General features: G+C 33.5%; 53 protein-coding genes (1 of these 53 only partly in view). 25 read left to right on the top strand and 28 right to left on the bottom strand.

Annotated elements, in window-relative coordinates; translation table 11 throughout:
* From ACRBBL_RS11030 to dnaA, 4 genes are all read right to left on the bottom strand, one after another.
* Nucleotides 1-1,127: the 5' portion of a PQQ-dependent sugar dehydrogenase gene (locus tag ACRBBL_RS11030; protein WP_431369105.1), read on the bottom strand. 268 nt of this gene lie to the left of the window's left edge; 1,127 of the gene's 1,395 nt are visible here — the first part of the coding sequence; its start codon is at nt 1,125-1,127; its stop codon lies off the left edge, out of view.
* 298 nt (nt 1,128-1,425) lie between these two features.
* Nucleotides 1,426-4,695: a YCF48-related protein gene (locus ACRBBL_RS11025; RefSeq protein ID WP_431369104.1), complete on the bottom strand. Its 3,270-nt coding sequence runs from the start codon at nt 4,693-4,695 to the stop codon at nt 1,426-1,428.
* Between the two features lie 164 nt (nt 4,696-4,859).
* Complete coding sequence (locus tag ACRBBL_RS11020) at nt 4,860-5,315, bottom strand: low molecular weight protein-tyrosine-phosphatase (protein WP_431369103.1); 456 nt, start codon at nt 5,313-5,315, stop codon at nt 4,860-4,862.
* 10 nt (nt 5,316-5,325) lie between these two features.
* Nucleotides 5,326-6,753 (bottom strand): chromosomal replication initiator protein DnaA, encoded by a 1,428-nt coding sequence (gene dnaA, locus ACRBBL_RS11015; RefSeq protein ID WP_431369102.1) that lies wholly within the window; start codon nt 6,751-6,753, stop codon nt 5,326-5,328.
* 203 nt (nt 6,754-6,956) lie between these two features.
* Here dnaA and ACRBBL_RS11010 point away from each other — a divergent pair, with 203 nt between their 5' ends.
* From ACRBBL_RS11010 to ACRBBL_RS11000, 3 genes are read left to right on the top strand one after another with little or no spacing between them, the layout of a single operon-like run.
* Complete coding sequence (locus tag ACRBBL_RS11010; protein ID WP_431369101.1) at nt 6,957-7,370, top strand: acyl-CoA thioesterase; 414 nt, start codon at nt 6,957-6,959, stop codon at nt 7,368-7,370.
* A gap of 49 nt (nt 7,371-7,419) precedes the next feature.
* On the top strand, nt 7,420-7,746 hold the full coding sequence (locus ACRBBL_RS11005) for a hypothetical protein (protein WP_431369100.1): 327 nt from the start codon (nt 7,420-7,422) through the stop codon (nt 7,744-7,746).
* Nucleotides 7,747-7,758: 12 nt separating this feature from the next.
* Nucleotides 7,759-8,361, top strand: a complete 603-nt coding sequence (locus tag ACRBBL_RS11000) for a hypothetical protein (RefSeq protein ID WP_431369099.1) — start codon at nt 7,759-7,761, stop codon at nt 8,359-8,361.
* A gap of 3 nt (nt 8,362-8,364) precedes the next feature.
* Here the strand turns inward: ACRBBL_RS11000 and ACRBBL_RS10995 are convergent, their stop codons facing one another.
* From ACRBBL_RS10995 to ACRBBL_RS10975, 5 genes are read right to left on the bottom strand one after another with little or no spacing between them, the layout of a single operon-like run.
* Nucleotides 8,365-8,979 (bottom strand): IMPACT family protein, encoded by a 615-nt coding sequence (locus ACRBBL_RS10995; protein WP_431369098.1) that lies wholly within the window; start codon nt 8,977-8,979, stop codon nt 8,365-8,367.
* 3 nt (nt 8,980-8,982) lie between these two features.
* On the bottom strand, nt 8,983-9,858 hold the full coding sequence (locus ACRBBL_RS10990) for an EamA family transporter (RefSeq protein WP_431369097.1): 876 nt from the start codon (nt 9,856-9,858) through the stop codon (nt 8,983-8,985).
* Nucleotides 9,855-10,469 carry an HAD family hydrolase gene (locus ACRBBL_RS10985; RefSeq protein ID WP_431369096.1) on the bottom strand — a complete coding sequence of 205 codons (615 nt, stop codon included), beginning with the start codon at nt 10,467-10,469 and terminating at the stop codon, nt 9,855-9,857. Before ACRBBL_RS10985 ends, ACRBBL_RS10990 begins: the two co-directional genes overlap by 4 nt.
* Nucleotides 10,462-11,508 carry a bifunctional diaminohydroxyphosphoribosylaminopyrimidine deaminase/5-amino-6-(5-phosphoribosylamino)uracil reductase RibD gene (gene ribD / locus ACRBBL_RS10980; protein ID WP_431369095.1) on the bottom strand — a complete coding sequence of 349 codons (1,047 nt, stop codon included), beginning with the start codon at nt 11,506-11,508 and terminating at the stop codon, nt 10,462-10,464. Before ribD ends, ACRBBL_RS10985 begins: the two co-directional genes overlap by 8 nt.
* Nucleotides 11,508-11,969, bottom strand: a complete 462-nt coding sequence (locus ACRBBL_RS10975) for an LEA type 2 family protein (RefSeq protein WP_431369094.1) — start codon at nt 11,967-11,969, stop codon at nt 11,508-11,510. Before ACRBBL_RS10975 ends, ribD begins: the two co-directional genes overlap by 1 nt.
* Before the next feature lie 190 nt (nt 11,970-12,159).
* Here ACRBBL_RS10975 and ACRBBL_RS10970 point away from each other — a divergent pair, with 190 nt between their 5' ends.
* A complete protein-coding gene (locus ACRBBL_RS10970; protein ID WP_431369093.1) occupies nt 12,160-12,735 on the top strand; it encodes a pentapeptide repeat-containing protein in 576 nt (191 codons plus the stop codon).
* The gene (locus tag ACRBBL_RS10965; RefSeq protein ID WP_431369092.1) at nt 12,735-13,214 is read left to right on the top strand and encodes a GNAT family N-acetyltransferase; all 480 of its coding nucleotides are present in this window, start codon (nt 12,735-12,737) and stop codon (nt 13,212-13,214) included. Before ACRBBL_RS10970 ends, ACRBBL_RS10965 begins: the two co-directional genes overlap by 1 nt.
* 6 nt (nt 13,215-13,220) lie before the next feature.
* Here the strand turns inward: ACRBBL_RS10965 and ACRBBL_RS10960 are convergent, their stop codons facing one another.
* Nucleotides 13,221-14,030, bottom strand: a complete 810-nt coding sequence (locus ACRBBL_RS10960) for a leucine-rich repeat domain-containing protein (RefSeq protein WP_431369091.1) — start codon at nt 14,028-14,030, stop codon at nt 13,221-13,223.
* 144 nt (nt 14,031-14,174) lie between these two features.
* On the opposite strand from ACRBBL_RS10960, the gene prmC reads away from it, so the two are divergent.
* Both prmC and ACRBBL_RS10950 read left to right on the top strand, forming a co-directional pair.
* Nucleotides 14,175-15,050 (top strand): peptide chain release factor N(5)-glutamine methyltransferase, encoded by an 876-nt coding sequence (gene prmC / locus ACRBBL_RS10955; protein ID WP_431369090.1) that lies wholly within the window; start codon nt 14,175-14,177, stop codon nt 15,048-15,050.
* Nucleotides 15,051-15,130: 80 nt separating this feature from the next.
* Nucleotides 15,131-15,706 carry a TIGR00730 family Rossman fold protein gene (locus tag ACRBBL_RS10950; RefSeq protein WP_431369089.1) on the top strand — a complete coding sequence of 192 codons (576 nt, stop codon included), beginning with the start codon at nt 15,131-15,133 and terminating at the stop codon, nt 15,704-15,706.
* Between the two features lie 3 nt (nt 15,707-15,709).
* Here the strand turns inward: ACRBBL_RS10950 and ACRBBL_RS10945 are convergent, their stop codons facing one another.
* The 16 genes from ACRBBL_RS10945 to ACRBBL_RS10870 form a co-directional block, all read right to left on the bottom strand.
* Entirely contained in the window at nt 15,710-16,219 is a 510-nt protein-coding gene (locus tag ACRBBL_RS10945) for a hypothetical protein (RefSeq protein WP_431369088.1), read from the bottom strand.
* A 10-nt stretch (nt 16,220-16,229) separates the two neighbouring features.
* A complete protein-coding gene (locus tag ACRBBL_RS10940) occupies nt 16,230-16,739 on the bottom strand; it encodes a hypothetical protein (protein ID WP_431369087.1) in 510 nt (169 codons plus the stop codon).
* Between the two features lie 53 nt (nt 16,740-16,792).
* Nucleotides 16,793-17,305 (bottom strand): hypothetical protein, encoded by a 513-nt coding sequence (locus ACRBBL_RS10935; protein WP_431369086.1) that lies wholly within the window; start codon nt 17,303-17,305, stop codon nt 16,793-16,795.
* Between the two features lie 107 nt (nt 17,306-17,412).
* Nucleotides 17,413-17,919, bottom strand: coding sequence for a hypothetical protein (locus ACRBBL_RS10930; RefSeq protein ID WP_431369085.1), 507 nt, complete (start codon nt 17,917-17,919; stop codon nt 17,413-17,415).
* Nucleotides 17,920-17,970: 51 nt separating this feature from the next.
* Nucleotides 17,971-19,860 (bottom strand): tetratricopeptide repeat-containing sensor histidine kinase, encoded by a 1,890-nt coding sequence (locus ACRBBL_RS10925; RefSeq protein ID WP_431369084.1) that lies wholly within the window; start codon nt 19,858-19,860, stop codon nt 17,971-17,973.
* Nucleotides 19,861-20,037: 177 nt separating this feature from the next.
* Nucleotides 20,038-22,581 carry a beta-mannosidase gene (locus ACRBBL_RS10920; protein WP_431369083.1) on the bottom strand — a complete coding sequence of 848 codons (2,544 nt, stop codon included), beginning with the start codon at nt 22,579-22,581 and terminating at the stop codon, nt 20,038-20,040.
* Complete coding sequence (locus ACRBBL_RS10915; RefSeq protein ID WP_431369082.1) at nt 22,578-23,303, bottom strand: copper homeostasis protein CutC; 726 nt, start codon at nt 23,301-23,303, stop codon at nt 22,578-22,580. The genes ACRBBL_RS10920 and ACRBBL_RS10915 overlap by 4 nt, the downstream gene beginning before the upstream one ends.
* Nucleotides 23,304-23,811: 508 nt before the next feature.
* Nucleotides 23,812-24,270 (bottom strand): hypothetical protein, encoded by a 459-nt coding sequence (locus ACRBBL_RS10910; RefSeq protein ID WP_431369081.1) that lies wholly within the window; start codon nt 24,268-24,270, stop codon nt 23,812-23,814.
* A 49-nt stretch (nt 24,271-24,319) separates the two neighbouring features.
* Nucleotides 24,320-25,057: a DUF6000 family protein gene (locus tag ACRBBL_RS10905; RefSeq protein WP_431369080.1), complete on the bottom strand. Its 738-nt coding sequence runs from the start codon at nt 25,055-25,057 to the stop codon at nt 24,320-24,322.
* Nucleotides 25,058-25,066: 9 nt separating this feature from the next.
* A complete protein-coding gene (locus tag ACRBBL_RS10900) occupies nt 25,067-25,513 on the bottom strand; it encodes a hypothetical protein (RefSeq protein WP_431369079.1) in 447 nt (148 codons plus the stop codon).
* Nucleotides 25,514-25,578: 65 nt separating this feature from the next.
* Complete coding sequence (locus ACRBBL_RS10895; protein ID WP_431369078.1) at nt 25,579-26,142, bottom strand: NIF family HAD-type phosphatase; 564 nt, start codon at nt 26,140-26,142, stop codon at nt 25,579-25,581.
* Between the two features lie 31 nt (nt 26,143-26,173).
* Nucleotides 26,174-26,671 (bottom strand): hypothetical protein, encoded by a 498-nt coding sequence (locus ACRBBL_RS10890; protein ID WP_431369077.1) that lies wholly within the window; start codon nt 26,669-26,671, stop codon nt 26,174-26,176.
* Nucleotides 26,672-26,769: 98 nt separating this feature from the next.
* Nucleotides 26,770-27,600 (bottom strand): endonuclease/exonuclease/phosphatase family protein, encoded by an 831-nt coding sequence (locus ACRBBL_RS10885; protein WP_431369076.1) that lies wholly within the window; start codon nt 27,598-27,600, stop codon nt 26,770-26,772.
* A gap of 52 nt (nt 27,601-27,652) precedes the next feature.
* Nucleotides 27,653-28,102, bottom strand: a complete 450-nt coding sequence (locus ACRBBL_RS10880) for a hypothetical protein (RefSeq protein WP_431369075.1) — start codon at nt 28,100-28,102, stop codon at nt 27,653-27,655.
* A gap of 28 nt (nt 28,103-28,130) precedes the next feature.
* Entirely contained in the window at nt 28,131-28,904 is a 774-nt protein-coding gene (locus ACRBBL_RS10875) for a class I SAM-dependent methyltransferase (RefSeq protein ID WP_431369074.1), read from the bottom strand.
* A 173-nt stretch (nt 28,905-29,077) separates the two neighbouring features.
* Complete coding sequence (locus ACRBBL_RS10870) at nt 29,078-31,387, bottom strand: beta-N-acetylhexosaminidase (RefSeq protein WP_431369073.1); 2,310 nt, start codon at nt 31,385-31,387, stop codon at nt 29,078-29,080.
* A 40-nt stretch (nt 31,388-31,427) separates the two neighbouring features.
* Here ACRBBL_RS10870 and ACRBBL_RS10865 point away from each other — a divergent pair, with 40 nt between their 5' ends.
* From ACRBBL_RS10865 to ACRBBL_RS10795, 15 genes are all read left to right on the top strand, one after another.
* Nucleotides 31,428-34,358 (top strand): GH92 family glycosyl hydrolase, encoded by a 2,931-nt coding sequence (locus tag ACRBBL_RS10865; RefSeq protein ID WP_431369072.1) that lies wholly within the window; start codon nt 31,428-31,430, stop codon nt 34,356-34,358.
* 29 nt (nt 34,359-34,387) lie between these two features.
* A complete protein-coding gene (locus ACRBBL_RS10860; RefSeq protein WP_431369071.1) occupies nt 34,388-36,730 on the top strand; it encodes a GH92 family glycosyl hydrolase in 2,343 nt (780 codons plus the stop codon).
* Between the two features lie 107 nt (nt 36,731-36,837).
* Nucleotides 36,838-37,857: an isoaspartyl peptidase/L-asparaginase family protein gene (locus tag ACRBBL_RS10855; protein ID WP_431369070.1), complete on the top strand. Its 1,020-nt coding sequence runs from the start codon at nt 36,838-36,840 to the stop codon at nt 37,855-37,857.
* A 292-nt stretch (nt 37,858-38,149) separates the two neighbouring features.
* Complete coding sequence (locus ACRBBL_RS10850; protein ID WP_431369069.1) at nt 38,150-39,475, top strand: sugar MFS transporter; 1,326 nt, start codon at nt 38,150-38,152, stop codon at nt 39,473-39,475.
* A 71-nt stretch (nt 39,476-39,546) separates the two neighbouring features.
* The gene (ligA, locus tag ACRBBL_RS10845; RefSeq protein ID WP_431369068.1) at nt 39,547-41,544 is read left to right on the top strand and encodes an NAD-dependent DNA ligase LigA; all 1,998 of its coding nucleotides are present in this window, start codon (nt 39,547-39,549) and stop codon (nt 41,542-41,544) included.
* A complete protein-coding gene (locus tag ACRBBL_RS10840) occupies nt 41,545-42,243 on the top strand; it encodes a hypothetical protein (RefSeq protein WP_431369067.1) in 699 nt (232 codons plus the stop codon).
* Entirely contained in the window at nt 42,244-42,933 is a 690-nt protein-coding gene (locus tag ACRBBL_RS10835; RefSeq protein ID WP_431369066.1) for a hypothetical protein, read from the top strand.
* Between the two features lie 228 nt (nt 42,934-43,161).
* A complete protein-coding gene (locus tag ACRBBL_RS10830; protein WP_431369065.1) occupies nt 43,162-43,803 on the top strand; it encodes a hypothetical protein in 642 nt (213 codons plus the stop codon).
* Nucleotides 43,804-43,866: 63 nt separating this feature from the next.
* On the top strand, nt 43,867-44,538 hold the full coding sequence (locus tag ACRBBL_RS10825; protein ID WP_431369064.1) for a hypothetical protein: 672 nt from the start codon (nt 43,867-43,869) through the stop codon (nt 44,536-44,538).
* A 321-nt stretch (nt 44,539-44,859) separates the two neighbouring features.
* Nucleotides 44,860-46,134, top strand: a complete 1,275-nt coding sequence (locus tag ACRBBL_RS10820) for an alginate export family protein (RefSeq protein ID WP_431369063.1) — start codon at nt 44,860-44,862, stop codon at nt 46,132-46,134.
* Nucleotides 46,135-46,136: 2 nt separating this feature from the next.
* On the top strand, nt 46,137-46,733 hold the full coding sequence (nrfH, locus tag ACRBBL_RS10815; protein WP_431369062.1) for a cytochrome c nitrite reductase small subunit: 597 nt from the start codon (nt 46,137-46,139) through the stop codon (nt 46,731-46,733).
* 11 nt (nt 46,734-46,744) lie between these two features.
* Complete coding sequence (gene nrfA / locus ACRBBL_RS10810; protein ID WP_431369061.1) at nt 46,745-48,247, top strand: ammonia-forming cytochrome c nitrite reductase; 1,503 nt, start codon at nt 46,745-46,747, stop codon at nt 48,245-48,247.
* A 74-nt stretch (nt 48,248-48,321) separates the two neighbouring features.
* Nucleotides 48,322-51,453 carry a cytochrome c biogenesis protein CcsA gene (gene ccsA / locus ACRBBL_RS10805; RefSeq protein ID WP_431369060.1) on the top strand — a complete coding sequence of 1,044 codons (3,132 nt, stop codon included), beginning with the start codon at nt 48,322-48,324 and terminating at the stop codon, nt 51,451-51,453.
* A 24-nt stretch (nt 51,454-51,477) separates the two neighbouring features.
* The gene (locus ACRBBL_RS10800; protein WP_431369059.1) at nt 51,478-53,316 is read left to right on the top strand and encodes an SLC13 family permease; all 1,839 of its coding nucleotides are present in this window, start codon (nt 51,478-51,480) and stop codon (nt 53,314-53,316) included.
* A gap of 69 nt (nt 53,317-53,385) precedes the next feature.
* On the top strand, nt 53,386-54,114 hold the full coding sequence (locus tag ACRBBL_RS10795) for a hypothetical protein (RefSeq protein ID WP_431369058.1): 729 nt from the start codon (nt 53,386-53,388) through the stop codon (nt 54,112-54,114).
* 9 nt (nt 54,115-54,123) lie between these two features.
* Here ACRBBL_RS10795 and ACRBBL_RS10790 read toward each other — a convergent pair whose 3' ends face one another.
* Entirely contained in the window at nt 54,124-54,762 is a 639-nt protein-coding gene (locus ACRBBL_RS10790) for a hypothetical protein (protein WP_431369057.1), read from the bottom strand.
* A gap of 97 nt (nt 54,763-54,859) precedes the next feature.
* Here ACRBBL_RS10790 and ACRBBL_RS10785 point away from each other — a divergent pair, with 97 nt between their 5' ends.
* Together ACRBBL_RS10785 and ACRBBL_RS10780 are read left to right on the top strand one after the other, a co-directional pair.
* Nucleotides 54,860-55,882 carry a S1C family serine protease gene (locus tag ACRBBL_RS10785; protein ID WP_431369056.1) on the top strand — a complete coding sequence of 341 codons (1,023 nt, stop codon included), beginning with the start codon at nt 54,860-54,862 and terminating at the stop codon, nt 55,880-55,882.
* A 93-nt stretch (nt 55,883-55,975) separates the two neighbouring features.
* The gene (locus ACRBBL_RS10780) at nt 55,976-56,806 is read left to right on the top strand and encodes a universal stress protein (RefSeq protein WP_431369055.1); all 831 of its coding nucleotides are present in this window, start codon (nt 55,976-55,978) and stop codon (nt 56,804-56,806) included.
* Nucleotides 56,807-56,879: 73 nt separating this feature from the next.
* On the opposite strand, the gene ACRBBL_RS10775 is transcribed toward ACRBBL_RS10780, so the two are convergent.
* Nucleotides 56,880-57,305 carry a TerB family tellurite resistance protein gene (locus ACRBBL_RS10775; protein ID WP_431369054.1) on the bottom strand — a complete coding sequence of 142 codons (426 nt, stop codon included), beginning with the start codon at nt 57,303-57,305 and terminating at the stop codon, nt 56,880-56,882.
* Between the two features lie 162 nt (nt 57,306-57,467).
* Here ACRBBL_RS10775 and ACRBBL_RS10770 point away from each other — a divergent pair.
* On the top strand, nt 57,468-57,671 hold a 204-nt coding region (locus tag ACRBBL_RS10770; RefSeq protein WP_431369053.1), incomplete at its 3' end, for a hypothetical protein.

Raw genomic sequence — 57,671 nt, 5'->3', positions numbered from 1 at the left:
GTTGGATCAAATACTTTATAAATAACACCATTAGATAAGCCTGCTGCATATAATTCTTTATTCATGTCTTCGCCAAACGTAGAAATATTTGGAGAAAATCCTGAGTTAGTCAAAGACATGTTCCATGTATTACCTAAAGCAGGTTCTAACAAGCCAAGTTCGTTGCTACAATAATCGGCAAAAACATACCACCCTTGTATGTTTGGATACATGCTTCCTCTGTAAATATAACCACCTGTGATAGAGCAACGAAAAGGACTTCCGCCATAGTTGTATTCGGCAACAGGAAAAGTAGTAGTAGCTGCAGCTGGACAGCCAGTAGTGTTGAATGTGGCGTTTCCTTCGTAACATCTCCAGCCAAAATTATAACCAGCATTTACGATAGGTACATTATTGATTTCTTCTCTATTATTCTGTCCAACATCGCCAATCCATAATTCGCCATTATCACTATCAAACGATATTTTCCAAGGGTTTCTTAGTCCATACGACCAAATTTCATCTAATCCAGACGGATTTCCTATATAAGGATTTGTCGCGGGATTTGTATATCCGGTAGCGCCACTTACATCAATGCGTAAAATTTTTCCCAAATGTGATTGTAAATTTTGAGCATAATTATCTGGATCGCCACCGCTTCCGCCATCGCCCAAAGCAATATATAAATAACCATCAGTTCCAAATGCTAAAGAACCACCATTGTGATTCGTATAAGGTTGTGAAACAGTTAATAGAATTTCTTCAGAAGTATCATCGGCAATATCTGGATTGGATGAGGTTGTAAATCTTGCAATTACAGTATCACCACTATTGTTGATGTAGTTTACGTAAAAACGATCGTTTGTAGCGTAATTTGGATCGAATGCTAAGCCGAGTAAACCTTGTTCATTTCCGGTAGAGCGTACGCGTGCATCAATGTCTAAAAAAGGTGTTGCGTTCGTATTTCCTTGATCGTCTAAAATTTTGATAACGCCGTCTTGTTCTACGATAAATAATCGTGAATCATTAGCGTGTTTGATGTCTACAGGTCTTGAGAATCCAGTTGCAAATTGTTGTAAAGCAACTCCTTGCGCGCATATTAAAATAGGAAATAGCAGCGCTAGTAATAGGTGTAATTTTCTTTTCATTTGGTTGTGTTTAGTAACCTTGTTTAGATATACATAGCCTAAGAAAAGGAGTGTTTAGTTGGTGTTAACTAAAGTGAAGGTGTATTTCATAACAAAGTAGGTTGCAATTTTTTTTAGTAAGATACAAAAAAATAGCACATACTTTTTTTTGGTATTAACTGGCTATGAGAGTTTTTCGGCAAAAATAGAGCAGGCTTCATCAAGCATTTGATGGAACAGAATAAACCTCCAAATATATTTGGAGGTTTATTATAATATTTGAGAATGTTTAAAGAAATATTGTTAAGTGATTCTATTGTTAGTTTATTACTAATTTCTTGATCAAGGTTTTTTTAGAATTTAATTCAATCACAACCAAATATAAGCCATCTTTTAAATTACTAGTGTCAATATTGATTGTATTAGATGTATTTAAGCTGTTTATTGTATTTAGGTGTTTTCCAGTTATGCTGAATAATTTTATATTATTAATGTCTAAATTTTCAGGTGTTTTAACAATTACGTAGTCATTTGCAGGATTTGGATATAAAGAAGTTTGTTTCTGTAGTTCTATATCCTGTGTGCTTAAAACATTGGTGGTGTACTCATATCGATTAGAATAAACAGTAGTTCCATTATGCGTTGCTACAAGCCTGTAGTAATATGTTTGGTTAGGAATAATATTTGGAACTGTTGCTCTTATAAGTCTAGTACCTGCGCTAAAAATGCTACTTGGACTCCCGTTAACGGTAGATCCATATGTTTCGGTAATACCATATTCAAAATGGATATTTTGAAGAGTAGCTCCGTTACTATTAATTAAACCTCGTAATTGCAAAAAGCCATTTTGTTCTAATTGCATGCTAGCGTTTGTCATGATGATATCACCAGATGTGTTAAATACTTTTTCCTCGCTGTAAATGTCTTCTGTTCCGAGCTTAGCTTTTAATCGGTAATAATAGGTTTCATTAGGATCTAAATTAGTTAATGAGGCATCTACGTTACCAAATGAGTAAGCGTTAATTTGATTTGGATTTGCCGCAATAGAATTTTCAAAATTGATTGAGCCATATTCAAACATTATATCTGTTATATTTTCTTCATTAAAACAGTTTATGAAAGCATCTAATGAAACTTCATTAGCATTGATTGTAATACTATTTCCTAAGTTAATAGTGTACAATGGTCGAGTTGTGAATGAACTTAAACCTCCTAATATCTCTTCTCCTTGATGAATGGCTTTTAAGCGGAAATAATACTGAGTTTCGGGCATTAAATTGATAAGGGTACCTTGAATATTTTGACTAGTATTTCCAGCGACACTTGTTGGTGATCCTGGTACGCTGTTGTTTAAGTTGTCGGATTGAGTTCCATAGATAAATTCAACATTTGTAATATCGTATTGATTTGAGACAATGCTACCACTTACAGGAGCGGATGTCGCATAAAGAGGATTCGCAAAATTTGTATTGATTTCATAAGCAATTGGTGTCATAAAGCTAGAAACATTGCTAATATACTCAACGGCATTGGACGTTCCTTTTAATCTGTAATAGTAGAATGTATTTGAGTCAAGATTTGATACATCTACCGAAAAGTTAGTAGATTGATTGATGTCTACGGTTGCAGGCGTTACATTTATTGTAGAGCTGTTAAAAAAAGCAAAGCTAGTACTGTATTCTAATTGTAAATTTTCAATTGTAGCTCCATTCGATGTTGCATTAGCAATTAATGTCGCGCTATCTACCGTGATATTTTGTGCGTCACTTGTGCTTAGTGAAGCGTCTTCAAATTCAACATTAGTTCTTGCAATTCTGCCATAAATCCCCCAAGAATAAATATGGTTGTTTAAAAGTTGAATAGGTCCTACTAAAGCTTGTGGTGTAATTCGTTCCCATGTTGACGCAGCATTTGTCGTTTTATAAAAAGCTCCGTTCCCATTAATTAAATAACCCACATTTTCAGAGAAGAATCGAATTGTTCTAAAGTCTCCAAAAACTTGACTGTATTGAAGTAATGTCCACGTATTTCCACTATCGGTAGTTTTGAAGATTGAACTTCCTTCTCCTACAAAATATCCTGTGCTTTCATTCACAAAATCTACATCAAGAATCTCATCCCCAATATTTTCATAGTTAAGTGTCCATGTATCTCCACCGTCGATGGTCTTAAAAAGTTTTCCGTTTGTAAATCCAGATGTGTAACCGTAACCTGTAGTAGCATTAATAAAAATTATTTTATCAAGGCTTTCCGTGGCAACTTGTGTCCATGTATCTCCACCATTGATTGTTTTCATGACTCTTCTTTGGTTGAAACCACCACTAGCAAAACCTACATTTTCATCTATAAACATAATTTCATCAATGCCTTCACTAATAATAACACTGCTATTATTTGTTACAGTCCACGTATTTCCTGAATCTATGGTTTTGTAAATTCTGTTATTGAGTACAGCGTATCCAGTAGTAGTGCTTACAAAGTCAAAATCGTCAATAAAAGTATTGTTAATAATTTCGCCAATATTTGTCCATGTAACTCCAGCATCTTCAGTTTTAAAAAAATCGTCTTTCACGGCTGCATAAGCAAGATCATCATTCAAAAATTCTACTTTTCTAACTATATCATACGTAGGAGCATAAGCAGTCCAGTTGGTTCCACCATCAGTAGTTTTTATAATCCATCCACCAGAACCAGTAGCATATCCATTATTAATGTCTGTAAAATAGACACCGTAAACTGTTGCGATTCCTTGAGGAAGATCTGCGTAGTTAGGGCTTATGGAGGACCATGTATTTCCGCTGTCTGTTGTTTTATATATTTTGCCGCTCTCACCAGCCATAAAACCATCGTTATCATTTATGAATTGAATTGCATGCATGGCATTGCTACCATAAGTAATTTCGCTCCATGTTTCACCTCCATCTACGGTTTTATATAAATCATTATGTTCTCTAGTGGCAAAACCTGTATTTTCATTTATAAATTCAATTTCGATATATCCAGATGGCGCAATATTAGTGGTTTCTGTAACATACCAAGAGTTTCCTCCATCGATTGTTTTCATAATAATTCCTTGTAGGCAAGCGGCATGTCCAACCATAGTGCTAGTAAAATAAGTTTTGACAACAGGGTTATTAGGAGTTATTGGTATATTTTGCCAAGTTGTTCCACCATCAGTAGATTTTACAATATTGTAAGAACTAGATAGTATGATGTTGTCTTCATCTATAACATTAACTGTATTGTAGGAATAATTGTATCCAGTATTGATTTGTGTCCATGTATTTCCATTATCTGTAGATTTATGAATTACGCCAAAATATACATTGTCAATAATGTAGCCATGTGTTCCGAAAAAAGCAACATCTTTCCCGCCAGGAGTATTTTCTTTTTTATTCCATGTCACGCCACTATTGGTAGTTTCCAACAACTCACCAGATGTGAGTATATAACCCGTTGAACTTGTAATGAAATGCATGTCATTTCCTGTAGCTCCAGTAGGTCTCGGGTTTAAGAGTTCCCAGTTTGTTTGAGAGAATGCAAATTGAATGGTAAATAATAAAATTAATAATAGAGTAATTTTTTTCATTTTAAAGTAGATATAATAATTGGTATAAATGTTAATTGAGTGCGGTAAAATACTTAACAAATTTTGAATATTCTAAATTTCTTACAAATGATATGTAATACTTTTTACGAATATGTTACAGTTAAGAAAAAAGAAGTAGGAAATGTTTAAGAAAAATAAATATTCTAGGAGTTGTTTTTGGCAAAAATAGCGCAGGCTTCATCAAGCATTTGATATACGTTTTCAAAACCTTGATCGCCGCCGTAATACGGATCGGGAACTTCTGCGTTTGAGTTTGGAGAGATTTGATTTAGAATCATGTAGACTTTTTTACGGTCAGCTTCCGTTTCCGCCAAAGCGAGAATATTGTTATAATTAGACTGATCCATCGCAAAGATGAAATCAAACGTTTTAAAATCGTTTTTAATAAACTTTCGCGATCGTTGATAGCTAATGTCTAAACCGTGTAGTTTGGCAGTTGCAATAGAGCGTCTGTCTGGAAGTTCTCCAACATGATATCCAGCTGTTCCTGCTGAATCAACCTCAAATTTTGTGGGATCGAGTTTAGATGCTAATATTCCTTCTGCTAAAGGAGATCGACAAATATTCCCTAAGCAAACCATTAAAACTCTAGTCTTCATTTGATGAAATTTACAGCGAAAGTTTCTTTGTTAAATCTTCTACGTATTTACGGAATTGCTTATCAGTAGATGATAAATTATCAACCGTTTTGCAAGCATGCAATACCGTAGCATGATCGCGCTTTCCAATTTGTGAACCAATACTTGCGAGTGAAGCTTTGGTGAATTTCTTCGCAAAAAACATAGCCAATTGACGTGCTTGTACAATGTGACGTTTACGTGTTTTTGATTGTAACGTAGAAACATCCATTTGGAAATAGTCTGAAACTACTTTTTGAATATAGTCAATAGAAACTTCACGTTTGGTATTCTTAACAAATTTCTCAACAACTTGCTTTGCTAACTCAATCGTTACTTCTTTTTTGTTGAAAGAAGATTGTGCGATTAGTGAAATGATAGCACCTTCCAACTCACGAACATTCGATTTGATGTTTTTAGCAACATATTCAATAATATCGTTAGGCATTTCTACACCATCACGATATAGTTTGTTCTTTACGATAGAAACACGCGTTTCAAAATCCGGTGTTTGCAATTCGGCAGAAAGTCCCCATTTAAAACGAGATAATAAGCGTTGCTCAATATCTTGCATGTCTACAGGTGCTTTATCTGATGTTAAAATCACTTGCTTTCCATTTTGGTGTAAGTGATTAAAGATGTGGAAAAATACATCTTGCGTTCCAGATTTTCCAGAGAAGAATTGTACATCGTCAATAATTAATACATCTATCAATTGATAAAAATGTATAAAATCGTTTCGTGTATTCTTCTTTACGGACTCTATATATTGTTGTGTAAATTTCTCAGCAGAAATATACAATACTGTCTTTTCAGGGTACTTATCTTTAATTTCAACACCAATTGCGTGTGCAATATGTGTTTTTCCTAAACCAACGCCACCAAAAATTAATAATGGATTAAAAGAGGTTCCTCCAGGTTTATTGGCAACAGCCATTCCTGCAGAACGTGCTAAACGGTTAGAATCTCCTTCTAGGAAATTGTCAAAATTATAATTTGGATTTAACTGCGATTCAATCTTAACATTTCTGATACCAGGAATGATAAAAGGATTTTTCAGTTCGGGACTTTTGTTTTTAATAGGAACATTAATTTCCTGTGCTTTCACATTACTGCGATTGGAACTTGGAATTTTTTCCGTAAATGGTTTTTTATTACCATAGGTGTTCTCCATCTTAATGATGTATACCAAGCGAGCGGTATTTCCTAATTCTTTTACTAAAGCAACCTTTAATAATTTTACATAATGCTCTTCAAGCCATTCGTAAAAAAACTTACTTGGAACTTGAATGCTTAATGCTTTATTTGTTAACTTTACAGGCTTTATAGGCTCAAACCAAGTCTTGTATGCTTGTGGTTGAATGTTGTCCTTTATGAAAGACAGACAGTTATCCCATACTGATTGCGCAGTTACACTCATTTATTACTGTTAAATTGTTATTTTTTAGGTTAGGAAAAAAAAGAAAATTCGGGGTTTTCCTCTTTTATTTTTAGCGTGAACAAATATGTGAAAAAAAAAGTGAAAAAAAAATTCGAATGCTATTGAATTTCTTAAATTTTTTTCTCATGCCTAGAAACAATTTCTTTACATTTCATTAACATAACTTAATATAGATAAAAACTTTGAGAAATCACGAAATAAAAACAAGAATTCGTTACGCAGAAACTGACCAAATGGGAGTTGTGTATCATGGTAACTATGTGCAATTCATTGAAATGGGGCGAACCGAGTGGTTGCGTGCCCTTGGAATCTCATATAAGGAAATGGAAGCCATGGGTGTGATGCTTCCTGTTATTTCTATTCAGATTAATTATAAAAAATCAGCTTATTATGATGATGTGCTGACAGTTAGAACGACACTTAAGAAATTGCCTTCTGTTAAGATTGAATTTGAGTACGAAATTTTAAACGAAAGTAAGGAAATAATTACAAACGGAAACGCAGTTTTGGCATTCATTAATATGAAGACCAAAAGACCTATGAAATGCCCGATGCATTTGATCGAAAAATTATCGACGATTGACTTTTCATCGTGATTTATTAGATACTAATTTTTCAAACTTTTGATGAAAGAACTTTATGTTGATGTACATTTTACTAATTATAATTTTTGTAATTGCTGTTTTCTTAGGAAGAATTAAGAGATATTACAAACACAATAAACAAGGTTGGAAAGTAGAAAAGTTAAGTTATAAGCAGATACATTATTCAGAAAATTTTGATGGAAAATGGAAATATATAGAAATTGATGCTAACATTACTATTGGCACTTTTGAACCATTTTTTAAGAATAAAGAAGATTGGAAAGCATACCCAGATTGGGCACAGAATAGACCAATAATTATGGAGCGTGTTACTAAAAAGTTTCCGCTTAAAAATGAAATATCTTTGATTGGAGTAGATGATGATTAAATCAAATTAAAAATGGCTTTACCTAAAAAAGGTTTTAGAAAGATTGTAGTTAATGACATCACATACGTCTATAAAATTTCTGGTGAAGATTATGGAATTAGTTTTTTAATTGGATTGCCAAATATGAATGGGCAGTTGCTGACGGGAAATTTTCCATATAATTCAAATATGGTAACAAACTTTAACGATGAGGGAATAGCGAAAAGTTGGAATATTTACCCTAGAACAATTGTCACACCGAAAGCGATACGACAAGTTATTCTGTATGGACTGAATCATGATTGGAAACCGATAGAAAACTTGCAAATGTTGTCACTAGGAAATTTGGATAAAGAAGTAGAATTACAACTTAAACCAATAACTAAATTTCCTGATCTTGAAGAAGGACAAGCTGTAGTTACTATAGAACAAGTTTTTCCATACAAAAGGTTAACGGTGTCTTTAAAACAGTATGACGGTTATGGTGAAATTTATAATAAGTTTGATACGATACAGGAAGCACTAACTTTTGCAAAAAAAGTAATCCGTGAAAATTTAGGATTTGCTTGTTGGATATTGTCAGACTTTAATGAAGCTAGATTTTATATTCATAAAGATGGAATCAAAAAGTTTTAAATTTTACTCGATTTCTTCAATCTCAATTTCATACAAATTCGTAAACAACTCAAAAATTTGTTGCGCCTCTTTTTGACGTACAGAAATGGTAATACGACAATCCATTTCTAGTTTTTGCGCAATGATGTTTAAGTTTCGCTCTTTTACAACACGCATGACTTTGTTCATGTTCTTATAATCGAACACAAGTAAATAGTCTATATTAATCGTTTTTTCAAGGATTTCAGAAGCTTCTAACGCCATTTGTGCGCCTGTGCGATAGGCGTTAATCAATCCGCCAACGCCTAACTTAGTTCCTCCAAAATAACGAACCACAACAATTAGAATATTAGTTACATCAAAGGATTGAATTTGCCCATAAATCGGCATTCCAGCACTATTAGAAGGTTCGCCATCGTCATTGGCACGAAAACGAAACGGCTCACTTTTACCCAATTGCCATGCATAACACCAATGTCTTGCAGAATGATGACTTTTTTTCAAAGCTTCTAAATGTATTTTGATATCATCTTCATTAAACACTGGAAACGCATAGCCAAAAAACTTACTGTTTCTGTCTTTAAACAATGTTTCTTCTGAAGGAACATCAATGGTTTTATAGGTGTCTTTTATTTCCAATAGTTATGCATTAACAGGTTGAGCCGAAATAGCAATCATCACAATACTTATAATCGCAATCGCAATTCCAATCCAGTTTTTAGTAATTAGTCTTTCTTTAAACAAGATAATTCCAAATATAGTCGATAACATTACAATTGCCACATTATTAATAGGATAAACTGTAGAACTGTCACCAACATGTTCTGGTTGTAAGGCTTTTAATAGAAATACAATAGAGTAGAAGTTGGGAATTCCAAGTAAAATCCCGCCAAGGATCGTTTTTCCAGTAATTTTAAAATCGCGACGAATTGCAATAACAATCATTCCAAAAACAAAAGCGCACCCAAAAATTGCTGCCGAAAAAACAGGCGTTTCTCCTTTGGTAACATACATTTTATCAACATATTTAATCGTCGTGTCAATAATTCCAGAACCTATAAATAGTAAAGCTGGAAAGAGTATTTTTTTACGATCAAACGAACCGCCATCCTTTTTTACAGTCGTTAAATATACCGCCAATAATGCTAAAATGATTCCTGCAATTTTCAGTAAACTCAATTGTTCATTGTACACAATCACAGCAAATATTACTGGAACTACAACTGACATTTTTCCTGCAACTGAAGCAACTGAAAGTCCGTTGCGCTGTGCAGTAAGTGCCATCAAAATAAAAACAGAAATAAATAAAGCGCCTAAAATTACAGCACCAATTGCCCAGGGTTTTTGTGAAATTTGATTGAGTGTAATTCCGTTTCCGTAAAAGAAAAATCCGCAACTAAAAGCCGTAATATAATTGACAACTATTGCTTGAAAGGTGTTGACTTGATATTTGTCAAATAGTTTAAAGATGACAAATAACGAACTCGAAATAAAAATACTTAGGATGAGGTAAATCAAAATAATGATTTTTTATGCGTGAATAAATCTACAACATCTTCTTTGCCAGGAATTAAATTCCACACATGAATTCCGAGTGTTGACGCAGCATCCGTGTTTTCGGCTGTATCATCAATAAATAAAGTTTCTTCCGCTTTTAAATCGTTTTCATTCAGAACAAATTCATAAATATCAACATTGGGTTTGCGAAAATGAATTTCGTGTGATAAATAGAATTTTTCAAAGCAACTTTTGAACTCGTTGTACAATTCCATTCCCCAATCTTGTTGAATCCACGAAATGTGTAAATCGTTGGTATTGCTCAGAATAAAAAGTCTGTAGTTGTTGTCTTTTGCCAATTGTTGGATGAATTCCATTCGGTGTTTTGGGAAATCGAGTAGAATAGCATTCCACGCATCAACTAAACCTTCTTTGGTTGTATGTGGGAAGTGTTCGTGATAAAAATTGACAAAGGCTTCTGTTGTCATCAGTCCTTTTTCGTATGCTTGATTCTTTTCAACCATTTCAGACGTAAAATCATCAATACCTAACTTGTTTAACTCACGTGCTGTTGCAGGTTTGTCCAAATTGATAAAGATATCGCCGTAATCGAAAATTATATTTTTAATCATTGTAATAAATGTCTAGTGAATTGTCTAAAATAGCAGTTAATTCTTGTAATTTTCCTTGAAGCGTTGGTGCTTCTATTCCTTGTTGAAACAAAACGTTTCCTTTAAAAACGCGTGCTTCATCCCACAAATTGGCATCAATAAACGTTTGCAATGTTTGTTTTCCACCTTCAATAATTACAGATTGAATTCTATGTTTGTATAACACTTCACAGATTTGAGTTGCTATGTTTTTAGTAAAATCAATTGTTTCAAAAACCAAGTTGATTTCGCTTTCTGCTTCTTGTTCTGTGAGCACAATTGTTTTTATGGTTTGATCGAACAGTGAATAACTCTCAGGAATTCGCAAACTTCTATCCAAAACAATTCGAACTGGACTTTTGCCGTGCCAATCGCGCGTATTCAACTTCGGATTGTCTGTAATTGCGGTATTTGTTCCCACTAAAATCGAAGCTTCTTCACTTCGCCATTTATGAACCAACTGACGCGAATAGGTATTTGTAATCCAATTGGGTTGCACAGGATCATTCTCTTGACGAATTTTATCAATAAAACCATCTTGTGTTTCTGCCCATTTTAAAATGATATACGGACGTTTGTGCTGATGAAATGTAAAAAAACGTTTGTTGGAAGCGATGCATTCATCTTTCAATACATTTAAAATTACTTCGCGACCAGCATTTTGAAGTTTTTCGACGCCTTTTCCTGCAACTTCAGCAAACGGATCAATCGTACCAATAACTACTTTTGGAATGTTGTGTTTGATGATTAAATCGCTACACGGCGGCGTTTTTCCAAAGTGACTACAAGGCTCAAGCGAAACATAGATAGTTGCTTCTTTTAATAAAGATTTGTCTTTTACAGAATGTACCGCATTTACTTCCGCATGATTTCCGCCATACGCACTTGTATAACCTTCACCAATAATTGTGTCGTTATGCACAATAACCGCGCCAACCGAAGGATTTGGCATTGCAGCAACTAATCCATTTTTGGCTAGTTGCAAACAACGTTTCATATATGTTTCGTGTGTGTTTGACACTAGATTTTAATTTTTATTTCTTGGGTAGTATCTACTTCATAATCATACGAAAAACCTAATTTGTGATAGGTAATAATACCTTTGTATTGTACATTGATTTTTTTGTTGATAATACTATTCAAAATTCCTCCTAAAACACCATTTTCATTACTACCAAGTACTTTTTTTGTTGGAACAACAACTTTGAGTGGAATAGTAAACTCTTCGCCTGCGGGCACTTCAAACATTTCAGAACTCATTTGTGCCACTTTTACATTGTTGATGATGACATCGATATTTTTACTTTCCATACTTCCGCCAATATCATTTTGATTGATAAAGTACGCATCTGCCGTAAGGACAATATTTTCTAAAGTAGAAGATACTACTTTCATATTATCTACTTTTACAAACAAAGGTTTTTCGCGAACGCTACAACTTATAAGAAGTAGCAAAATCGGAATGATGATGAGTTTTTTCATGTTTTGTTTTTTATGATTGAAATAATGATAATCTCACTGTTATGCGAAACTGAATCAAGTTCAGATTGACGGAATTTTGTTAAAAAAACACATACAACAAACAACGAGCAACAACCAACCAAATTCAACCAAATTTAGTATCTTCACAGCATCGCAAAACTACACAATTTCTATCTGAAGCGTATACAAAATGAGTCAAGAATTCTATCAAGATCAAACTTTTACACAAATTGATTATACACAGCAAGCTTTCTCGAAAGGCGAATATGACAATTGCACATTTATCAATTGTAAGTTTGAAGGTGTTTACATGGATGCGATATCATTTTTGGAGTGTACGTTTGATGCCTGTAATATGACAAATGCAAAAGTGAAAAGCACCTCATTTAATGAAGTCGATTTTGTAAATTGTAAGCTGTTAGGCGTTGATTTTAGTGTCTGTACTAATTTTTTGTTTTCGGCAAATTTTAAATCCTGTAATTTGGAATTGGCCTCCTTTGCAGAATTGACTATCAAGCAAACTTCATTTAGTGGAAGTAATTTACAGAAAGTAGATTTTACAGCAACAAATTTGGAAAGTGCAGTGTTTGATGATTGCGATTTGAAAGCCGCAATTTTTGAACGAACCAATTTAGAGAAAGCAGATTTTACTTCGGCACGAAATTATTCGATTGATCCGACACAAAATAAACTAAAAAAAGCGAAGTTTTCCCGTAAGGAAATTCACGGTTTGCTAACCAATTATGATATTAAAATTAGTTCGTAATGATTATTAGAGAAATACAACAAAAAGACAATGAAGCAGCAGCAACATTTATCAGAGCTGCTTTTCCTGAGTTTGATATTCCAAGAGTAGGAACTGCGTATGTAGATCCAGAAACAGATGCGATGTTTGAAGCCTATCAGGGTGAGCGCGAAGTATATTACGTGATTGAAGAAGGTGGAGAAGTAGTTGGTGGTGCTGGAATTAAGCAATTGCGCGATAATAAGGATAATGTATGCGAATTACAGAAAATGTACTTTTTGGCCAAAGCTAGAGGAAAAGGATATGGAAAATTGATGTTTGCCAAATGTTTAGAAGCTGCGAAAGACTTAGGATACGCTCAATGTTATTTGGAATCGGCTTCACAGTTAAAAGCAGCAATTCACATTTATGAATCTTTCGGTTTTACACACTTAGACGGACCACTTGGAAACACAGGTCATTATTCTTGTGGTGTTTGGATGTTGAAGGAGTTAGGTTAATCTAACTTATACATTATTGTAAATAACGGGCGCTTCTCCTGTAATGTACATTTGTGTGTCTCGCACAGCATGTTGTGTTGCTTTCAAACCGCGTACATCAACTGTCCATTTGGATACTAATTTCCCTTTGTTTGGTAAGTATTTTTTGATTTGAGCTTTGAGCTCTCTACTATTTTCCATCAATCGAATTGTTTGAAGGTTATGCAATTTTGAAAGATCTTCGGGAACAGATTGCAAACCTGTAAACGTAATATCTAAATAGACTAAATGTTGTAAATCGCCAATTTCTTTGGGTAATGTTTTTATTTCTTGCGAAGAAAGATTCAAACTTTTTAGGTTTGGCAATTTGGCTAAAACCAATAAAATATCTTTTAGATGTATAGATGGATTTTCATTAAAACCTTTAATTTCAATATGTTCTAAGCTAGCACAATTTATAATATCTTCAGGAAACTTTTCCAGATGCGAACAATCAATTCTAACAGCGTTTAATTTTTCTAATTCCCAGATTTTAGCATCGATTTTCACAACGTTTTTTCCAAAATCTATCTTTTCTAAATTTTTTAAATCTCCTATGAATGAAGGAAAAGTTCCTACTTCAGTATTTCTAAATGCAAGACTTCTCAATTTTGATAAATGAATAATTTCTTCAGGAATTTCTAAAGGATAATTGGGCGATATAAGCCTTAATATCTCAAGATTATGCAATGCGCAAATCTCATATTGAAATATATTTGTTTTTAAAACGAGATGCTTCACATCGTCTTGATTTTCTAAAGCTGTTTGTAAACTTTTATATCGTCTAATTCTGCTCATTAATTATATCTGATTTGGGTTAAATTTCGCTCGTGCTTTTAAAACTAACTGAATTCTACTTAAAATCAAAATAACCTTTTTGTAATGTTGCGTTTTCAAGTTTATATCATGATATTGCTTAACTATTCTTAAAAATAGCATCTATTGAAACTAAAAGATATACAAAACATATTTCATAAGGAATTGGACGAGATTTACGGAAAAGATGAGGTGAATAGTTTCTTTTTTATGTTGACAGAAGCATATTTTGGCTTGGAACGTTTTGCGTTGGCATTAGATCCTGATTATGTAATTACGAAAGCACAAGAAACTCCGATGTTTTCCGCATTGAGCGAATTGAAATTACAAAAACCAATTCAGCATATTTTAGGAAATGCTCATTTTTTTGGTTTGGATTTTTTGGTGAATGAACACACCTTGATTCCACGACCAGAAACTGAAGAATTGGTACAATGGATTTTGGATGCCGTGAAGAAGCACACTGCAACTGAAACACTCCGAATTTTAGACATTGGAACCGGAAGTGGCTGTATTCCAATTGCATTAAAGAAACACTTGCCAAATGCTAAAATATATGCATTAGATATTTCAGAAAGTGCTTTAAAAGTCGCGCAAAAAAATGCAAAAGCAAATGAAGTTGAGATTCAATTTGAAAAAGCAGATGTATTGTCCTTAGCTGATTTGAATGTGTTCAATGAAGATAAATTGTCGTTTGACATCATTGTGTCAAATCCGCCATATGTACGAAATTTGGAGAAAGCCGAAATGCAAAAAAATGTGTTGGAGTTTGAGCCAGATTCAGCATTGTTTGTGGAAGATGACAATCCACTAATTTTTTATGATCGAATAGCAAATCTAGCGAAAGCGAACTTACAGCCAAATGGAAGTTTATACTTTGAAATCAATCAGTATTTAGGAAAAGAAATGATTGCTCTATTGAAAAATAAAGAATTTAAAAACATTGAGTTGCGAACAGACATTTTCGGCGTAGACCGGATGATGAAGGCTGTGAAATTATGAATGTTAAATTTTAAATGATACTTTTAAAACCCAAAACCCAAAACCCAAAACCCAAAACCCAAAACCCAAACACCAAAAAAATGAAAAGTATTGCAGTTTATTGCGGAAGTAGTCTCGGAAATGATCCAAAGATTGTTGCAGACGCAACCGAATTAGGAAAAAAATTAGCTCAAGAAAACATCAAAGTAATTTATGGTGGCGCTAGGATTGGAATTATGGGAACTGTCGCAAATACAGCATTGGAAAATGGAGGAGAAGTGATTGGTGTAATTCCTGAATTTTTAAAGCGTAAAGAAGTCGTCCATGAGAATCTTACGGAATTGCATACAACGCAAACAATGGTAGAACGCAAGATGAAAATGATAGAATTATCGGAAGGTTTTATTGCACTTCCTGGTGGATTTGGAACGTTGGAAGAGCTCTTTGAAGTCATGACTGCATTGCAATTGGCACAGATACAGCATCCTGTAGCAATTTTAAATAGTAATGGATATTATGACGAACTCATAGCAATGATGCAAACCATGATGCAAAAGCAATTGTTAAAAGAAAAGAATTTTGACATGCTTATCATTGAAACTGATATCACAAGATTATTGGAACGCATGCGAAATTTTGTACCGCAAGCAATTCCAAAATGGTTAGATAATGCGTAGTTGTTAATTTTTCTCTCTTAATCGTCTAATGATAAGAGGTTTGTATACGTTGTCAACGAAAAAAGCAGAAGCGATTACTTGATATTTGTTTTCTTTGTGTTTGAATATTAATTTTCCACGGACTACAGTAAAACCATCTTTAGTTTTTTGACTGTATGTGTAGTCTAAATACTCAATAGCATTCCATTCAATATTGAATTCTTTCCCTTTTTCTTTTAGAGATGTATATTCCTCAATAATTTTTTGGTTAAACGTTTCTGTAGCAATTTTATTGATATCGTCTCTAGTCTCGTTTTTAGTATAGTCTTGCTTTATATTTACATACATTTTAATTTTTGCAAGACTTAAAAAGCTGTTTTTAAACTCTTTTTCAGAAGTTTTATCTAGGTTTTTCAAGATGTTGAAAGCGTATTTCCCCATTTTTTCCAAACTAGTGATATTCGAAAAGTCTTGGGAATGTACAGAAAGCGTAACAGTGAAAAATACGATTAAAAGAAATGACATTTTTTTCATGAAACTGTATCTATTTAGAAACTGCTCTCAATCGTCTGATAATAAGTGGGTAGTAAGCATTTTTAATATGTATTGCAGCAATTCGTACTACATATTCATTCTCTTTATATTTAAAAAATAATTTTGCTCGTATACCTTTCAAACCAACTTCTTCTCTCTCGTCATAGGTAAAATTGGAGTATTCAATATCTTTCCAAACAATTTTGAATTCCTTCTCCTTTTCTTTGAATTCATTATATACTTTAAAGACTCTTTCTTGATATGATGCATTATCCGTCTTATTCATTTCCTCTTTGAATTCTTCTAATGAGTCACTGTATTTGTTAACATACTCTTTAAGTTCCTCAATAGTTAATAAGTTATTTTTGAATTGTTCTTTTGAGGTATTCTCTAAGTTTTTCAAAACATTAAATGAGTATTTGCCAACTTCATCAGCTGTAGCAACATTTTTTGAGTTTTGTGAATATCCTGAAAAAGTAACGATAAAAAGTGTGATAAGAAGAAATGATGATTTTTTCATAAAAATGATATTCTTGATTGTTTTATAGGGTAAGATATTTTTTTAGATATAAATTATTCTCTTTTTTCTCTTAGATTAGCAATTCGTACAAGTTTATATGTACCATCTATAGATACACTCGTTATTCTCACAGCATAGTCTTTATCTTCATATGCAAATGATAGCGTACCGCGTGCGCCTTTTAAACCATCTTCATCTCTTTCTTCAAATTCATAATCACCATATTCAATAGTATTCCAATCGATTTTATATTTTTTTCCTCTTTCTTTCAAACGATTATAATCTCTACTCATTTTTCCTTCATATTTATCTTTCTCAAGATCATCAATATCATCTTTGGCTTTTGGGGTTAATGTTTCCGCATTACGTTTTCCAAATGCTTTAATTTCTTCTACAGTCATTAAATAGTTGATATATCCATCTTTTGTAACGTCATCAATGCCTTTTAAAAAATCAAAAACATATTTGCCCATATCGTCAGGTTTTGCAACACCTTTAGTTTTGTCACAAGAAGTGAATAACAATGAGGTAGCTAGTATGATTAAAACGAATTGTAGTTTTTTCATTGGAATGGTATTCAGGATTATTTTCTTAAAGATAGAAAAATTAACAATACACAAAATCAAATTGTATAATGAATTGTGTAAAAATTCCAGTATGTGCTCAAATAGAATTACTGCTTTCGTACAGGTTCTATATTTGACAAGTTGAACAAACGTTGCTCATTTTTAAACTTAATAGAAACAATCTTGGTTACAAACTTTTTTTCCTTGTAATCAAACGCTACAAAACCATCTTGTAGTGTAATTCCATCTTCATCTCTCATTACAAATGGATATTCTCTGAATGTAATTCCTTTCCAGTCGATTTTAAAGCGTTTGCCAGACTCTTTAATCATATCGTAGGATTGATGTAATCTTTTGTCATGAATGTCTTTAGATACGTTTGTAACTGCGTTTCTAAAAGTTTTACTAATAGAAGTATCTTTTGCAATTTCTCGTAATTCATCTAAGGAAATAAAATAGCTATTAAACTCACTCTGTGAAATACTATCCATTTGCTGTAATAATGCAAACGTTTGTTTAACAGCTAATTCTTCAGGTTTTGGTTCCGAAGAAGTACAAGAAGTATATACAATTGAAACAAAAGTTAAAGCAATGATATAGATTGATTTTTTCATAAATGAAATTCAAGATTTTATAACTGCTAAAATACAGTTTTAATCGTGATTTTATATTTCGTACGAAGGTAAATTTAATATCACTTTTGTTCCTGTAGTATTTCTATTTATATCAGCGATATCTTCAATTTTTAGTGAAGCATTGGTTTTATTTTGCTTGTTGTAAATAACCAAACGTTCTTTTACAATATCTCCAGAAATGGATTTATGTGTTTTGAGATTGCTTTTTTCTTCATGAGAATTTTTAGAATACCCAATTCCATTGTCAGTTATAGTGCATGAAACTAATTCTTTGCTTTTTAGACTGAAATCTAAAGAAATCAATCCTCTAGTTTTGGTATTCATAATTCCGTGAATAATCGCATTTTCAACAAAAGGCTGAATCAACATTGGTGGAACATAGGTAAACTCGGTTTCCAAAGCATCATCAATCGTTACTTTAAAATCAAACTTCTCTGAAAAATTCGACTGTAGATTCAGATAATTATCAATAGCTTCAATTTCATCTTGTAATGGTACAAACTCTTCTCTAGAATTTTCTAAAGTAGTTCTTAGTAACTGTGACAATTTAAGAACGTACTGTTTGGTTTTTTCTGGTTGTGTATCGTTGGCGTGTAAAATAGTATTCAATGTATTAAACAAAAAATGCGGATTCATCTGCGAACGTAGCAACTGTTGTTGTAAAACTACTTTTTCGTATTTGTTGCGAAGTACTCGCTGGTAATATCGAACGATTAAAACAATAGAAATTATAACAATACTTCCTCCGATCCACCAAAGAATTTGATAGACTCTTCGGTTTCTAAGTTTGTACTTTGTAGCTTCGTTTCCTAGCTTTTGAACTTCCATTTGCGTTTTATTAAATTGTTCCTCAAGCTCGTTAGTTTCATACTCAATACGAGTAAATTTATCAAGTGTACGGCGTTCTTCCAAAAGGAGACTATCACTAATTGTAATATAACGCCTTAGGTATTTTGAGCTATTTTTTGAATTAATTTTAGCAAGTAAGTCATAGGATTCAAGTAAAAGTTTATAGGATTTAATTTTTTTTAATAGATCTTTAGCTTCGATAGCAAGTTTGAAACTTCTTAACGAGTCATTATATATACCTAGATAATATTCAGCTAAATGTAATTTGCTAATGCCAATTCCTGATGAAAAATTAATGCTATCTTTTATATGCAAAGATTTGTAAAATAGCTTTTGGATACCGATAGTATCATTTGATAAAAACTTAGTATATGCTAGATTGTCTAATAGAATAGAATAATGTCTTGGATTTTTATAGAATAAGCTATCAGTTTCCAAAGCATTTCTAAAATTATTAATAGCTTTTTGGTAATTTCCTTGATATCGATGAATTAATCCAATATTATTTAAACTGTAAGTAATTCTTATATTATCTTTCTCGTTTAAATAATTCAATGCTGTATAATAATTTTTAAGCGCTTTATCATACAACTTTAAATTTTTATAAATAATCCCTAATTGATTGTAGCCACTATATAATCTCCTTTTGTCTTTGAATAACTTGAATATCTCAATGGCTTTAATAGCATTAATTTCAGCTCCTATATAATTTTTTACATTTTTTTGTATTCGAGATAGGTTAAGTAGTAATTTGCCTACTTCAATGTCATTCGGATAAATAGAGTTATGGATTTCTTTTGCGTAATGATAACATGCATAAGCACTATCTTTTAAATCATATCTATAATAAAAAACACCTTTATCCCAGTTATAATTAGCAATCTTGATACTATCACTAAGCCTTAGTGATAGTATCAAACCTTTATTATTGTAAAATCTAAACTTTAAAGAATCACTAAAGTTTAAATAGAAGTTTTCTAATTTATATATACAATTATTCCTTAAAGAATCATTTTTAACTTTACTAAATTCGATTTCAGCTCTAGATATCCAAGCTTTTCTCTTTTTCAAAGACAATTTTTTATCCTTAGCCTTTTCAATCCAAGACACAATACTATCATGTATAGCAGAAGTTTCTTGAGAAAAACTAGTTATAATGTTGAAAAAGAAAAATAAGCTAATAAGGGATTTAAAAAAAGTATTCAATCTTTAAGTTTTAGAAATACTAAAATACCAAAAAAGACAATACTATTTTTCTAAATGTTGCTGAATTCCATTCAACGTTTTAAACGCCAAATCATCAATAGTTTCAGCCTCGGTCATAAACGTAATAGTAACAGTTTCATCGGGCAATACATCAAAGAAATTATCTGAAAAATGACCTTTGGCTTTTGTATAGAAAAATACATCCTTTTGTAAGGTTTTAGCAGAAACTTCTATGGAAAATCCGCCTTCAATCTTTGTGATGTTTGTAGAAACGGCTTCTTTTGGTAATTGTAATTCTTTTGGTCGCGCTACATAGAAAAGTGAACTTGAAGTTGAAGTTGAAGTTGTCTGAGCGTTTACATTGAGCGGAGTCGAAACAAAGACAGCTTTCATTACATAGTCACTTGGGTTGGCATTGATGTCTGCAACAGAAATTTTGGCAACTAGTTGACTTGTATTTGCTGCAACCGTAAGTGTTTGTTTTACATTATGAATTACTTTTCCATTGAAATCTAAAAACTCCAATGTAAAGTCTCCTTTTAAGGCTTGTAATTTATCAGAAACAATATAGGTGTTGATAGTATCATCTTCTACAACAGAAGAAATCAACACATCTTCAAAGGACTTTTTGGTTTTGTAATGTAGCGCTTTCCAATTTCCCATAAAATCAATGCTTGACCACGAGACTACAGGCCAGCAATCGTTTAATTGCCAGTACAAACTTCCCATACAATATGGCATTGCACGACGTTCTGCTTCCATTCCCATCGTTATTCCTTTGGCTTGTGTCAATTGACTCATATATACATAATCGTCTCCAGCAGTTGGCACAGGATAATCACGTTCCATATAGTCACGAATTAGTTTGAAACCTCTCGGATGTTTTTGATGTGTTATATAACTATCATGATTAATGCTAATGCTATCTTCTCCTGTAAACGCACGAATAGCTTCATAGGAAGGAAATGACTGAAATCCGAATTCACTCATAAAACGCGGTACTTTCTGTTCAAAACGTTCAAAAGGTAAGGCATCATGCCAAACGCCCCAATCGTGGGCATCGCCTTCAAACTGAAAGCGTTCATCTCCACGTCCGTAACTTGGCGAACTTTCCCAATACGAAATTTCAGCATCAAATTTAGCGACAGTTTCAGGTAAAATACGATCAAAAACGGCTAAATAACTTGCCCAAATTTCTTCTTTTTGTGCCTGTGTTTTATCGGTTTGCCAGCCCCAACGATGCCAAGCTTCATTATTTTCATTATTCCCACACCAAAGTGCAATGGAAGCATAATTGCGCAATCGCTTCACTTGATCGATTGCTTCTTTTTCTACATTCTCCAAAAAGGCTTCATCACCAGGATACATCGCGCAAGCAAACATAAAATCTTGCCAGACTAAAATTCCTTTTTCGTCACACAATTCGTAAAAAATATCATTCTCATAAATTCCGCCGCCCCAAACGCGCAGCATATTCATATTTGCGTCTACAACATCGTTCAATAGCTTCTTATAATGTGCATCCGTAACTTTGTCTTGCATGCTGTGTTGCGGAATGTAATTGGCACCTTTCATAAACACAGGAATTCCGTTGAGTTTAAAATAGAAGCTTTCTCCTTTTTCGTCTTTCTCTCGGATCAATTCAATCGTTCGCAAGCCAATTTTGATTTTCTCTTGCCCTTTTAAATCATTTCCTTGTTTTAGCGTGACATCAAACTCATACAAATGCGGAGTTCCTAAATTTTGTGTCCACCAACGATTTGGATTTTTTATCTTAAGATTGGTTTTATACGTATGCGTTCCTTTGTGAACAGGAGATGTTACAGTATGTTTCGTGTCTTCATATTTGATTTCAAATGTAGTTTCCTCAATATCTTTATCGGATGAAATCGTATATTCTACCGTAATCAGCGCCAATTCATCCGTTAATTCTTCTTGCTTAAAATAGACATCGTCTAACTTCATCGTATTCCACGAAGTGATTTTGATAGGTTTCCAAATTCCAGATGTGTTTATAGTTGGTCCCCAATCCCAACCGTAGTGAAATTGTGCTTTTCTCGTAAATACACGCGTGCCAGGATTCAATAAGTACTCTAGTTTTGCAGTTTCTTTTTCTTCGTGAACACTCGTTTTTTGAAAACCAATGCGTAATGAATTTTTAGCTTTTGCTAATTTTTTTATGTCGAACTTCCACGTTCGGAATGCATTGTTTGTTTTTCCAATAAGCGAATCGTTGAGGTAAATACTCGCATAGGTATCTAACCCTTCAAACGTTAACTCAATATTCGATTTTTCTATTGTTTTTGAGTCAAGCTCGAATGTTGTCTGATATTCCCAATCTTTCGTAGGAACCCATTGTACATTCAGTTCGTTTGAACCAAAGAATGGATCAGGAATTTTTTTATGATCTAACAAATCAGAATATACATTTCCAGGAACGCTTGCGGTATTCCATGTGCTATCTGTTTGTTGTTTAAACTCCCAGTTTTGGTGAATATTTTCAACTGTTGGCAAATCGTTTTTAGCACAGCCAATGAGTAAAAGTGCTAGTATGAGTGTACAAAAAATAGAATTTACTTGTTTCATGAATGGATACGTTCTAAAATTTGTTTGATTTTTTCTTTGTTGGAAGTTGCAATCCGCGTTTCGTTGAATAAATTGCCACTATTCATGCTAATTTTAGGAGTGTTGATAGATTGACGAATGCTTGTTGCAGAACAGTGAATTTCATGGAAACCACTTTCTTTAAAGAGATACGCATTGCTTGGATTGATTCCGCCGCCAGGCATAATAATCAATTCGTTTTCATTAATTTCTTGTAATTCTTGCAACAGTAAAATACCTTTTTCAGCACTTTCAGCTTGTCCAGAAGTCAATACGCGATCAACACCTAAAACTGCCAATTCAACAATAGCTTCCTGCGGATTTGGCGTCCAATCAAAACCACGATGAAACGTAAAATTCATTGGTTTTGAAAGTTCAATGAGTGCAGCCGTACGTTCTGCATCAATGGTTTGATCTTGATGTAAAATACCTGAAACAATTCCGGCGCAGCCTAATTCTTTACATAATAGAATATTCTCCTTCATGATTTCAAATTCGTCATGTGAATAGGTAAAATCGCCACTTCTTGGACGAATTAATACATGCACAGGAATCTTCAAGTCAGCCATTACTTTTTTGAGCAATCCGTACGAAGGTGAAATGCCACCAACAGCTAATTCGGAACAGAGTTCAATACGATGTGCGCCTGCTTTCTCAGCATTTATAGCAGATTGATAAGAATTTGCACAGATTTCTAGGAGCATACTTTGATATTGTAAATGTTAAATTTTAGATGTTGAATTGTCAATTTTTGAGTTCGACCTCAATTTCAATTTCAAATTCGACTTCATTCCCAAATATATCATTTATTAATCTTTTCTTTTAAGCTTTATCTTTCAATTATTGATATGATTTTTAAATAATTGAATCTGTAGTTGTTTGTAAAAATGTAAGAAGTAGTGAAGCAGCGGTCGAAAATTTGGGATTGTAGTGTAGGGAAGGAGTAAGTTTTATAGCAATCATGTTATTTAAAAGGAAAGGTTACATAACCTATCCAAATCATAATAACGTAGACCAAGCATAGTATTGATATTAGTATAGAAAGCACATGGAGTATTTTAAAAAAGATAGCTGCTTTTTCAACGAGTTCAGGATGATTTTTTTTGATAAACTCTTTCATCTTCCCAGAAATAATGGGTTCATTTCTCTAATAAAGAAGAAGCCAAAGATAAAGCTTAGTGATAGAATGATTTTAAATATCAATGTATGTGGTTATATATTGTTGGTTGTAGTTTTTATTATTTGGTTTATTTGTTCAAGAGCTGTTTCTTTTTCAAATTCAGTATTATCTATGACCTTTTTTATTTTCAGCAATTGTTTTGAATTTAAATTAAAAGTTGACTTTAGCCAATTTAGAGATGAATTATTTTCTTTTATATTTTTTATTTTATGGTAAATGTCATTTAATTCTCTCTCGTTCTGTTCTAGCATTCCGAGATCGGCAAAAGTTAGGTTTTCAATTTCAAACGTTTTTTTGTCAATTGTAAATCCGCAGGGACCTCCAGCAACTGGTGGTTCTTCAGAAATATTCCCATCTAAATTCAAAAAAATGAAATCAAAATAATAAGTACATATAAATTCTTTGAGTTCTCCATATCCAAATTTATATCCTGGAACAACTTCTCCAAAGGACGCAACATGGTTGTGAGCTATTTTTTCAATTTTATTCATTTTTAGATATTGGTTTAGGTTATAGTAAAGTTTGGTGTGTAAATGTGTTTTATACTTTGTTAACTATTGCTTTTATGGTGTTAATTCTCTTTTCTATAAAATTGGTTTCGATGCTATAATCGATATTTTGGTCAAATGTGATTTCTGAGAGTTTTAATTTGGTTTCTTCTGCAATAGCATCGGATTTAAGCAATAATTTATGATTTTCGTTCTGTAATTTTTTTCCATTTTCTTGGAATCTTCTCCAAGAGTCCAGGTGATTAGCAATGAGGTTTGTATTGTTCTGTTCATCTAAATATTTTACGGCAGAAATAACAGTATATTGATCAAAAGCTAATTCAGGATGCAATAGATAATAATCTAAATATTTGTTTAAATACTTGATTGAATCTTTTGTGTTAAAATAGCTTAGTGTTATGGCATATTCTCTACCTGCATAGCATACTTCACTTTTTAATAAATGGGTTCCAATGATGTCAGTAAATTCTTTTTTATTTTTTATAGAAGAGAAAAAAGATCCAGTTTGTCTAGTTCTCCAATTGAAATCTCCCAAATTTATTAAAATTATAGAATCGTTAATTTCTGGAGATAGCTTAGAAATGTTGTCAATCCAACCTTCATCAGCTCTATTTAGGTTCATATAAAAGGGTATGACCCATTTATTGATAAACTCTTGATCAATTTTTTCTGAATTTTTATAAGATTCTAATTCCTGAAAGGGACTTTTATGCCTTACAGTAGCGCCTGCTGTATGTAGTTCAATTTCTCTTTTAATCTTATCGTCCATAATTTAGAATTATAATGCCCCATTTTTGGTAACCGTTATTTTATTTTCATTCTTTTCAGATTGATCAATTTTAAAAATAATCGTAAGTAAAGGAAATAAAGTCAGAATCAATAAATTTCCAATTCCAGGAGAAAAATCCTGAATTGGAAATGACAATGAAAGTATTGCTCCAATAAAGTAAAGAATTGAAATAATTAAATTCAAAATCAAAAGAATGTTTCTCCAAGTAGTTTTTTTAGCAATTTGAAATCCGATTGTCAAAATCAGAATTGGTAGGTAGAAGATAATTAAGTCAATTTCTTTATATACAAAATTCGGAATCCAATGTAGCTTTTCAGCTTCATAGTGATGTCCAAAATAGTATGAATACGGAAGAACCAGAATCAAAAATATGATTAGATTTAAAACACAAACTGTTTTGTTTGTTTTTATATAATTCCAGATTCCTTTTTTCATTTTAAATAGTTGCTAACGTTTTATATGTGTCGAGTGAACTTGGTGCAGATTCGCCGTAATTGTAGTTATACATTATTATTAGCCGTTTTTATATTTCGCCAACCTCTTTTTTCAATTCTTCTCACATTTTCAGAATCCTTTATTGTTTTAAGAAATTCAGATAGTATATTCAGTTCATTGTCATTTTGATTACCTTCAAATGGTAAAACATAAATTGCATTACCAAAATTATCTTTCGTTTTTTCAGGTGAATCATCGACAATCAAAGACTTTTCAAGTCTGAAACCTCGTTTTTTCACTTTTTTTAGTCTCTTTTCGGGAACATATTGGTCTAATTCATAGTCGCGCCTTATAGTGCAACGACTACGCGCCCAAACAAATTCAAATTCTATTTCAGTCGGCTTGATTAATTCTGTAACATCATTCACATATTTATCATCAGCTGATGACCAAATTGCAAGTTTGAAATACTGATTCATTTCAATCAGAAACTCTATTAAATTCGGTCGTTTATATACATAATATCCCGCATATTGAAAGTCAGAGTCAATTTCAAGTTTTGTCTCAGTTGCGTGAATTAGAGTTTCGTCTAAATCAAGAATTAATAATATCTTCTCTGTTTCGTTCAAATTTCTTGTAACGTTTTGACTAAACTACATTTTAATGCAGTTTAGCTTTTGTTATATGTTCCCATTTCCCAGAGTCTTTCATAAAATAAAATCCTCTTCTGTAGCAGGCATGCTTATTATTTTCTCTTTCAAGAACATCAAAGAGCCCATTTTTATATTCTTTTTCAAAGAATTCTACATCTTCAATTGTTCTTTTATCATTTTCAAACCCAATAATCTTTTCTGGAGTTTGATTTAGGACTTCAATTTCATTTTTTTCCAGAGCAAGAGGGTAAACCATCCAAAAAAAATCTGTTTTAATAAATAATGGCTTTCCAGTTTCGTCATTCTCTATTTCTTGAACTTTTGAAATTGAAGAATCAAAAAATATCTTAGCATATTCTCCACGACAATTTAAGTCTTGAAACCATAAGCAAACATGTTTGAAATGACCAACATACATGTAGTCATCATTCCATTCTTTATTCTTCAAATAAAAATTTTGATATTCTTTGTTTTTAAGCTTTATGTAATCTCCAACTTTGATCATGTTTTAAGGGATAATAGGAATTTTTAGGTATCTCATGTAAATGTAAAATAAAGATCATACGTATACAATGGAGTTTTTATAAATTTTTCAGAAGCCTTTTACTCCACACGCACAAACACAGGAAAATGATCCGACAAGTACAAGTTATTACTTCTTCGATCGTCAATAGTAATGTATTGTGTTACTTCTAAGTTTTTGACAAAAATATAGTCAATTCGTTTGGTAAGTTTGCTTTTTAAATCAAAACCATTAAATGTTCCTGTTGGTCCATAAGGTTTTGATTTGCTTAGCTTATAAGCATCCGATACTTTAGTTTGAAGCGTTTTAATTGGTGCATCATTGGGTTTACAATTTAAATCGCCCATAAGGATGATTTTCTGGTTTTGTATGCTCATTTCTTCCATCAATTTTAGAAGTAGTTCAGCAGACTTTTTCCGAGCTAGCTTTCCTAAATGATCAAAATGTGCATTAAATACATATAAGCGATCTCCATTTTTTTTGTCTTGAAATTCTCCAACTGTTACGATGCGTTCCATAGAAGCATCCCAACCTACAGAAATCGAATTGGGTGTTTCAGAGAGCCAATACGTTTTTGTGTTCAGCAGTTTAAACTTTTTCTTGTTGTAATAAATGGCGGTATATTCACCTTTTTGTTTTCCATCATCTCTTCCGACACCGATATAATTATAATCCACTAAAGTACTATCAAGATATTTTACTTGCCCATGCAATGCTTCTTGCATGCCAAGGATGTCAGGCGCATAGAATTGGATCATATTACTAAGGGCTGATTTTCGATGTTCCCACCAGTTTTCTTTGTCATTCGGATTGTCATATCGTATGTTGAACGACATTACAGAAGTTTGGGATAGTCCGCTAAATGGCATCAGGCATACGACTAAACATAAGATGTAAAAGTGTTTCTTCATTTTTTTGATTCAGTACGATTAGCAGTTTTAAATGATTTGAATATGTTGTTTATTAACCATCAATTCCCGTGAGTGTTGGTTCCATGTTTACAAAATCAACGGTAACATAATGTCTCATAGGATTTGAATAATAGGTAATAGACCACTTTACATTTTCATCTTTGATTCGTTCTATTGAAATTCCATCAAACTCAAATTGATTGTCAAAGTCTTCAAGTCCAGTGTGTTCAAGCGCATCTTCAAGTTCTTTTTTTAAGAAAGGAATGATGATGTTTTCTTTGATATGATTGTATGTAGCATCCAATTTTTTAAAGAACTCTTTTTGCTCTTTTGTAGGACCATTTTCATCAGCATCTACGCCGATTCCAATGTAACTTCCCTGAAAACGAACATTTCCCTCATAAACGTTTAAGGAAGCATCTTTAGAGGTCATATACGTTAGTTCACCAAATAGATCGTCAGTGAGTTTTAATTTCTTCTTAAAAAGGTTAAAAAATCCCATTCTTGTTTTATTGTTATGATAAGTTAACTTAAATAAATCGCTTGCAGACAAATATCTGTTTTTCTGAACGATCACTAAATGCTGCTGCTTCAAAGTTTCCAAACTTATGAATAATGTCAAAACCATTAAAAGTTAGATATGTATCTAATTCTTGCGGGAAGAACATTCTCATATCTAAATCTTGAACGGAATCAAATTCACCATTTATATAATAATGCCATTCGATACGATTAATTTGTGAGGTGTTTTCATAACGCATGATTTCCTTTATCACTATATTTCGTCCATCATCGGTTGTATATTGAGTAACCTCTTTTAATTCTTTTTGACCTTCTGTAATAAATTGAATATTAGGATTAAAGCAATCTAACAGAAACAAACCACCTTCTTTCAGGTGCTTTTTAACAACCGTTAATGCCTTAAATAAATCTTCATTTGTATATAAATGATGAATGGAATTGAACGGAATAAAAATGAGATCGTATTTTTCTTCAATATCAAAAGCTCTCATGTCAGCTTCAATGAATTCGATAGCTAATCCAGCTTTGGAAGCTTTTATTTTTGCTTGTTCAAGCATGGAAGGCGTATAATCTACCCCAGTAATATCAAATCCATCTTTTGCAATTGGAAGCGTAAGTCTGCCTGTACCGCAGCAAAGTTCTAGTATTCGTGCATCCTTATTTTTTGGAAGCCATCGTTTGTAAAAATCCAAATCCGCTAAGCTTGTATTCATGCCGTCATAAATACTCGCGTTGTAAATTAAATCGCCAACTGTATATGTATTCTTTTTTTTGTCTTCCAAAATCTATTTTTTGTATTAAATTTTTTAGTAAATATAAAAGGTTAGAGAATTATAGTAGTTCTCGATACACTAAATCATAGATTTAGGACTCGAACTGACGATTATAACTATAATGTTGAGGCGAAGATCCAACACCCAAAAGTGAAGCGACCAAATACCCAACACCCAAACACCTACTTCACCACAATCTCATCTAAAAAGGTCCATCCTTTGTTTCCTGCGCCTTGTTTTCCATCAGGAATAGTTCCGTAATTCGGAATAAAAATTTCGATGTGCTTAGTTGTAATTTCTTCAATCTTAAAAGTGTGTGGAATTAGCTTAGCTTCACTAGTAGCAACTTGATTGATTTGATGTAACGTCCTGCCATCTTCCTCATTTACATAGCTAATACCTATTTCTCTAGGCGCATAAATCCACTGTCCGTTAGCGTTGTAAAAACGTGTTGAAACTGAGCTGATTGTTTTAGGTTGGTCAAATTCAATAGTGATGGTCACATCTTTCCCCCAAAATCCTAACCATTCTTTATCACCAAAACGTGTATTGCTTCCAGAAACACCATTAATTAATCCTTCTTTTCCGCTTCCAGCATATACTTTATGTGCTTTTGGTTCCAGCGTAATTTTGGCGCCAACAGCTTTGTGTTTATTAAACGTGATTGTAAAATCGCGTCCTAACTTCTCTTTTTCATCAAAAACTGCTGCTTTTAATACAGTTGAACCTTCAATTGGAAGATAACTGGTATATTTTGTAGAAGTTAACGTTGGAGACGAATTATCTGTTGTGTAGCGAATAGTTTTATCTCTAATCATTGTTTGCAAATCGAACACCATTTTATTATTTCGTTTGGCAACGTCACCTTTTATTTCATACAAATGGTTTGCATAATTTACGTTTTGTGCATCCAAACGTTTGTGATAATGTGATAAGCGATAGGTGAAATCTTGGTAATCTCTTCTGTACGGATTTGACCAAGTAACTTCAGCCATCGCAATGATTCTTGGAAACATCATATATTCAACTTTTTCAGCATTCGGAATATATTCTGTCCAAATATTTCCTTGTGCTCCCAATACATATTTAGCTTCTTCTTCAGTCAATTCTTTTGGAATTGGGTTGAAACTGTATACTTTTTCCAACGGTAAAAATCCACCAATAGCCAAAGGTTCGCCTTCGCCATCAGATTGGTAATAATCAAAATATGCATGCGAAGTCGGAGTCATAATTACATTGTGACCAGATTTTGCAGCTTCAATAGCACCATTCATTCCACGCCAAGACATTACGGTTGCATTTGGCGCTAATCCGCCTTCTAAAATTTCATCCCAACCAATAATTTGTTTGCCTTTACTGTTGATGTATTTTTCCATGCGAGCAATAAAATAACTCTGCAAACCATGTTCATCTTTTAAGTCTTCCCTTTTGATGAGTTCTTGACAATGTTCACAAGCTTTCCAACGTGTTTTTGGTGCTTCATCACCGCCAATATGAATATATTTTCCAGGGAAAAGTGGCATGACTTCATCCAAGACATTTTCTAAAAAAGTGAATGTTTCTTCTTTCGGACAATATATATCTTCAAAAACGCCCCATTTTGTAGCTGTTTTGATGTTTTCTCCTGTACAACCAAGACTTGGATATGCTGAAATAGCTGCTTGCGAATGTCCAGGCATTTCTATTTCTGGAATCACTGTAACAAATCGCTCTGAAGCATACTTTACAACGTCTTTGACTTCTTCTTGTGTGTAGAATCCGCCATACTTTTTTCCGTCAAATTGATGAGGTGTATCGTTGTAATGTCCAATCAGTGTTTCATCGCGAAAAGCAGCAACTTTTTGTAATTCAGGATATTGCTTAATTTCAATTCGCCAACCTTGATCGTCCGTTAAATGCCAATGAAATGTATTCATCTTTAGTTGCGAAAGCAGATCAATATATTTTTTGATAAAATCAACTGAATAAAAATGACGAGAAACATCTAAGTGCATTCCGCGATATACAAAGCGTGGAGCATCTTTTGCAATGGCATTTTGAAGTTGAATTTCCTTATTAGGAAACGTTTTGTTTTCCAGAGTTGGCGGAAAAAATTGACGCAGAGTTTGAAATCCATAAAAAGCTCCTTTAGCAGTTTTCGCTTTGATTGTAATTTTAGAAGTATCTACAACCAATTCGTAACCTTCTTCACTTTCAATGGTTTTGTCATGGATAAATGAAATCGAATTTTTATCAGATATGTTATCTGTAATCAATTCATAACCAAGTTTTTCTTTTATATACTCATTAAAAATGGTGGCTACAGAATTTAATTCATTATCTGAATGTAAAGCAACTTTATCATTAAATAAAAACACACCTTTTTGTAAGTTAAAATCATTAGGAATAGGGATGATATGCGGTCTTATAGGAGGTTTTGTAGATTGTTGTGGTTTTGAACAAGCAATTAAACAAAGGAAAATTACGAATTTGAAAAAAATATTGTTTCTCATTTTAGTATATTAGATGCCATAAATTTACTAATCTATTTTAATGAAACTTCACCATATCACCTTTTTTGTTGTCATTTCGCTTTTTTTAAGCTGCACAAGTGACCAAAAAATAGAAACTGCTCAAAAAGATAAAGATTTAATTACCTATGTAAACCCTTTTATTGGAACTGGCGGACATGGACATACATATCCTGGTGCAACGATGCCGTATGGTATGATGCAACTAAGTCCAGATACACGTTTAGATGGTTGGGACGGCTGTTCGGGCTATCATTATTCAGATGAATATATTTATGGTTTTTCGCATACACATTTAAGCGGAACAGGTGTTTCAGATTATGGTGATATTTTATTAATGCCTACCAATGAAGTGAATTTTAATAATGGTTCAAATGGTGAAAAAGGCTATCGCGCACATTTTTCGCATGATAATGAAGTAGCGGAAGCTGGCTATTACAAAGTACATTTAGATACTACAAATATTGATGTGGAATTAACGGTTTCTAAACGAAGCGGAATTCATAAGTATAATTTCCCTTCTGCGGAAAATCAAGTTGTAATGTTAGATTTGGTACATCGTGATAAAGTATTGGATGCTAAAATTGAGAAGGTTTCCGATACAGAAATTGTTGGATATAGATTCTCGGAAGCTTGGGCATCAGATCAACGTTTGTTTTATGTGATAAAAACATCGCATCCTTTTGATGATATTTTACAATCGCCACCAAAACAAGGAATGCCAGGTGCAAGAAGATCAGCGTTGACATTTAAAAATCCAAATAATAAACCAGTTATTATTAAAGTTGGAATTTCTGCTGTTGATGTTGAAGGTGCACGAAAAAATTTGGAACAAGAAATAGGAGAGAAGTCTTTTGCAGAAGTTAAAAAGATAGCACAAGACACTTGGGAAACACAATTAGATAAGATTGTCATTGAAAGTGATGATATCGATTATAAAACAAATTTTTATACAGCGTTATATCACACGATGATTGCGCCAAACTTATATCAAGATGTTGATGGACGTTACCGTGATATGGATTTAAAGATTTATCAGTCTAACGATCATACACATTATACGGTTTTCTCTTTGTGGGATACGTATCGTGCAGCACATCCGTTGTACACAATTATTGAACAAGATCGTACAAACGACTTCATTAAAACATTTATAAAGAAATATGAATCTGGCGGTATTATGCCAATTTGGGATTTATCGGCTAATTATACAGGTTGTATGATTGGGTATCATGCAGTTCCAGTAATTGCAGATGCCTATATGAAAGGGATTCGCGATTATGATGTAGATAAAGCTTTTGAAGCGATGAAACACAGTGCTACACGTGATAAATTAGGTTTGGACTATTATAAAGAACTTGGATACATTCCTGTAGAGAAAGAATCAGAATCGGTTTCTAAAACCTTAGAATATGCCTATGACGATTGGACAATTTCGCAAATGGCGAAAGCGATGGGCAACACTGCGGATTATGAAGAATTCACCAAACGTGCACAATACTATAAGAATGTATTTGATCCAGAAACACAATTTATGCGTGGACGTTTTCGTAATACTTGGTTTGCACCTTTTGATCCGTATGAAGTGAATTTTAACTATACGGAAGCAAACTCTTGGCAATATAGTTTTTATGTGCCGCAAGATGTTTCAGGCTTTATTGAATTGTTAGGTGGAAAAGATAAGTTAGAAGCTCAGTTAGATAAATTGTTTTCTGCAAATCAAGAAACAGCTGGGCGCCATCAAGTAGATATTACGGGATTAATTGGTCAATATGCACACGGAAACGAGCCAAGTCATCACATGGCATATTTGTATAACTTCATCAATAAGCCTTCAAAAACACAAGAATATATTCATCAAATTTTAACTACGTTGTACACAAACGAACCTGACGGTGTTTCTGGAAATGAAGATTGCGGACAAATGAGTGCATGGTATGTGTTAAGTAGTTTAGGTTTTTACTCCGTAACTCCAGGAACGAACGAGTATATTATTGGAACGCCATTATTTGATAAAGCAACGATCAATCTTGAAAATGGAAAAACGTTTACAGTAGTTGCGAATAATATTTCTAAAGAGAATAAATACATTAAGTCGGTTACATTAAACGGAAAAAATCATCCAAAATCATTTATAAATCATAACGATATTATGAATGGAGGAAGTTTGGTATTTGAAATGACGAATACAGCGACAGATTGGGGAACACAAGACGAGAACATTCCGGTAACGGAAATTACAGAACATAAAATTGTGCCACCGCCATTTATTGCTAAAGGAGATATTGCGTTTAAAGGGGAAACAAAAATAACGTTGCAATCGGTTGATAAAGATGCAACCATACGTTATAGTTTTGGTGATAAATTTGTGGAATATAAAGAACCATTCACAATTACAGAAGCTTCACAGTTGCGAGTATACGCGGAAAAAGATGGAAAACAAAGTGTTACTATTACTACTGATTTCTTTAAAATAGATCCGAACTTAAAAATAGAATTAGGAACAAAATACGCCAATCAATACAATGCCGGAGGAGAAAATGCGCTGATTGACGGAATTTTTGGAACAGAAGATTTCCGTACAGGAACATGGCAAGGATATTTTGATTCAGATGTAATTGCTACAGTTGATTTAGGAAGTGTAAAAGACATTTATTACATCAGTGCGAATTTTTTACAAGATCAAAAATCGTGGATATTTCTGCCAACGGAAGTTGAATTTTTTGTTTCTACCGATGGAAAGAAATTTACAAGTGCTCAAAAATTAGTTCATGACAAACCAAAACCTGCCGATAAACCAAGTGTTCAAAAAGTAGGAACTGCATTTAACACAAAGAAAGCACGCTATGTAAAAATTGTAGCTAAGAAGTTGGGTGTACTTCCAGAATGGCATATAGGATACAAACACGATGGACGCTCTTGGCTGTTTGTGGATGAAATAGAAATAAAATAATACACAGCAATACAACTAACAAACCATTAATGATTAAAAAAGCACTTTTTCTAATTGGGGTAATCGCTTTTATTGGATGTAAAGATCAACAAACAACTGTAGCTGAGAGTAAAAAAGAAGCTATAGCAAAATCTACAAAAGATTATGCAAAGTTTGTAAATCCAATTATCGGAACGAGTAAAATGGGACATACATTCCCAGGAGCTACGGCACCGTTTGGCATGGTACAATTGAGTCCGCAAACAAACATGGAAGTCATGTTTAAAGAAGACGGAAGTTACAACTCAAAAACATACGAATATTGTGCAGGATATCAATACAAAGACACTACAATTGTAGGTTTTGCACATACAAACTTTAGTGGAACAGGACATTCTGATTTAGGAGATTTTCTAGTCATGCCAACAACGGGAGATTTAGTGTTAGATCCACTTAAAACAGCATCGGACGAAAAAGGATTTTATAGTACATTTTCACACGATACAGAAGAAGCAAGTCCTGGATATTATAAAGTAGATTTAGAAGATTATAAGATTAAAGCTGAGCTAACAGCAAGCGATCGCGTAGGTTTTCATAAATATACGTTTCCTGAGTCTCAAGAAGCTCACATTCTATTGGACTTAGTCTACAATGTATACCATCATAATGACAAAAATGTTTGGACATTTATCCGCGTAGAAAACGATACATTAGTTACAGGATATCGTCAAACACGCGGTTGGGCAAGAACTAAAAAAGTGTTTTTTGCGATGACTTTTTCAAAACCATTCAAAAGTTACGGACATAAAAATTACGATAATGCAAAGTATAATGGTTTCTATCGCAGATTTAATGAAGAAGAGAACTTTCCAGAAATGGCAGGGAAAAACATTCGAGCATATTTTAATTTCGACACAAAAAAAGATGAAGAAATAAAAGTAAAGTTTGCATTATCGCCTGTGAGTACTGATGGTGCAATGAAAAACTTAGTAGCAGAGATTCCACATTGGGATTTTAATCAAACAAAAACAGAAACCAAGGAAAAATGGAATGCTGAACTTTCTAAAATTGACGCTACATTGTTAACAGAAGCAGATACGGAAACTTTTTATACCGCTTTATATCATACAATGCTGAGTCCGATACTTTATGAAGATGTAGATGGAAAGTACAGAGGATTAGATCAGAACATTCATGAGTCAGATGGATTTACAAATTACACGATTTTCTCACTTTGGGATACATACAGAGCTTTGCATCCATTATTTAATGTGATTCAGCAAGAGCGAAATAATGACATGATAAAATCAATGTTAGCACATCATGATGAAAGTGTGCATAAAATGTTGCCAATTTGGAGTCATTACGCAAATGAAAACTGGTGTATGATTGGATATCATGCAACTTCTGTAATTGCGGATGCTAAAGTGAAAAATGTAGGAGACTTTGATGTGAATCATGCGCTAAAAGCTTCTGTAAATACGGCTAAAGTCCCTTATTTTGATGGTTTGGGCGATTATATCAAATATAAATATGTTCCAGATAATAAAAGTCATTCGTCAGTTTCTAAGACCTTAGAGTTGGCCTATGATGATTGGTGTATTGCACAAATTGCAAAAGAAGCTGGTGATAAAGATGCAGAAGTAGAATTTTTAGAAAGAGCTACGTATTATGAAAATGTATACAATGCTAAAATTGGATACATGAGTCCAAAATTAGCTGATGGAACTTTTAGAAAAGACTTTGATCCATTAGATACGCACGGACAAGGTTTTATAGAAGGAAATGCTTGGAATTACGGTTTGTACGTTCCGCATGAACTGGATAAAATGGTTGCCATGATGGGCGGTAAAGAACGTTTTAGCCAACATCTTGATTCTTTATTTACAATGGAATTAGACGATAAATACATTGCAAAACATGAAGATATTACTAGAGATGGAATCATAGGAAATTATGTGCATGGAAACGAACCCGGACATCATATTCCATACTTATACAATTGGACAGGCAAAGAATACAAAACACAAGAACGTGTACGTATGATAATGCGCACGATGTACGGACCTGGAGTTGATGGCTTGTGCGGAAATGACGATGCAGGGCAAATGAGTGCTTGGTATATATTTAGTAGCTTAGGTTTTTATCCTGTAACACCAGGATCGGATCGATATGCTTTGGGAAGTCCGTTAGTAAAGGAAGCTGTTTTAAATTTAGAAAACGGAAAACAATTGACAATCAAAACGATCAATCAAAGTGAAAAGAATGTCTATGTTTCCAAAGTAACCATCAACGAAAAAGAAATAAATAGAAATTATATTTTGCATGAAGAATTAATGAATGGAGGCGAATTAATTTTTGAAATGAGTCAAACGCCTAAAAAAGAAAAATAACTCTTGCTATTAAATAGTATCAAAAGAAGCCAAAATACGATTGACTGTTTTACATTTTATTCACTTAATTTGAAATTCCTGAAAGGCAGTCTTTAAATTAATTACCAATGAAAAGAAGAAAATTTATACAAAGCGCAGCTTTAACAGGACTAGGTTTAACCGTAGGAACTGCTTTAACTGCTTGTGAAGATGAAAAAAATGCAGCAGTAAAGACAGCAGCAACAGGAACGACATCCACAAATACAAAACCTGTACGACCTTTGGTTATTGCAACTTGGAATACACCTTTGGCAGTAGAAACAGCAGCTAAAGTATTGCAAAATGGCGGATCGGTACTAGATGCTGTTGAGCAAGGATGTAGAATTGAAGAAGCAAATGAAAAAGGGCAATCTGTTGGAAAAGGCGGTTTGCCAGATAGAGACGGAAATGTAACCTTAGATGCTTGTATCATGGATAAGCATGGAAATTACGGAGCTGTTTTAGGAGTTAAAAATATAATGCATGTAATTTCTTTAGCGCGCAAGGTGATGGAAGATACGCCACATGTAATGTTGGTAGGAGAAGGAGCAGAAAAATTTGCGTACGAGAAAGGATTCAAAAAAGAAGATTTATTGACAGAAGCTTCTAAGAAAGCATGGGAAGAATGGAAAGTGAAATCTGAGTACAAACCAATCATCAATATAGAAAATCATGATACAATTGGGATGTTGGCAATAGATAAAAACGGAGACATTTCGGGAGCTTGCACAACAAGTGGATTGGCGTATAAAATGGCTGGTAGAGTAGGAGATTCTCCAATAATTGGCGGTGGATTGTTTGTAGATAATGAAATTGGTGGAGCGTCCGCTACAGGACTAGGAGAAGAGGTTTTAAAGACAGTAGGAAGCTTTTTGATTGTTGAGTTAATGCGACAAGGGAAATCGCCACAAGAAGCCTGTGAAGAAGCTATTAGAAGAATTGTAGAAAAACCAAACAGTGATTTTAAAAACTTTCAAGTTGGATACATTGCTGTAAACAAACAAGGAGAAACTGGCGCGTATTCAATTCACGAATATTTTAGTTACAACCTTTACAAAGAAAAAGAGAACAAAAACATACAATCTGATTTTTATAATAAAACGAAGTAGAAACTAGTTGTGAGTTGTGAAGTTATGAGTTATGAGTTATGAATTTTTAGTAATGTGAAAAGTTACTAAACGAATTAACACTTCGACTGGCTCAGTATAAACAGAAAACGAATTCACAAAAATAAGTTTAGGAGTTTATAAGTTTAAGAGTTTAGACTTTGAAAACAAATAGAGAGTAAATAACTTAACAACCAACAACCAACAACCAACAACCAACAACCAACAACCAACAACCAACAACCAACAACCAACAACAAATAACTAACAACTAACAACTAACAACCAATTCAACATGTCAACCAACAAATCGTACAAAAGTGCTTTTATATTTTTAACGACTTTATTCTTCCTTTGGGGATTTATTACCGTATTGGTAGATAGTTTAGTGCCAAGATTAAAAGATGTGTTTGAAATGTCGTACGCACGAACAATTTTGGTGCAATCAGCTTTTTTTATTGCATTTTTTGTGGTTTCATTACCAGCAGGACTTTTATTGACGAGAGTTGGTTACAAAAAAGGAATTGTAATTGGCTTAGTAATCATGGCAATTGGTTGTTTATTCTTTTACCCAGCGGCAGAGTATAGAAACTTTTATGTATTTATGGTTGGTTATTTTACGCTTGCCAGCGGAATTACGGTGTTGCAAGTAGCTGCCAATCCGTATGTAGCTTTATTGGGATCAGAAGATGGTGCTTCAAGTCGATTAAATTTGTCACAAGCATTCAACTCATTAGGAACAACTATTGCTCCTGTAGTTGGCGCATTATTCTTATTGAGTGATTCTGTAAAAAGTTCTGAACAAATAAAAGCTTTATCTGAAGTAGAAAAGACAAGTTATTACGCCGCTGAAGCTGGAACTGTCCAAATTCCATTTTTATTTATTGCAGGTTTTATAGGATTGTTAGCATTAGTATTTGCTTTTATCAAATTACCAACTGTTGTAGAACAGAGCCCAAAAGGTGGATATCTGTCCTTATTAAAAAACAAAAAAATGCTCTTAGGCGCGTTGGGAATTTTTGTATATGTAGGAGCTGAAGTTGCTATTGGAAGTAGTTTTTTAATTAACTATTTTCAAAGTATGGATTTAGGTGCTGTTGTTGCTGGAAGCGAAACGATGATGAGTATTGCAAATACAATTGCAAGTACATTTAATAAAACATTCTCTGATTCTGACCCGAAATCGTTACTAGGAATCTTTATCATATTCTATTGGGGTGGCGCAATGATCGGGCGTTTCGTAGGTGCATATTTAACCAAAATTATGGCGCCAAGTAAAGTATTAAGCATTTTTGCAATACTCGCTATAAGTATGATCGTAATTTCTATCTCAACCGTAGGATTAATTTCTATGTGGTCTATTTTGGCAGTAGGGTTATTTAACTCGATCATGTTCCCAACTATATTTACCTTAAGTTTGGAAGGTTTAGGCGAATTAAAAGCACAAGCTTCTGGATTGTTATGTATGGCAATTGTAGGTGGAGCAGTAATTCCTTTTATCTTTGGTAATATCATTGACTTATCAGGCTTTAAAATCGCATTCTTATTGCCAATTATCTGTTATGCATACATCATGTATTACGGATACACAAAGCGAAAAAAGTCTGTAGTTGCAGGATAATCTAGTGTAAAAATATGGTTGTCAACTTGTAGTTTGTTATATTTGTTTTATTCACAATATCACAAGACTACATGAGCAATATTCAAGAGAAGTTGAACGCTTTGCGCGATGAATTACGCGAACACAATCACAATTATTACGTATTAGATAATGCTACTATTTCTGACTACGAGTTTGATATGAAACTCAAGGAATTACAAGCGTTAGAAGCGAAACACCCTGAATTTCACGATCCCAATTCGCCAACTTTGCGTGTTGGTGGAGAAATCACGAAGAATTTCAATACAATCGCACATGAATATCGCATGTATTCATTAGACAATTCGTATTCGAAAGAAGATTTATTGGATTGGGAAAAACGTATTGAAAAGATTCTCGGTGTTGAGAATGTAGAATACACTTGTGAGTTAAAGTACGATGGCGCCTCTATGAATTTGACGTACGAGAATGGAAAATTAATCAAAGCAGTCACACGTGGCGATGGTTTTCAAGGAGATGAGGTGACAAACAACATCAAAACGATCAAAACGGTTCCGTTGCGTTTAAAAGGTAATTTTCCTCCAAAATTTGACATTCGTGGCGAGATCATTCTTCCGCTTGACGGATTTAAAAAAATGAACGAAGAACGTGTTGCTAATGGCGAAGATCCGTATATGAATCCTCGAAATACAGCTTCTGGAAGTTTAAAATTACAAGACAGTAGTGAAGTTGCAAAACGTCCGTTAGAATGTCTATTATACAATATTAAAGGCGAACGATTGCCAATTTCAACACAATTTGAAAGCTTAGAAAAAGCACGTGAATGGGGATTTAAAGTGCCAACAGTTGCAAAAATCGCCAAAAATGTAGATGAAATTTTAGATTTTGTAAATTACTGGGAAACAAATCGTCATGAATTGCGCTATGAAATTGATGGAGTTGTAATTAAAGTAAATAATTTACAATATCAAGACGAGTTAGGATATACTTCAAAGGCGCCACGCTGGGCAATGGCGTATAAATTCAAGGCAGAGCAAGTTGCTACTATTTTAAACGAAATTACCTATCAAGTTGGACGTACAGGAGCAATTACACCTGTGGCAAATTTAGCTCCAATTTTACTTGCAGGAACAACTGTTAAGCGTGCTTCCTTGCATAATGCAGATCAAATTAGTAAATTAGACATCAGAGAACGTGATACTGTATTCGTAGAAAAAGGTGGAGAGATTATCCCAAAAATCGTCGGCGTGAATTTTGAGGCACGCCCAAGCGACTCTACAGAAACTGTATATGCAAGTGAGTGCCCCGAATGTCACACACCATTAGAACGTAAAGAAGGAGAAGCACAACATTATTGCCCAAATGTAGCAGGTTGTACACCACAAATTGTGGGTAGAATTCAGCATTACATTTCGCGCAAAGCAATGGATATTGATGGTTTAGGAGGCGAAACGGTTGCATTATTAGTCAAAGAAAATTTGATTACTAATTATGCCGATTTGTACGATTTAACCAAAGAACAAATCATTCCGCTTGAGCGTATGGCAGAAAAAAGTGCAGAAAACTTAATTAATGGAATTGAAGCCTCTAAAAAGATTCCGTTTGAGCGTGTTTTATATGCGTTAGGAATTAGATATGTAGGAGAAACTGTAGCTAAAAAATTGGCAAAACACTACAAATCTATAGATGCGCTTATTGACGCTTCGTCGGACGATTTAGTGAACGTCGACGAAATAGGAGTGAAGATCGCCGAAAGTGTAGCACATTTTTTTAAAGAAGAAGTTAATTTGCAAACGGTTACACGATTAAAAGAATACGGTGTAAAATTAGAGTTCTCTGCAGAACAACTTGAAGGACTTACAGAAACCTTATTAGGAAAGTCATTTGTGGTTTCTGGTGTATTTGAAAAAGTATCGCGTAATGAATTAAAAAAACTCATAGAAAATAATGGAGGAAAAGTATCATCTTCCATTTCTTCTAAAACTTCATATGTAGTTGCTGGTGACAAAATGGGACCTAGCAAACGTGAAAAGGCAGAAAAATTAAATATTACAATCCTAACCGAAGAAGAGTTTTTGAATATGATATAAATGAATTTAACAAAACCAACACATATAGCTTTCATTGTTACCGCATTGGTAACATTGTGTACAGCTATATTTTTTGAAAAGTTTTGTTTAGTCTATGTGCAGCCGTTTACTGTCTTCACCATTTTAATTATATATTTCACAGAAAAAAAAGAGCCAACGAGCATTTTATACATTCTAGCGCAGTTAATTGGATTGGCTGGAGGAATATTATTAATACTAGGAATGCGCAATCATTTAAAGACGGTTTCTATTCTCTTTTCACTATTTTATGTATTGTATTTGAGGTTAATGTACATTCGGAATGAGAAAAAAGATACTCCGTTACGAACGTATTTTTATGTCTTTCTTATGTCATTGCCTGTATTATACATTTATTATACTGTAATTAATACGATTTCTTCTGAGTTGAAAGGAGCTGCTATATATTTCAGCTTTTTAATGTTCTTTATGCTGAGTTATATTATAACTGCGTTGTATTATTACCTAAAAGATAAAGCACCTTCCAATCTATGGATGTTAATCGCGGCAATTAATCTAGGATTCATGAATGTCATTATTGGATTGAATGAATTGTACATGTACCAAACCATATTTACAGTAATTGTGGTATTTTGTAGTTTGTGTATACAATTTTTTGTGCTGAAATTTATGCTGAATGATGGTACTGAAGATACAGATATTATGAACATGCTAAGTTAAATGAAGTACACAAAACCGACATATCTCGCTTTTTTCACAACAGCATTTATTTCGTTATTGGTGGCTATTCTTTTTGAAAAAATATGCTTAGTATATGTATATCCCTTAACCTTTCTTTCTATTGTTGTCATTTATTTAAAAGAAAAAAAAGAGCCAACAAGCGCATTATTCTTACTAGCATTATTTTTTGGATTATGTGGTGGTCTTTTGTTGATTTTAGGACTTAAAAATTGTTTACCCGAAATCTCTATATGTATCTCTATTTTCTACACATTCTATATACGACTCATGTATTTAAAGAACGAAAAGAAGAAAACAACAGCAAAAATATACTTTAGACTATTGTTCTTTTTTATTCCAGTAGTATACATGTATGATCGTGTCTTTAGCTTAGTATATGAAGAAATACGTGATGTATTTATCTATTTTGCCATCATGGGAACATGTATGCTAGTATATATTATGGTAGCAATATATTATTACCTACGAAACAAGAATCAATCGAATTTATGGATGCTAATAACAGCTGTAAATCTTGGAATTATGAACATCATTATTACCATTAATGAGTTATATATTTATGAAACCATGTTTACAGTAATTGTTGTTTTTTGCAGCAACTTCTTTTTGTTTTTCTCTTTGAAATTTATGTTGGAAGATGAAAAAAATACTTTAGTTGATATTACTTAATTATTCTAATAAAAATAATATATATATGACATAACTAAAGAGCAGTAAAGCTTTGCCAAGCGATTGAACTATGATTAAAATAGCAACGATTGACAACCGAATGACAAATAAAATATGTTTTTATGACCTTGTATTTGATGAGAAAAAATATAGCTTACAATTAAAGAATAAAAAAAGATTTTGATGAAATATTTCGTATCTTATGTAATACATTAGAACCACTGATTAATGCCCCGAAAAAAACTTTTTACATATCTGTATTTTGCTCTTTTAGTTATAGATGCTTTAGGTATTGTGTATCCTGATACTTTATATAGAAAATACATAACTTTTTTACCATTTCCTACATTGTTTTTATTATATGTATATTCTGTAAAAAAAGTAAATTGGTTATATATAACATCGCTTATTTTTACATTTCTAGGAATTGTTTTTTTTAATATAAAACCCTATTTAAATATTGCGTTAATCTTTTATGGGATAGGAGTTTGCCTGTATGTCATTATCAGCTTAAAATCAACAGTTGTAATTCCTATACGGAGTATTTTTATAGCAACTGTTCCATTCTTGGTAGTATATTTAGTTCCATTAATTTTGTATTATGATGCGGTACAAACAGATATCTTCAATTATATCATGTTTTATGTGTTTTTTGTGGGATTGTTCTTTTTTATTTCCACATTAGTATATGTAAGTCAACGAAATACAAAAAACTTGTGGTTGCTTAGCTCTGGAATTGTATTTTTAATTTCTACAATTATACATGGATACAATATGTTTTTTGAACCCATAATACTAATAAGAGTTGGTGTCGTAATTACATTTCTCTTTATGCATTATGCAATGTATCGATATATAATTTCTGAATGAAAATAGACTAGTTTTTTTTAGTTATAGGATTTCTTTGTAGAAATAAGTTACTTTGCGATGTTTATGAAAAAGATTGCTACGCTTTTAATTACTCTACTAGTATGTATTGCGATTGTAGATATTATATGGCTGTTTTTTCCGGATTATATATCGCGAAAATATGCCATTGTATTGACGATTCCTGTAATTACTATTTGTTACTTTTTATATGTTGAGGTGAAAAACATACTGTATTTACTAGCCTTAGTAGCATTTATGATTGCAGATTATTATTTTTTTATTGAAAAAAGTTTGTCAAATGGAGTTATAAGTAGTGGTGTGGCAATGTCTATTTATGGCATTATTGTCTTAAAACAATCGCACTATATATCTACAAGAAGATTGCTAATAAGTACTGTTCCTTTTCTAACATTGTATATGTTGCCTTTTATTCTTTTTGTAGAGGAAATTGATGACAAGATTTTTGGAGAGATTATCTTCTACAGTTTTTCTATCGGATACTTTTCATTTATGTGCACCATGACGTATATCAGTAAAAGTACTATAGTCACTAAAAAATTGGCAATTGCTGGTTTGTCTACAGCATGTATGGGAATCCTTTTTGGAGTTTATTTATTTATAGATAGAAATCCTTTGTACGCAGTAGTGTCAAACATACTTTTTATATGCTCTCATTATAAAATGTGGCAATACATCATCATCAAAGATTCATTAGAAACAAATAGGAAGGTTTAAATACTTGTAAATTGCTAACTTATTTCCCAAAAACCAAAAACCAAAAACCTAAAACCAAAACCCAATACCAGAAACAAAGCAACTATTTTAAGCAGTTTATCTGTTTATAAGTTTAAGAGTTTGCACTTTAAAATAAAATGGAAAGTAAACAACTTACCCAGCACTTGTTTTAACAACTTAAAAAATCATTATGTTCAGTAGTTTTTTTAGGTACTTAAGTAGAGCATTTTATATTTCCATTTCTATAGGATTTAGTATAGAACAATTTGTCTTTCAGCTTTTTTCGTTATATATTTATAACAACCATACCATAACCAATCAATGAAAATACGATTCGAAAGAATATGTATAATCGGTATTTTTCTTTGCTTTTTGAATGTTCATGCGCAATTAGAAGTTGACGCAGATATAAGATCCCGATTTGAATACAGACACGGATTTGGAAACCTATTTCCTGATGACGAAGATCCAGCAGCATTTGTTGTACAGCGATCACGTTTGAATATGAATTACAAAATGGAGAAACTCAAAGTAATGTTGAGTTTTCAAGATGTAAGTGTTTGGGGCGATACAAAACAAATTGATGCAACAGATAGTAACAATTCCTTTTCTTTATTTAATGCCTGGATCGAATATCAGTTTCATGAAAATTGGGCCACAAAACTTGGAAGACAAGTCATTTCGTATGACGATCAACGCATATTTGGAGGTTTAGATTGGGCAATGCAAGGCCGTTTTCATGATGCAGCACTATTAAAATATACTAAAAACACATTCAAAGCAGATGTTGGTTTTGCGTTTAGTCAAGAATCACAAAATCAAACAGGAACTACTTTTTCATTGCAAGGCGCATTTACATACAAAGCAATGCAATATGCGTACGTAAAGAAAGATTGGCAAAAACTATCCGCAAGTTTTCTATTCTTAAATACAGGTTTCCAGAAATTTAAAGGTGTCAATAACGATGAGCCAGATGGTGTATTTTATAGACAAACAACAGGTTCCTACTTTTCATTTCCATTAAACGCCATAAAATTTAATGGTTCTGCATATTATCAATTTGGAAAAGCAACTGCAACTACTGATTTAAGTGCGTATCAAGTTTCGTTAGAAGCAATCTACAAACCAAAAAATACACTATTCGGATTTGGTTTTGAAATGTTAAGCGGAACCGATCAAAATGGTGATTCTAAAAACAAATCATTCTTTCCATTATATGGAACCAATCACAAATTCAACGGATACATGGATTATTTCTATGTTGGGAATCATGCCAATAATGTTGGATTAAACGATTTGTATGCAAAAGTGGTATTCAAAACAAGTCCAACATCGACATTGCTCGCAAAAGCACATTATTTTGTGGCAAATGCAGATTTGATAAATAATGCAGATAATTATTTAGGAACTGAGATTGATATCGTATTTTCGAAGAAAGTCTATAAGTTTATAAATCTAAACATTGGATATTCACACTTATTTGCATCAGACAGTATGAGTTTGATTAAAGGTGGAAGACCAAATGATAACACTAATAATTGGGCTTGGGTTCAATTAAAAATAACACCAATACTATTTAACAGCGCAAAAAAATAAATTTGAAATTCAAATTCAACATATTTCCCAAAAATTCTAAATGGAGAAAAACGGCTTGGTTTTTCATTGCTGTCTTTATTGGCATGGGCGCTTTTATAGCTAAAGAAGCTGAATTAACTTCCTATTTATCTGATGATCCGCAAGCATGCGTCAATTGTCATGTAATGACGCCTGTATATAATAGTTGGATGCGCAGTTCGCACCGCGAATGGGCAAACTGTAATGACTGTCATGTACCTCATAACAATGTATTCAATAAATACTATTTCAAAGCAAAAGATGGATTGTATCATGCTTCAGTATTTACAGCGCGTGCTGAACCTGATGTAATTCACATGAAAGAAGCATCACAAGAAGTTGTACAACAAAACTGTATTCGTTGTCATATACAGCAAGTAACTCAAGTAAAATACGATGGTTGGTTAGACAATCACAGAGAAAATAGAACAGGTCGTCAATGTTGGAGTTGCCATAAACAAGTACCACATGGAAAACTACATGGTATTTTAACCATAAAAACAAACCTAGCACCTTTACCAACAGATCAGGAAGAAGCAGTTATTCCATCTTGGTTAGCAAAGAAAATAAGTGAAGAGTAAATCATATCAGTATGAAAAACAAACTACTATTTATTATAACGATTATTGCGGTCTTTCTATTAGGACTATTAGCTTCTAGCATTATCAATAGAAAATCTGAGGCGAAGTACAAATATGTTCCCAAAGTAGAAATATCTGAAAATGAACCACGAAATGAAGTTTGGGGAGAAAACTTTCCACTAGAATACCAATCTTCATTGCAAACGAAAGATACAACGTTTGTGTCTTTTCAAGGTGGCGCAAGAATGCGAGACGTTTTAGAAGAAGATCCAAATTTGGTCATTCTCTTTGCAGGATATGGTTTTTCTAAAGACTACAATCAAGGCAGAGGTCACTCGTATGCAATCGAAGACATTCATAATTCATTGCGAACAGGTGGGCCAAAAGGTGATGGCGACGGACCAATGCCAGCAACATGTTGGACATGTAAAAGCCCTGATGTTCCACGTTTAATGAATGAAATAGGAATTGCAGAATTTTATAGCGGAAAATGGGCAGACAAAGGCGCAGAAATTGTAAACCCAATTGGTTGTGCCGATTGTCATGATCCTAATAGTATGAAACTCCGTATTACCAGACCAGCGTTGGTAGAAGCGTTTGATGCGATGGGAAAAGACATCAATCAAGCAACACATAATGAAATGCGTTCCTTAGTTTGTGCACAATGTCATGTAGAATATTACTTTGATAAAAAAATACCAGGAAAAGAAGGTGTTCCGTATTTAAAATTTCCTTGGAAAGGAGGTATGAGTGTTGAAGCAATGGAGGAATATTATGATAATATTGAATTCGCAGATTGGACTCACAAACTGAGTAAAACTCCAATGTTAAAAGCGCAGCATCCAGGATATGAAACATTTGTAACAGGAGTTCATGCCGACCGTGGCGTATCATGTGCCGATTGCCACATGCCGTACAAAAGTGAAGGCGGACAAAAATTTACAGATCATCACATACAATCTCCTTTAAACAATACCTCAAATGCGTGTCAAGTATGTCACAGAGAAGAATCTGATAAGCTGATCGAAAATGTATATCAGAGACAACAAAAAGCTTCTGAAAACAGATTAAAATTAGAAGGACTTCTAGTAAAAGCACATTTAGAAGCAAAAAAATGCTGGGATTTAGGCGCTACAGAAGCACAAATGAAACCAATTCTAACAGACATTCGTCATGCACAATGGCGTTGGGATTATTCAGCAGCTTCACATGGAGCTTCTTTCCATTCACCTGTTGAAACGGCTAGAGTTATTGGTAGCGGATTGGTTATAGCACAAGAAGCGCGTGTTAAACTAGCACGAATGTTGGCTACTCTAGGACACAATGAAGCCATTGCAATGCCAGACATTTCAACAAAAGAAAAAGCACAAGAATTTATTGGTTTGGATATGGAAAAACTTCGTTCGGAAAAAGAAACATTCAAACAGAACTTATTGCCTAAATGGTTAGAAGAAGCAAAAGCACGTGAAGCAACTTATGAAACTAAAAAAGCAGTAACTTCTACAGAAAAATAATAACAATATCACATTAATAAAAGATACCTTCTATGTACATAGACAAGGTATCTTTATGTTTATAAAATCATCTAATGAATACACTTTTTCGCCTTTTGGCTTCTCCAATATTAGCTGTTTTATTACTCTTTACTTTTGCTGTAGCAATGGCAGTTGCCACTTTTGTAGAGAATGATTTTGGAACAGCAACTGCTTGGCAATTAATTTATGATGCTTGGTGGTTTGAATTGGTCATGCTAGGTTTGGGAATTTGTTTCATCATGAATATCTACAAATACAAACTATGGCGATGGAACAAATGGCCATTGCTCATGTTTCACTTGGCGTTTATTGTAATTTTATTAGGTGCTGCAATTACACGATATACTTCCTATGGCGGAATTATGCGAATTAGAGAGGGAAGTTCGTCCAATACAATTATCTCCGATAGAAACTATCTTCATATACATATAACAGACGGAAATAGCACAAAAACCGTTCGCAAAAAACTAAACTTTACACCTGTAAGCAATAATGATTTTACCGTTACAACGGATTTTAAAGGAAAACCTGTAACCGTATCTTACAACGAATTTGTTGCAGATGCAGTTCCTGAAATAGAAGAAGATACTGAAAACGGAAAACCACTGATTCAAATGGTGGTTTCTGCGGGAAATGGACGTGAAAACATATTTCTAGAAAAAGGAGAAATTGAAAGTATTGGACAACATCAACACAAAATTGGATTTGAAGTCAATCAACCTGGCGTTATTAATATTACTGAAAAAGATGGTGAACTAAGCATTCTTTCGCCAAGAAACTTAAGTTCGTTTGTAATGGCTACTGAAACCGCAAGCACCATCAAAAAAGACAGCTTGCATCACATGACGCTGCGTACACTGTACAGAGATGGAGATGCTTCTTTTGTACCGTTAGCATATTTTCCAAAGGCAGAAATTGTACTGATTAGCGAATCTGAAAAACCAAAAGATAACGACGAACTAAAAGATGATGTACTTATTGTCGATCTTGAGGTTAATGACAAAAAAGAAGCAGTACGCTTATTATACAGACAAGGTTTTTTACCAACGCAACACGATACAAAAATTGATGATCTAACAGTTTCACTTTCCTATGGCGCGGAACCTGTAACGACACCATTTTCAATTCATTTAGACGATTTTCAATTGGAACGTTATCCAGGTTCTACAAGTCCGTCAGCGTATGCGAGTGAAGTAAAAGTGTTGGACAATGACACAGAAATGCCGCATCGTATTTACATGAACAATGTGTTAGATTATAAAGGATATCGTTTCTTCCAAGCAAGTTATGATACCGATGAACTCGGAACGGTGTTGGCAGTAAACTATGACACTATTGGGACAAATGTTACATATTTGGGCTATTTTTTAATGATGATCGGAATGTTTTTTACACTCTTTGGGAAAACATCACGTTTCACACTCATCAATAAAAAATTGAAAAAGCTAAAAAGTCTAACGGCGTTATTACTACTATTTACACTATCACAAACAAGTAATGCACAGAATGAACGCCCCGAAATTACAATTCAAACGATTCAAAGTCAACGTGTAGATGTGCAACATGCAGAACTATTTGGACGTTTAATGGTGCAGGATTTGGATGGACGTATAAAACCGCTCAACACACTAGCTTCTGAATTTTTACGGAAACTATCGCGAAAGCCATATTTCAAGTTTACAAAAAATGGAGAAAGTATTCGTTTAACTGCCGATCAAGCATTTTTGGCCATGCAATCTGCTTCAAATGTATGGCAATTTATTCCGCTGATAAAAGTAGATCCAATAAAAGGAGGCGAGTTATTTTCAACCTTAAAAATAAGTGAAGATGGTTTGGTTTCGTTTGTTGATTTATTAGACGAAAAAGGAAATTACATTTTAGAAAAAGTTGTAGAAACAGCAAACAAGAAAAAACCTGCGGAACGGAGCGAATTTGACAAAGAAGTTATAAAAGTTGACGAACGTTTCAATATTTTATACAATGTCTTTTCTGGAAACTATCTAAAAGTATTTCCTAATAGCAATGATGAAAATAACAAATGGCACAGTCATACACATCATTTTCAAGATTTCCCTGAAGAAGATGGACAGTTCGCTCAACAAATAATACCCAATTATTACAAAGATGTAAACGAAAAAAAGTGGGTTGAAGCCAGTGAGAAATTAGCGTATATCAAAACGTTTCAAGATGTATTGGGGAAAGAAATCATTCCAAGCCGCAAACGAGTAGAAGCAGAATTATGGTACAATCAATTGAATCTTAATTTTTGGTTATTTCAAGTCTTTTTTACGCTTGGCGCGATATTACTTGTACTATCTATCATAAAAATATTTACACAAAAGAAAATTATAGAAATCATCTGGAATGTGTGTATCATCCTCACATTGCTCAGTTTTATTCTATTTACAGGAAACATCATTCTACGTTGGTATGTGGCACAACATGCACCGTGGAGTAATGGATATGAAATGCTCGTTTTTGTCGCGTGGGTTTTACTACTTTGCGGATTAATGACCTTCCGAAAATCTGACTTCTCATTACCATTAGCAACCTTATTTTCAGGAGCATTACTATTTGTGAGTTATCTAGATTGGCTAAGTCCAGAAATTACGAATTTAATGCCTGTATTAAAGTCTTTTTGGCTAAAAGTACACGTAGCCACCATTGTAAGCAGTTATGCACCACTTGCACTGTCTGCAATACTTGGTTTTATGGCGTTACTTCTGATTATTATCAGAACAGAAAAAACAAAGGAAGTCATCAATATTCGCATCAAGGAATTAAGCTATATCAATGAAATTTCCATGACTATTGGCTTGTTTGTACTAACCGTTGGAACTTTTTTAGGCGGAATTTGGGCAAACGAATCTTGGGGACGTTATTGGGCGTGGGATCCAAAAGAAACATGGGCACTAATTAGTATTATAGTTTATGCGATTGTATTGCATTTGCGATTCATTCCAGCGTTAAAAAGCAGGTATGTATTAAATACAGCAAGTGTATTTGCATTTGGTGCTATCATTATGACCTCATTTGGAGTGAACTATTATTTATCTGGATTGCACAGTTATGCTGCGGGCGATCCGTTACCAATTCCAACATTTATATATGTATTAATTATCATAGTGGTTTTGGTAAGTTTGTTAGCATATATTCGAAAACGAAATTTTTCAAAAAAGGTATAACACAAATAGACTAATAGTTACAATATGTCTGTACTACTTATCATATTAATCATCACCATTGCACTTTTTGTTTGGGGAAAATTTACACCAGATATTGTCGCGCTCATGTCAATGTTAAGTTTATTCTTGACAGGAATTTTAGATTTAGATGAAACATTAAGCGGTTTTAGCAATCCGACCGTAATCATGATTGCAGCTTTGTTCATTATTGGCGAAGGACTTTCGCAAACAGGATGGACAGCATTGGCAGGACAGAAATTTGTAAAATGGGCAGGAAAAAGTGTTCCAAAACTATTAGTATTGGTCAGTTTAGGTTCGGGAGTATTATCAGGATTTGTAAGTAACACAGGAACTGTTGCTACCTTATTGCCCGTAAGTGTTTCGGCAGCTTGGAGTATTGGAACTGTGCCTTCCAAAATACTAATGCCTGTTGCATTCGGATCAAACACAGGAGGATTACTAACACTCACAGGAACACCACCAAACATCATTGCTAGTAATGCATTAGCCGAAAATGGATTTGAAGCATTTTCATTTTTCGAATTTGCTTTGATAGGGCTTCCATTATTAATCATTTCCATTTTATATTTTCGCTATGTTGGATTTAGATTACTTCCAAAAAATACCACGGACAATCAACCAATCAACATAGATTCAGAAATGCATCAATGGATTGAAAACTATAGCGTAGGCGATAATTTGTATCGTTTGCGAATTCGTTCCATGTCACCATTAATAAATACCACAATTGGACAATGGGATTTTGAAAAGAACAACAACTTATCGATAGTTCGATTGCGAAGAAGATTTCCAAATCCGTTAAAAGGAATCAAACGTTTTGTAGAATTTCCAACCGCGGATACGGAATTGCGCTACCACGATATCATTATGGTAAAAGGAAGCACGGAAGACATTGATAAATTGATTCTAAAATTTCATTTGGGAATCATTCCATTCAAAAATGACAATGATGAGTTAAAAGAAGAATTCATCAATCAAGAAGTAGGAATGGCAGAAATGATTGTTACGCCAAAATCATTATTTCTTGGGCATAACATTCCCATGGGATTGTACTTAGAACAAGCAGGAATTCAACTCTTAGCAGCGTCTCGAAACAACAAACCATTAAAAGACAAAAACGTAGCTGTAAAAGCGGGTGATGCGTTTATCATTCGTGGAACTTGGGAACGTATAGAAGCATTGAAAAATGTGTATAAAAACCTTGTAATTTCTGGAAGTCCAGAAAGTATGGCAAAAAACGTAGACAAGCTCACGTACAAGTCGTACATATCGTTAGCTATGCTTTTGCTAATGATTGCTTTATTAGTGTTTAAAATCGTTCCTGGCGCTATTGCAGCGATGATTTGCGCAGGTGTTATCTTAATCACAGGTTGTGTTCCTATGGCAAAAGCGTATAAAGGTATTAGTTGGATTAGCGTGATAATGATTGCAGCCATGATTCCGATGGGAATTGCATTGCAAAAAACGGGCATTGCAGAACTAGCTGCGAATAGTTTAGTCACAAACTTGGGAAGCATTCATCCAATTGTATTATTGGGCGGAATCTTTTTATTGACCACAGGATTTAGTCAAGCCATAAACAATTCGGCAACAGCTGTATTAATGGCACCAATTGCGATTCTTGCGGCACAATCGTTGGGAATTTCTCCTGAACCATTCATGATCGTAGTTGCCATAAGTGCGTCTACTGCATTTTTAACACCAGTAGGAACAACCACAAATGCAATGGTGATGGCGGCAGGTGATTATAAATTTATGGATTATTTAAAAGTTGGAGCGCCGTTATTGCTCATATTTTTTATCATATCATTAGTATTAGTGCCATTAATTTGGCCATTTTAAAAATATAGAGTTGTATGAGACAGAGAAATGCATAGGTGGTTTAAATTAATATAATAGTATCTTTAAAATATGAAAGTTCTCAAAACCATTTTAATCAGTACGATTGTTTGTATGTGTGCAACACAAAATTGTTTTGCGCAAGACACAGATACTTCCGTTCCTAAAAACTTTATCAGCGTAGATCCGTTTCTTCCTATTTTTGGAACCTATCAACTTTTGTATGAGCGTGGAATAGGCAAGAATATTTCGGCGGCTGTTTCGCTTGGTTATAAAGGTTCGTCAGGGTTGTTTGAAGTTGCGAATATAGATTTTGATCGTTTTGAATCGAATACTTTGAATTTTAGTGGGTATAAAGTGGTTCCTGAATTTCGATGGTATTTTCAAAAAAGTAACGCTGGTTTGAGTGGATTGTACCTAGGAGCATATTTTAAATACCAAGATGCAAGTGCAGATTTAGGCGGACAATATACTTCGCGCGATAATGTGGATAGCAACATTTTGATAGATGCAAGACTACAATCGGCAGTTTTTGGATTTCAACTAGGCTACAAATGGCAACTACAAAGCGGATTCTTTATAGACTTAATTTTCGCAGGACCAGGATTTAGCAGCAATACCATTACACTTACAGAAATAACGCCTGTGCCAGAAGCTTTTTATGATGACTTATCAGAATCATTGCAAGATATTGGGATTATTGACTTTATTGACCCAGATTTTAGAGTAAATGGAAACCAAAAAACTAAAATCACATTGCCCGCTTGGCGCTATGGAATTAAGATTGGCTATGCTTTTTAAAAATCATATTTAAGGCACAACCACTTCATCTTTCAAAATTTGTCCGACCATTTGGCTACAAAATTTATTTGCAGCAGATTGTAATGAATACGGATCAATCAGAGAAGATTCTCCTGTCCAAACCCACGTATCTTTGTCAACGGTCAGTTCACCTTTAAGGTTGTACAAAACAGCTTCAATCACATACGATTGTGTAGGTACATAATAGCCAGGTTCTCTAACAGTTATGTAGCGTCTGTAAATATATTTTCCAACTTTGTAATAACCCGCAGGTACCGAATATGTTCTGCCTGGCGTATAGCGATGACTGTCTTTTTCGTCAATCAAACTCATGGTAATGACACCATCTAAGTTATTATCTTTTATAATTTGGATAAAGTTTTCAGGCGTTTGTGCTTCTTTGGGCATATTCTGAGGAAACATACTAATTCCGCTCACGGCATTAATTCCATTTGCTTTCAACAATTCCACCGCTTTATTTTCAAAAGCCAAGCGCGCATTCAAATCATTGCTAATTCCAATAACGGCAATCTTTTTATAGTTTTTATCGGAGTATCCTTCTTTTGTATAGCTTGTAGACAATAACGGAGAACAACTCACTAAAAAACAGGAGATCAACAGTATTAATAATCCAACTTTCTTGTTCATAATAAAAGGTTTTTTTATGCAGATTCAGCACGGATTTAGTATAAATAATAGTATTTTTAATACTTATTAAAGGTACAAATTAATTCTTGATTTCATTATGAAAAGATTCGCTCTATTGTTATTATTATGTATGTGTATGGTAGCTCCTTTAAGCGCACAAGACTTATCAAAAGTATATGAAAAAGTAAGTCCAGCAGTGGTGGCAATTTTGACGAAAGAAAACACTATTGTAACCAATGCAAACAATGTTTCTGAAACCGTAGCAACGGGCGGTTTGGGTTCTGGATTTATGGTTTCCGATCGTTTAATAGTAACTGCTGCACACGTAGTAAGAGTTCCAGAAAGTATCATGGTTCAGTTTTCCGATGGTGAAGTAATCGCAGCAACTGTATTGACTTCTTATCAGAGCGCAGATATTGCTTTAATCGGTTTATCACGACCTAAAAAGAACGCAACCATTGTTGCTTTTGCAGATTCTAATAAGGTAAAAATAGGAGAGCAGGTCTTCGTAATTGGTGTTCCGCTTGGTGTTGGATTTTCATTGTCTTCAGGCTATGTAAGCGCTTTTAAACGACAACCATACGGGAAAAATCCGTTTGTATCTTCAGAATTTATTCAAACAGATGCAGCCATCAATCAAGGGAATTCTGGCGGACCAATGTTTAATATGAAAGGCGAAGTGATTGGTGTTGTAAGTCATATCAAATCGAAATCTGGCGGATCTGACGGAATCGGATATGCAACAAGTTCCAACTTAGCCACAAAGTTACTTTTGAATAATACAATGCCTTGGTTTGGTGCTGAATTCTTTTCATTATCAGGAAAATATGCCAAATTATTCAATCTACCACAAGCAAACGGTTTGTTAGTGCAACGTGTGGCTACAAATTCTATTTTTGGAAGAATGGGCGTGCATGAAGGTGATGTAGAAGTGATGATTGGAAAGCAAAGATTAATTATGGGCGGCGATATTATATTAGCGTTCAACGGAATTACCTATGATATTACAGATGAAGCACTCATTAAGTTAGCTGACTTTGCCAACAGTCTTGCTAAGAATCCATCATTTGAAATAAAAGTATTACGTCAAGGGAAAATCATCACGCTAAAATCAAAATAATCACTTAGATATTTTAGTAACTGACAATTAATTTATGTAAATTTCGTTTTTAATAGAATTTACTAAACAAAAACTCAAATTACCAACTACATTATGAAGAAGATTATCCTTCCTGTTGATTTCTCAAAGCATTCAGAATATGCTTTAGAAACAGCTGCCGCACTTGCTAAAAAGCACAATTCTCAATTGATTGTTATGAATATGTTAGAGTTGTCTGAATCGATTGTTTCTAATTCAAGTTCTGATAGACAAAATGAGATGTTGTTTAATTTAGCATTAGCGAATAAAGAATTTGAATCGTTCTTAGATAAAGAGTATTTAGAAGGTTTAGATGTTGTTCCAATGATTAAGCACCATAAAGTATTGAAAGAAGTAGATGCAGTTGCAAAATCTGAAAATGCTGATTTAATTATTATGGGATCGCGTGGACATAGTGATCACGATGGAATTTTTACAGGATCGAATACGGAAAAAGTAGTTCGTTTTAGTGAAACTCCAGTACTCGTAGTAAAAGGAAAAAATACAGACATTAATTTTGACAATGTAGTGTTGGCTACTGATTTTTCAGAAGAAAGCATTCCTGCATTTCAAAAAGCAGCTGGCTTATTAGGAGAATTGGCAAGTAATGTTTCTTTGTTACATGTAAATGTACCTAGTAATAAATTTAAAAGTACAGAAGAGATTGAAGAAAAAGCAGCAAACTTTTTAGCAAAAGCAAATGCTGAAAACTGGAAAGATAAAGTGAATTATGTGGCTGATTATACAGTAGAAGACGGAATCTTAAATCATTCCAGAAGATCAGGAGCAAAAGCAATTGCTATGACAACACACGGACGTAAAGGCTTGAGTCATTTCTTTGGAGGAAGTGTTACGGAAGATTTAGCAAATCATGCAAAATTACCTGTATTGACAGTTAAAATGTAAGTTAAAAATAGAACTCATAAAAAAGACCTAACTAATTTAGTTAGGTCTTTTTTTATACACAACACTCAGGTTGTTAGGTATTCATATTTTTTATAGCTTCTTTGTATGATGCCAAATCCGTCCCATCTTTGAATAGCGTTAATGATTTTGCAACAATATACTGTACATTACTTGGATTGAATCCCATAGCTTTTGCCATACGTTCCAGCCACATTGATTGGTATTTTCCTTCAATAGTTGCATCTTCGTATATCACTTTTACAACTTTATAAAAATTCTCTAAGCGCTCATTATATGTATACGGAGCTTCGATAGCTTGTTTCATATAATTATCACTAATAATTTTATATTCTGAATCAGAAATTCCAAGTTTGTCCGCTAAGTGTTTTAGAAAAACTTTTTCATCTTCTGAAGTATCTTCATCTCTAAATGTAATTTTCATGATTGCAGAAAAAGCGTCGTGATATTGACTGCGCGAATGGGCATTTTGTGAACTCATAGACTATAATTTTAATAGTATTCAATTGATGAATACAAGATAATTAATAAACGGCTACAATCATAATTATTACAAAATAATAATTGTTAATTTGAAACGAAAGAAGTATGCTGATTTAGGGATAAATCACTATCTTATTTTCCTGAAAATGAAAACCATTTTATGAAACTGAATTACAAATATTCAAGTGTTTTAAAAAGTTATGTAATCGGATGGTTTGTGGCAAGTATTATTTGGCTTTTGGTTTCTAACACTAACAAAGGAAAAATTGCATTCATAGAAACGACCTACGCTAATGAATTGATTATTTTCTTGGTAACATGGTTATTGCAAGCATTCGTATACGGTTTTTTACAAGTATTAATC

The organism is Kordia sp. (assembly GCF_050633145.1).
Taxonomy (GTDB): domain Bacteria; phylum Bacteroidota; class Bacteroidia; order Flavobacteriales; family Flavobacteriaceae; genus Kordia.
This window is presented reverse-complemented; position numbering and strand designations above follow the sequence as displayed.

Excerpts from the sequence above, each read along its gene's own strand:
- ACRBBL_RS11025 (WP_431369104.1), bottom strand. The coding sequence starts at position 4,695 with ATGAAAAAAATTACTCTATTATTAATTTTATTATTTACCATTCAATTT.
- ACRBBL_RS11020 (WP_431369103.1), bottom strand. The coding sequence starts at position 5,315 with ATGAAGACTAGAGTTTTAATGGTTTGCTTAGGGAATATTTGTCGATCT.
- dnaA (WP_431369102.1), bottom strand. The coding sequence starts at position 6,753 with ATGAGTGTAACTGCGCAATCAGTATGGGATAACTGTCTGTCTTTCATA.
- ACRBBL_RS11005 (WP_431369100.1), top strand. The coding sequence starts at position 7,420 with ATGTACATTTTACTAATTATAATTTTTGTAATTGCTGTTTTCTTAGGA.
- ACRBBL_RS11000 (WP_431369099.1), top strand. The coding sequence starts at position 7,759 with ATGGCTTTACCTAAAAAAGGTTTTAGAAAGATTGTAGTTAATGACATC.
- ACRBBL_RS10985 (WP_431369096.1), bottom strand. The coding sequence starts at position 10,469 with ATGATTAAAAATATAATTTTCGATTACGGCGATATCTTTATCAATTTG.
- ACRBBL_RS10975 (WP_431369094.1), bottom strand. The coding sequence starts at position 11,969 with ATGAAAAAACTCATCATCATTCCGATTTTGCTACTTCTTATAAGTTGT.
- ACRBBL_RS10970 (WP_431369093.1), top strand. The coding sequence starts at position 12,160 with ATGAGTCAAGAATTCTATCAAGATCAAACTTTTACACAAATTGATTAT.
- ACRBBL_RS10965 (WP_431369092.1), top strand. The coding sequence starts at position 12,735 with ATGATTATTAGAGAAATACAACAAAAAGACAATGAAGCAGCAGCAACA.
- ACRBBL_RS10960 (WP_431369091.1), bottom strand. The coding sequence starts at position 14,030 with ATGAGCAGAATTAGACGATATAAAAGTTTACAAACAGCTTTAGAAAAT.
- ACRBBL_RS10950 (WP_431369089.1), top strand. The coding sequence starts at position 15,131 with ATGAAAAGTATTGCAGTTTATTGCGGAAGTAGTCTCGGAAATGATCCA.
- ACRBBL_RS10945 (WP_431369088.1), bottom strand. The coding sequence starts at position 16,219 with ATGAAAAAAATGTCATTTCTTTTAATCGTATTTTTCACTGTTACGCTT.
- ACRBBL_RS10940 (WP_431369087.1), bottom strand. The coding sequence starts at position 16,739 with ATGAAAAAATCATCATTTCTTCTTATCACACTTTTTATCGTTACTTTT.
- ACRBBL_RS10935 (WP_431369086.1), bottom strand. The coding sequence starts at position 17,305 with ATGAAAAAACTACAATTCGTTTTAATCATACTAGCTACCTCATTGTTA.
- ACRBBL_RS10930 (WP_431369085.1), bottom strand. The coding sequence starts at position 17,919 with ATGAAAAAATCAATCTATATCATTGCTTTAACTTTTGTTTCAATTGTA.
- ACRBBL_RS10920 (WP_431369083.1), bottom strand. The coding sequence starts at position 22,581 with ATGAAACAAGTAAATTCTATTTTTTGTACACTCATACTAGCACTTTTA.
- ACRBBL_RS10915 (WP_431369082.1), bottom strand. The coding sequence starts at position 23,303 with ATGCTCCTAGAAATCTGTGCAAATTCTTATCAATCTGCTATAAATGCT.
- ACRBBL_RS10910 (WP_431369081.1), bottom strand. The coding sequence starts at position 24,270 with ATGAATAAAATTGAAAAAATAGCTCACAACCATGTTGCGTCCTTTGGA.
- ACRBBL_RS10905 (WP_431369080.1), bottom strand. The coding sequence starts at position 25,057 with ATGGACGATAAGATTAAAAGAGAAATTGAACTACATACAGCAGGCGCT.
- ACRBBL_RS10900 (WP_431369079.1), bottom strand. The coding sequence starts at position 25,513 with ATGAAAAAAGGAATCTGGAATTATATAAAAACAAACAAAACAGTTTGT.
- ACRBBL_RS10890 (WP_431369077.1), bottom strand. The coding sequence starts at position 26,671 with ATGATCAAAGTTGGAGATTACATAAAGCTTAAAAACAAAGAATATCAA.
- ACRBBL_RS10885 (WP_431369076.1), bottom strand. The coding sequence starts at position 27,600 with ATGAAGAAACACTTTTACATCTTATGTTTAGTCGTATGCCTGATGCCA.
- ACRBBL_RS10880 (WP_431369075.1), bottom strand. The coding sequence starts at position 28,102 with ATGGGATTTTTTAACCTTTTTAAGAAGAAATTAAAACTCACTGACGAT.
- ACRBBL_RS10870 (WP_431369073.1), bottom strand. The coding sequence starts at position 31,387 with ATGAGAAACAATATTTTTTTCAAATTCGTAATTTTCCTTTGTTTAATT.
- ACRBBL_RS10865 (WP_431369072.1), top strand. The coding sequence starts at position 31,428 with ATGAAACTTCACCATATCACCTTTTTTGTTGTCATTTCGCTTTTTTTA.
- ACRBBL_RS10860 (WP_431369071.1), top strand. The coding sequence starts at position 34,388 with ATGATTAAAAAAGCACTTTTTCTAATTGGGGTAATCGCTTTTATTGGA.
- ACRBBL_RS10855 (WP_431369070.1), top strand. The coding sequence starts at position 36,838 with ATGAAAAGAAGAAAATTTATACAAAGCGCAGCTTTAACAGGACTAGGT.
- ACRBBL_RS10850 (WP_431369069.1), top strand. The coding sequence starts at position 38,150 with ATGTCAACCAACAAATCGTACAAAAGTGCTTTTATATTTTTAACGACT.
- ligA (WP_431369068.1), top strand. The coding sequence starts at position 39,547 with ATGAGCAATATTCAAGAGAAGTTGAACGCTTTGCGCGATGAATTACGC.
- ACRBBL_RS10840 (WP_431369067.1), top strand. The coding sequence starts at position 41,545 with ATGAATTTAACAAAACCAACACATATAGCTTTCATTGTTACCGCATTG.
- ACRBBL_RS10835 (WP_431369066.1), top strand. The coding sequence starts at position 42,244 with ATGAAGTACACAAAACCGACATATCTCGCTTTTTTCACAACAGCATTT.
- ACRBBL_RS10830 (WP_431369065.1), top strand. The coding sequence starts at position 43,162 with ATGCCCCGAAAAAAACTTTTTACATATCTGTATTTTGCTCTTTTAGTT.
- ACRBBL_RS10825 (WP_431369064.1), top strand. The coding sequence starts at position 43,867 with ATGAAAAAGATTGCTACGCTTTTAATTACTCTACTAGTATGTATTGCG.
- ACRBBL_RS10820 (WP_431369063.1), top strand. The coding sequence starts at position 44,860 with ATGAAAATACGATTCGAAAGAATATGTATAATCGGTATTTTTCTTTGC.
- nrfA (WP_431369061.1), top strand. The coding sequence starts at position 46,745 with ATGAAAAACAAACTACTATTTATTATAACGATTATTGCGGTCTTTCTA.
- ccsA (WP_431369060.1), top strand. The coding sequence starts at position 48,322 with ATGAATACACTTTTTCGCCTTTTGGCTTCTCCAATATTAGCTGTTTTA.
- ACRBBL_RS10800 (WP_431369059.1), top strand. The coding sequence starts at position 51,478 with ATGTCTGTACTACTTATCATATTAATCATCACCATTGCACTTTTTGTT.
- ACRBBL_RS10795 (WP_431369058.1), top strand. The coding sequence starts at position 53,386 with ATGAAAGTTCTCAAAACCATTTTAATCAGTACGATTGTTTGTATGTGT.
- ACRBBL_RS10790 (WP_431369057.1), bottom strand. The coding sequence starts at position 54,762 with ATGAACAAGAAAGTTGGATTATTAATACTGTTGATCTCCTGTTTTTTA.
- ACRBBL_RS10785 (WP_431369056.1), top strand. The coding sequence starts at position 54,860 with ATGAAAAGATTCGCTCTATTGTTATTATTATGTATGTGTATGGTAGCT.
- ACRBBL_RS10780 (WP_431369055.1), top strand. The coding sequence starts at position 55,976 with ATGAAGAAGATTATCCTTCCTGTTGATTTCTCAAAGCATTCAGAATAT.
- ACRBBL_RS10775 (WP_431369054.1), bottom strand. The coding sequence starts at position 57,305 with ATGAGTTCACAAAATGCCCATTCGCGCAGTCAATATCACGACGCTTTT.